Source organism: Cytobacillus kochii (assembly GCF_044790165.1).
Classification (GTDB): domain Bacteria; phylum Bacillota; class Bacilli; order Bacillales; family Cytobacillaceae; genus Cytobacillus; species Cytobacillus kochii.
This window is the reverse complement of record NZ_CP085254.1, coordinates 806,138-863,808: the sequence shown is the minus strand read 5'-3', so window position 1 is coordinate 863,808 and position 57,671 is coordinate 806,138. Positions and strand designations below refer to the sequence as shown.

The 57,671-nt window shown below is 37.2% G+C and carries 59 protein-coding genes (2 of these 59 running past the window's edge); 12 read left to right on the top strand and 47 right to left on the bottom strand.

Features of this window, described 5'->3' with window-relative positions; translation table 11 throughout:
• Positions 1 to 67: the 3' portion of a LysR family transcriptional regulator gene (locus LG276_RS04655; protein WP_404293671.1), read on the top strand. 818 nt of this gene lie to the left of the window's left edge; the window shows 67 of its 885 coding nt (coding positions 819-885); the start codon falls outside the window, past its left edge; the stop codon is at positions 65 to 67.
• 232 nt (positions 68 to 299) lie between these two features.
• Here the strand turns inward: LG276_RS04655 and LG276_RS04650 are convergent, their stop codons facing one another.
• Complete coding sequence (locus LG276_RS04650) at positions 300 to 1,571, bottom strand: cytosine deaminase (RefSeq protein ID WP_224934610.1); 1,272 nt, start codon at positions 1,569 to 1,571, stop codon at positions 300 to 302.
• On the bottom strand, positions 1,540 to 2,817 hold the full coding sequence (codB, locus tag LG276_RS04645) for a cytosine permease (protein WP_224934608.1): 1,278 nt from the start codon (positions 2,815 to 2,817) through the stop codon (positions 1,540 to 1,542). Before codB ends, LG276_RS04650 begins: the two co-directional genes overlap by 32 nt.
• Positions 2,818 to 3,532: 715 nt before the next feature.
• Between codB and sstT the strand changes: the two genes are divergently transcribed.
• On the top strand, positions 3,533 to 4,753 hold the full coding sequence (sstT, locus tag LG276_RS04640; protein WP_224934606.1) for a serine/threonine transporter SstT: 1,221 nt from the start codon (positions 3,533 to 3,535) through the stop codon (positions 4,751 to 4,753).
• A gap of 328 nt (positions 4,754 to 5,081) precedes the next feature.
• Here the strand turns inward: sstT and LG276_RS04635 are convergent, their stop codons facing one another.
• Positions 5,082 to 6,032 (bottom strand): nitronate monooxygenase family protein, encoded by a 951-nt coding sequence (locus LG276_RS04635; protein ID WP_224934603.1) that lies wholly within the window; start codon positions 6,030 to 6,032, stop codon positions 5,082 to 5,084.
• Positions 6,033 to 6,114: 82 nt separating this feature from the next.
• Between LG276_RS04635 and LG276_RS04630 the strand changes: the two genes are divergently transcribed.
• On the top strand, positions 6,115 to 6,639 hold the full coding sequence (locus LG276_RS04630; protein WP_224934602.1) for a gamma carbonic anhydrase family protein: 525 nt from the start codon (positions 6,115 to 6,117) through the stop codon (positions 6,637 to 6,639).
• Between the two features lie 13 nt (positions 6,640 to 6,652).
• Here the strand turns inward: LG276_RS04630 and paaX are convergent, their stop codons facing one another.
• The 13 genes from paaX to LG276_RS04565 form a co-directional block, all read right to left on the bottom strand.
• Positions 6,653 to 7,537, bottom strand: coding sequence for a phenylacetic acid degradation operon negative regulatory protein PaaX (paaX, locus tag LG276_RS04625; protein ID WP_224934600.1), 885 nt, complete (start codon positions 7,535 to 7,537; stop codon positions 6,653 to 6,655).
• A gap of 71 nt (positions 7,538 to 7,608) precedes the next feature.
• A complete protein-coding gene (locus tag LG276_RS04620) occupies positions 7,609 to 8,385 on the bottom strand; it encodes an enoyl-CoA hydratase-related protein (RefSeq protein WP_095370451.1) in 777 nt (258 codons plus the stop codon).
• Between the two features lie 286 nt (positions 8,386 to 8,671).
• Entirely contained in the window at positions 8,672 to 9,877 is a 1,206-nt protein-coding gene (locus LG276_RS04615; protein WP_224934595.1) for an acetyl-CoA C-acyltransferase, read from the bottom strand.
• A complete protein-coding gene (locus LG276_RS04610) occupies positions 9,874 to 10,749 on the bottom strand; it encodes a 3-hydroxyacyl-CoA dehydrogenase (RefSeq protein ID WP_224934593.1) in 876 nt (291 codons plus the stop codon). Before LG276_RS04610 ends, LG276_RS04615 begins: the two co-directional genes overlap by 4 nt.
• Before the next feature lie 81 nt (positions 10,750 to 10,830).
• Complete coding sequence (locus LG276_RS04605; protein ID WP_224934591.1) at positions 10,831 to 12,348, bottom strand: aldehyde dehydrogenase; 1,518 nt, start codon at positions 12,346 to 12,348, stop codon at positions 10,831 to 10,833.
• A gap of 18 nt (positions 12,349 to 12,366) precedes the next feature.
• Positions 12,367 to 13,140: an enoyl-CoA hydratase-related protein gene (locus LG276_RS04600; RefSeq protein ID WP_224934589.1), complete on the bottom strand. Its 774-nt coding sequence runs from the start codon at positions 13,138 to 13,140 to the stop codon at positions 12,367 to 12,369.
• 14 nt (positions 13,141 to 13,154) lie between these two features.
• Positions 13,155 to 13,931: an enoyl-CoA hydratase/isomerase family protein gene (locus LG276_RS04595; RefSeq protein ID WP_224934587.1), complete on the bottom strand. Its 777-nt coding sequence runs from the start codon at positions 13,929 to 13,931 to the stop codon at positions 13,155 to 13,157.
• The gene (locus tag LG276_RS04590) at positions 13,928 to 14,233 is read right to left on the bottom strand and encodes an EthD family reductase (RefSeq protein ID WP_095370457.1); all 306 of its coding nucleotides are present in this window, start codon (positions 14,231 to 14,233) and stop codon (positions 13,928 to 13,930) included. The genes LG276_RS04595 and LG276_RS04590 overlap by 4 nt, the downstream gene beginning before the upstream one ends.
• 15 nt (positions 14,234 to 14,248) lie before the next feature.
• Positions 14,249 to 14,749 (bottom strand): 1,2-phenylacetyl-CoA epoxidase subunit PaaD, encoded by a 501-nt coding sequence (gene paaD, locus LG276_RS04585; protein WP_224934585.1) that lies wholly within the window; start codon positions 14,747 to 14,749, stop codon positions 14,249 to 14,251.
• Between the two features lie 31 nt (positions 14,750 to 14,780).
• On the bottom strand, positions 14,781 to 15,590 hold the full coding sequence (gene paaC / locus LG276_RS04580) for a 1,2-phenylacetyl-CoA epoxidase subunit PaaC (protein ID WP_224934583.1): 810 nt from the start codon (positions 15,588 to 15,590) through the stop codon (positions 14,781 to 14,783).
• 1 nt (position 15,591) lies between these two features.
• Entirely contained in the window at positions 15,592 to 15,930 is a 339-nt protein-coding gene (gene paaB, locus LG276_RS04575) for a 1,2-phenylacetyl-CoA epoxidase subunit PaaB (RefSeq protein WP_095370460.1), read from the bottom strand.
• Positions 15,931 to 15,943: 13 nt separating this feature from the next.
• A complete protein-coding gene (gene paaA / locus LG276_RS04570) occupies positions 15,944 to 16,894 on the bottom strand; it encodes a 1,2-phenylacetyl-CoA epoxidase subunit PaaA (protein WP_224934581.1) in 951 nt (316 codons plus the stop codon).
• 120 nt (positions 16,895 to 17,014) lie between these two features.
• Positions 17,015 to 18,340, bottom strand: a complete 1,326-nt coding sequence (locus LG276_RS04565) for a phenylacetate--CoA ligase family protein (RefSeq protein ID WP_095370462.1) — start codon at positions 18,338 to 18,340, stop codon at positions 17,015 to 17,017.
• A 495-nt stretch (positions 18,341 to 18,835) separates the two neighbouring features.
• Between LG276_RS04565 and LG276_RS04560 the strand changes: the two genes are divergently transcribed.
• The gene (locus tag LG276_RS04560) at positions 18,836 to 19,081 is read left to right on the top strand and encodes a ferredoxin (RefSeq protein ID WP_095370463.1); all 246 of its coding nucleotides are present in this window, start codon (positions 18,836 to 18,838) and stop codon (positions 19,079 to 19,081) included.
• Between the two features lie 348 nt (positions 19,082 to 19,429).
• On the opposite strand, the gene LG276_RS04555 is transcribed toward LG276_RS04560, so the two are convergent.
• The 5 genes from LG276_RS04555 to LG276_RS04535 all read right to left on the bottom strand — a co-directional run bounded on the left by LG276_RS04555 (position 19,430) and on the right by LG276_RS04535 (position 24,326).
• Positions 19,430 to 19,906, bottom strand: coding sequence for a hypothetical protein (locus tag LG276_RS04555; RefSeq protein ID WP_251162735.1), 477 nt, complete (start codon positions 19,904 to 19,906; stop codon positions 19,430 to 19,432).
• A 287-nt stretch (positions 19,907 to 20,193) separates the two neighbouring features.
• Positions 20,194 to 21,177, bottom strand: a complete 984-nt coding sequence (locus LG276_RS04550; protein WP_251162736.1) for an ABC transporter substrate-binding protein — start codon at positions 21,175 to 21,177, stop codon at positions 20,194 to 20,196.
• Between the two features lie 15 nt (positions 21,178 to 21,192).
• Positions 21,193 to 22,503, bottom strand: coding sequence for an NtaA/DmoA family FMN-dependent monooxygenase (locus LG276_RS04545; RefSeq protein ID WP_251162737.1), 1,311 nt, complete (start codon positions 22,501 to 22,503; stop codon positions 21,193 to 21,195).
• A 239-nt stretch (positions 22,504 to 22,742) separates the two neighbouring features.
• Entirely contained in the window at positions 22,743 to 23,648 is a 906-nt protein-coding gene (locus tag LG276_RS04540) for an ABC transporter ATP-binding protein (protein WP_251162738.1), read from the bottom strand.
• Complete coding sequence (locus tag LG276_RS04535) at positions 23,649 to 24,326, bottom strand: ABC transporter permease (RefSeq protein WP_251162839.1); 678 nt, start codon at positions 24,324 to 24,326, stop codon at positions 23,649 to 23,651.
• Between the two features lie 145 nt (positions 24,327 to 24,471).
• On the opposite strand from LG276_RS04535, the gene LG276_RS04530 reads away from it, so the two are divergent.
• Both LG276_RS04530 and LG276_RS04525 read left to right on the top strand, forming a co-directional pair.
• Positions 24,472 to 25,179: a response regulator transcription factor gene (locus LG276_RS04530; protein ID WP_095370469.1), complete on the top strand. Its 708-nt coding sequence runs from the start codon at positions 24,472 to 24,474 to the stop codon at positions 25,177 to 25,179.
• Positions 25,176 to 26,879 carry a sensor histidine kinase KdpD gene (locus LG276_RS04525; protein WP_251162739.1) on the top strand — a complete coding sequence of 568 codons (1,704 nt, stop codon included), beginning with the start codon at positions 25,176 to 25,178 and terminating at the stop codon, positions 26,877 to 26,879. Before LG276_RS04530 ends, LG276_RS04525 begins: the two co-directional genes overlap by 4 nt.
• Positions 26,880 to 26,973: 94 nt before the next feature.
• Here LG276_RS04525 and LG276_RS04520 read toward each other — a convergent pair whose 3' ends face one another.
• Positions 26,974 to 27,735, bottom strand: coding sequence for a TerC family protein (locus LG276_RS04520; RefSeq protein ID WP_251162740.1), 762 nt, complete (start codon positions 27,733 to 27,735; stop codon positions 26,974 to 26,976).
• A gap of 389 nt (positions 27,736 to 28,124) precedes the next feature.
• Positions 28,125 to 29,807: a YrzE family protein gene (locus LG276_RS04515; RefSeq protein WP_251162741.1), complete on the bottom strand. Its 1,683-nt coding sequence runs from the start codon at positions 29,805 to 29,807 to the stop codon at positions 28,125 to 28,127.
• Positions 29,808 to 29,937: 130 nt separating this feature from the next.
• Here LG276_RS04515 and LG276_RS04510 point away from each other — a divergent pair, with 130 nt between their 5' ends.
• Entirely contained in the window at positions 29,938 to 30,642 is a 705-nt protein-coding gene (locus LG276_RS04510) for a polysaccharide deacetylase family protein (protein WP_251162742.1), read from the top strand.
• Between the two features lie 185 nt (positions 30,643 to 30,827).
• Here LG276_RS04510 and LG276_RS04505 read toward each other — a convergent pair whose 3' ends face one another.
• From LG276_RS04505 to LG276_RS04495, 3 genes are all read right to left on the bottom strand, one after another.
• A complete protein-coding gene (locus LG276_RS04505) occupies positions 30,828 to 31,784 on the bottom strand; it encodes a hypothetical protein (protein WP_251162743.1) in 957 nt (318 codons plus the stop codon).
• Between the two features lie 224 nt (positions 31,785 to 32,008).
• Positions 32,009 to 32,926, bottom strand: a complete 918-nt coding sequence (locus tag LG276_RS04500; RefSeq protein ID WP_251162744.1) for a macrolide 2'-phosphotransferase — start codon at positions 32,924 to 32,926, stop codon at positions 32,009 to 32,011.
• Positions 32,927 to 32,939: 13 nt separating this feature from the next.
• Positions 32,940 to 34,403, bottom strand: coding sequence for an Msr family ABC-F type ribosomal protection protein (locus LG276_RS04495; RefSeq protein ID WP_251162745.1), 1,464 nt, complete (start codon positions 34,401 to 34,403; stop codon positions 32,940 to 32,942).
• Between the two features lie 389 nt (positions 34,404 to 34,792).
• On the opposite strand from LG276_RS04495, the gene LG276_RS04490 reads away from it, so the two are divergent.
• Positions 34,793 to 35,176 carry a nuclear transport factor 2 family protein gene (locus LG276_RS04490; RefSeq protein ID WP_251162746.1) on the top strand — a complete coding sequence of 128 codons (384 nt, stop codon included), beginning with the start codon at positions 34,793 to 34,795 and terminating at the stop codon, positions 35,174 to 35,176.
• 29 nt (positions 35,177 to 35,205) lie between these two features.
• On the opposite strand, the gene LG276_RS04485 is transcribed toward LG276_RS04490, so the two are convergent.
• The gene (locus LG276_RS04485) at positions 35,206 to 35,730 is read right to left on the bottom strand and encodes a dihydrofolate reductase family protein (RefSeq protein WP_373370937.1); all 525 of its coding nucleotides are present in this window, start codon (positions 35,728 to 35,730) and stop codon (positions 35,206 to 35,208) included.
• Between the two features lie 175 nt (positions 35,731 to 35,905).
• Here LG276_RS04485 and LG276_RS04480 point away from each other — a divergent pair, with 175 nt between their 5' ends.
• The 3 genes from LG276_RS04480 (at position 35,906) to LG276_RS04470 (ending at position 38,436) form a co-directional block, all read left to right on the top strand.
• Positions 35,906 to 36,319: a VOC family protein gene (locus LG276_RS04480; protein ID WP_251162747.1), complete on the top strand. Its 414-nt coding sequence runs from the start codon at positions 35,906 to 35,908 to the stop codon at positions 36,317 to 36,319.
• Positions 36,320 to 36,713: 394 nt separating this feature from the next.
• Positions 36,714 to 37,244, top strand: a complete 531-nt coding sequence (locus LG276_RS04475; RefSeq protein ID WP_251162748.1) for a TetR/AcrR family transcriptional regulator — start codon at positions 36,714 to 36,716, stop codon at positions 37,242 to 37,244.
• 67 nt (positions 37,245 to 37,311) lie between these two features.
• Positions 37,312 to 38,436 (top strand): MFS transporter, encoded by a 1,125-nt coding sequence (locus LG276_RS04470; RefSeq protein WP_251162749.1) that lies wholly within the window; start codon positions 37,312 to 37,314, stop codon positions 38,434 to 38,436.
• A gap of 935 nt (positions 38,437 to 39,371) precedes the next feature.
• On the opposite strand, the gene LG276_RS04465 is transcribed toward LG276_RS04470, so the two are convergent.
• The 8 genes from LG276_RS04465 to LG276_RS04430 form a co-directional block, all read right to left on the bottom strand.
• Positions 39,372 to 39,497 carry a hypothetical protein gene (locus tag LG276_RS04465; RefSeq protein WP_281202858.1) on the bottom strand — a complete coding sequence of 42 codons (126 nt, stop codon included), beginning with the start codon at positions 39,495 to 39,497 and terminating at the stop codon, positions 39,372 to 39,374.
• Positions 39,498 to 39,777: 280 nt separating this feature from the next.
• The gene (locus LG276_RS04460) at positions 39,778 to 39,978 is read right to left on the bottom strand and encodes a hypothetical protein (protein ID WP_373370941.1); all 201 of its coding nucleotides are present in this window, start codon (positions 39,976 to 39,978) and stop codon (positions 39,778 to 39,780) included.
• A gap of 76 nt (positions 39,979 to 40,054) precedes the next feature.
• Complete coding sequence (locus LG276_RS04455; RefSeq protein WP_251162751.1) at positions 40,055 to 40,687, bottom strand: HNH endonuclease family protein; 633 nt, start codon at positions 40,685 to 40,687, stop codon at positions 40,055 to 40,057.
• A gap of 452 nt (positions 40,688 to 41,139) precedes the next feature.
• Positions 41,140 to 41,631, bottom strand: coding sequence for a GNAT family N-acetyltransferase (locus LG276_RS04450; RefSeq protein ID WP_404293657.1), 492 nt, complete (start codon positions 41,629 to 41,631; stop codon positions 41,140 to 41,142).
• Between the two features lie 12 nt (positions 41,632 to 41,643).
• Entirely contained in the window at positions 41,644 to 43,311 is a 1,668-nt protein-coding gene (locus tag LG276_RS04445) for an FAD-binding dehydrogenase (protein ID WP_404293654.1), read from the bottom strand.
• A 34-nt stretch (positions 43,312 to 43,345) separates the two neighbouring features.
• The gene (locus LG276_RS04440; RefSeq protein WP_404294390.1) at positions 43,346 to 43,816 is read right to left on the bottom strand and encodes a DUF4037 domain-containing protein; all 471 of its coding nucleotides are present in this window, start codon (positions 43,814 to 43,816) and stop codon (positions 43,346 to 43,348) included.
• Between the two features lie 240 nt (positions 43,817 to 44,056).
• Positions 44,057 to 44,191: a hypothetical protein gene (locus LG276_RS04435; protein ID WP_404293652.1), complete on the bottom strand. Its 135-nt coding sequence runs from the start codon at positions 44,189 to 44,191 to the stop codon at positions 44,057 to 44,059.
• 119 nt (positions 44,192 to 44,310) lie between these two features.
• Positions 44,311 to 46,323, bottom strand: a complete 2,013-nt coding sequence (locus LG276_RS04430) for a methyl-accepting chemotaxis protein (RefSeq protein WP_404293649.1) — start codon at positions 46,321 to 46,323, stop codon at positions 44,311 to 44,313.
• 225 nt (positions 46,324 to 46,548) lie between these two features.
• Between LG276_RS04430 and LG276_RS04425 the strand changes: the two genes are divergently transcribed.
• Positions 46,549 to 47,421, top strand: coding sequence for a glycoside hydrolase family 73 protein (locus LG276_RS04425; protein WP_404293646.1), 873 nt, complete (start codon positions 46,549 to 46,551; stop codon positions 47,419 to 47,421).
• 164 nt (positions 47,422 to 47,585) lie between these two features.
• On the opposite strand, the gene LG276_RS04420 is transcribed toward LG276_RS04425, so the two are convergent.
• The 12 genes from LG276_RS04420 to LG276_RS04365 form a co-directional block, all read right to left on the bottom strand.
• A complete protein-coding gene (locus LG276_RS04420; RefSeq protein ID WP_251162756.1) occupies positions 47,586 to 48,749 on the bottom strand; it encodes a Ger(x)C family spore germination protein in 1,164 nt (387 codons plus the stop codon).
• Entirely contained in the window at positions 48,746 to 50,188 is a 1,443-nt protein-coding gene (locus LG276_RS04415) for a spore germination protein (protein ID WP_251162757.1), read from the bottom strand. The genes LG276_RS04420 and LG276_RS04415 overlap by 4 nt, the downstream gene beginning before the upstream one ends.
• Positions 50,166 to 51,266: an endospore germination permease gene (locus LG276_RS04410; protein WP_251162758.1), complete on the bottom strand. Its 1,101-nt coding sequence runs from the start codon at positions 51,264 to 51,266 to the stop codon at positions 50,166 to 50,168. Before LG276_RS04410 ends, LG276_RS04415 begins: the two co-directional genes overlap by 23 nt.
• A 356-nt stretch (positions 51,267 to 51,622) precedes the next feature.
• Entirely contained in the window at positions 51,623 to 51,790 is a 168-nt protein-coding gene (locus tag LG276_RS04405; protein ID WP_251162759.1) for a hypothetical protein, read from the bottom strand.
• Between the two features lie 90 nt (positions 51,791 to 51,880).
• Positions 51,881 to 52,198: a hypothetical protein gene (locus LG276_RS04400; protein ID WP_224934524.1), complete on the bottom strand. Its 318-nt coding sequence runs from the start codon at positions 52,196 to 52,198 to the stop codon at positions 51,881 to 51,883.
• Positions 52,199 to 52,498: 300 nt separating this feature from the next.
• Positions 52,499 to 53,377 (bottom strand): hypothetical protein, encoded by an 879-nt coding sequence (locus LG276_RS04395; RefSeq protein ID WP_224934522.1) that lies wholly within the window; start codon positions 53,375 to 53,377, stop codon positions 52,499 to 52,501.
• A gap of 13 nt (positions 53,378 to 53,390) precedes the next feature.
• Positions 53,391 to 54,341: a hypothetical protein gene (locus tag LG276_RS04390; RefSeq protein ID WP_251166490.1), complete on the bottom strand. Its 951-nt coding sequence runs from the start codon at positions 54,339 to 54,341 to the stop codon at positions 53,391 to 53,393.
• The gene (locus LG276_RS04385; protein WP_251162761.1) at positions 54,334 to 55,209 is read right to left on the bottom strand and encodes an ABC transporter permease; all 876 of its coding nucleotides are present in this window, start codon (positions 55,207 to 55,209) and stop codon (positions 54,334 to 54,336) included. The genes LG276_RS04390 and LG276_RS04385 overlap by 8 nt, the downstream gene beginning before the upstream one ends.
• Positions 55,199 to 55,846, bottom strand: a complete 648-nt coding sequence (locus tag LG276_RS04380) for a cell division ATP-binding protein FtsE (protein WP_251162762.1) — start codon at positions 55,844 to 55,846, stop codon at positions 55,199 to 55,201. The genes LG276_RS04385 and LG276_RS04380 overlap by 11 nt, the downstream gene beginning before the upstream one ends.
• A 2-nt stretch (positions 55,847 to 55,848) precedes the next feature.
• On the bottom strand, positions 55,849 to 56,457 hold the full coding sequence (locus tag LG276_RS04375; RefSeq protein ID WP_251162763.1) for a hypothetical protein: 609 nt from the start codon (positions 56,455 to 56,457) through the stop codon (positions 55,849 to 55,851).
• Positions 56,454 to 57,089 (bottom strand): phosphate starvation-inducible protein PhoH, encoded by a 636-nt coding sequence (locus LG276_RS04370; RefSeq protein ID WP_251162764.1) that lies wholly within the window; start codon positions 57,087 to 57,089, stop codon positions 56,454 to 56,456. Before LG276_RS04370 ends, LG276_RS04375 begins: the two co-directional genes overlap by 4 nt.
• 3 nt (positions 57,090 to 57,092) lie before the next feature.
• A protein-coding gene (locus tag LG276_RS04365; protein WP_251162765.1) for an ABC transporter ATP-binding protein crosses the window boundary here: on the bottom strand, positions 57,093 to 57,671 show its 3' portion. The gene runs 216 nt beyond the window's last position; 579 of the gene's 795 nt are visible here — the last part of the coding sequence; the start codon falls outside the window, past its right edge — the gene reads right to left on this strand; its stop codon occupies positions 57,093 to 57,095.

Here is a 57,671-nt window from a genome sequence, read left to right as displayed (position 1 = left end):
CCTCAAAGAGAAACAAATGTCCAAAGCCTCTTGGCACTTTTGGGAAATGATTGACGGCAAAAGTTAAGGCACTATCAGCCGCTCTACCTGCGGTGGATCCAACAGAAAACTGGCTGAGATTGTAAAATGGTCTTAGTAGTTAATAATAGAGGGGTTAAAAATCGAAAAACTAGATATTATTCATACCCTTTTACTAAAACCAATCCTCTTCCTTTTGCCGATAAATAATTTAGTGTACTTCATTCAAAAACCCCCTATAGAAAAAACCACAGATTCCTCTGTGGTTAATATCGTTAGATTCATTTTTTAAAATCAACTTGCTCAACATGATCTCCAAATGTAATATTAGTTACTTGTGGCTTCGTTTCAGCTATCACTTTACCTCCGCGAATAGAATAAAGGACTGTCGCTTGTTTCCTAACGGCCTCATATTCATTTTCTGCTTCAAGGATAATAAAATTCGCCGGTTTACCTTTATCAATACCATATTCATCCTCGATTTGTAATGTCTTTGCACTATTTTTCGTAATCAAATCGATTGAATTGACAATTTGTTCATAACCGAGCAACTGGGAAGCGTGAATACCCATATGAAGTACTTGTAACATATTGCCTGTTCCAAGAGGATACCAAGGATCAAAAATATCATCATGACCAAAGCAAATATTAAGTCCTGCTTCTTGGATTTCTTTTACCCTAGTCAATCCCCTTCTTTTTGGATACGTATCAAATCTACCTTGCAAATGAATATTGACTAATGGGTTTGAAACAAAATTAATGTTAGACATCTTTAGTAAGCGGAACAGCTTATATGTGTATGCATCATTATAAGACCCCATCGCTGTCGTATGACTTGCTGTTGTTCGTGTTCCTAAACCCCGCTCATACGCCTCTTTAGCTACAACTTCAACAAAACGTGACTGTTCATCATCTATTTCATCACAATGGATATCAATTAAACGATTGTATTTTTCGGCAAGGTCAAAAGCAATCTTCATCGACTCTACGCCATATTCTCTTGTAAATTCAAAGTGTGGAATGCCACCAACGACATCGACACCCATTTTCAACGCTTCTTCCATCAGCTCTGCCCCACTTGGATACGATAAAATCCCTTCTTGCGGGAAAGCAACAAGCTGGATATTAACATAGTCTTTCATTTCTTCTTTTACTTCCAATAAAGCTTTAACAGCTGTTAAGGTTGTATCAGTGGTATCGACATGTGTGCGAACATGCTGAATCCCTTGGGCAATTTGCCATTTTAGCGCTTGCTTCGCCCTTGTTTTAACATCTTCTGGAGTTAAAAATGCTTTACGCTCTGACCATCTTTGGATTCCCTCAAATAAAGTACCACTTCTATTCCATTCTGGCTCACCTGCTGTTAAAGTTGTATCCAGATGAATATGAGGTTCAATAAATGGAGGTAAAGTGAGCGCCCCATCAACATCAATTACTTGTTCACCATCTGGAACTTCAATTGTTTTTTGAGTAATCTCGTGAAAAACACCATCTTTAATAATTAATTGCCATAGCCCTTCTTTACCCCGTAATTTCGCGTTCTGTATGATCATTTGTTGTCATCCCCTTAGATTTTGATATTTTTGCTACAATGAAGGTTAAAACGATATAAATGATTGCTGTGCCAAACAATGCATTAAGAGGTGTAATGCCCGGCATAATTTGAGCAAAAGTAACCCCTAGTGCCCATGCTCCCATGGCCACCCAATTAATGACTTTAAATTTCACTTGCTCAAATTCTACATAGTTTCTACGTTTAATGAAGAAATAATCTGCTATGATAATCGCACCGATAGATGGTACGGCAGCACTTAGGATATTTAAGAAACCAACGAAGTTATTGTACATCCACATAGCAAAGATTGTACCAATCAAACCATTTACGACAACAAATACTTTCTTGGAAATCTTCGTAATATTGGCAAAACCAAGCCCCGATGCATATAAGGCGTTATCATTTGTTGTCCAGATGTTAAGTCCTAATACAAGTACAGCTGGAATCATCAATCCTTGTAAAAACATGACTTCAGATATATCAGCTAAACCATATGCCATCGCACCGACTGCACCAAATAAAAACATAAGTGAATTTCCTAAGAAAAAGGCGATGACTGTTGCTGTTACGGCTTGCTTAGAAGTCCTAGCAAACCTTGCAAAGTCAGGTGTCAATGTTCCGCCGCTTATAAATGACCCTATGCAGATGGACAATGCTGCAGCAACCGTCATCGTTTGCGCAGGTGTGTAATCCATTAAGCCTTCTAAGCCACCAAAAGAAGAAATTCCTTCTATAACTGAATAACCACCCAAGAGCGTGATTGCAGGTACTGCAATAAACCCTAAAATAACCAATGACTTCATCCCGTAGAGTGAAGTGATTGTCATCGCAATACCGAAACCAAAGATAAGTGCATACACATTCCAATCTAGCGCTGTTGCTACAGGAACAGCAAACATAGCCACACCAACACCAAACCAACCAACTTGTGTAAATCCTAGTAAAAAGGAAGGCAAATACGACCCTTTCTCTCCAAAAGCATATTTAGCTAATAGATGTGTGGACAATCCTGTCTTGGCAGCAATATGTGCAAGAGCACCTGTATATATGCCTAATAGTAAATTCCCTAAGAGGACGATGACAATAAACTCACTAAAGCTCAGCCCTATACCAAGCTCTCCTCCTGCTAACATACTTGCTGAGAAAAACGTGAACCCTAACATAACGAATAATGTCTTCCAGAAATTATTTCTCTGCGATTTTGGCACCGCTTGCCACGAAAACTCTTGATCGATTTTACTCATGTAAATCCCTCCATCAGTTTTCTGATACCAAAAAGCAGAAAAAAAGAGACTAATCATCAGTAAGATCTGACAATTAGCCTCTAATTTCATTATCTGTATATGATTATATATAGTATTTCTCTCTAGAAAATACTATATCACTACAGAAATAATGTTATCCGCTGCCCTTGCCAGCCTCTCTGGACTGAATTAAAGGTACCAGTATTTAATTGAGTTTATTATTGCAGATAATCAAGCTGCAGTCAATAGTATTTCATTTATGAAATATTTTACAATAACATTCCATTCAATGGTATTTACCTGTGGAATATCTATACGATCAAGATGAAATAATAGAGCAGAAACTTACGTTTTTATAAACCTAGGTAAATTCAAATACCTTCGTCTCTGCTTTATAAATATATTAAATATGTAATAAAAAGGAAGACAATAATCATTAAGTTAAACGATCACAAAAAATCTCAAACTAGCGAACAGGAAGTAACATATCTTGCGAAAGCCATTTGCATTTACTATTTTTATTTTTTATCTATTAAAGAAAGAGCAACACATAGACTTTTTGAAGGAAAATCATCTATCAAAAATGAATATTTCGAAATAATTTCTTATTCCGTTAATGAACAATTCGTGATACACTTATTGAAAGATATTGTCCACGTGGACGTGACAACTGTACATTATATTAATATATTAAATTTGAATTTGGAGGATCATCATGAAAAACTTCATACGTAAATGGAGCGAAATTAGTTTAGTAAAGCGTATTCTAGCTGGTCTGATTATTGGTATTATATTAGCTTTAGTTGTTCCACAAGCTAGTTGGATTTCTATATTTGGTTCTCTATTTGTCGGTGCTTTAAAAGCTGTTGCGCCTGTATTAGTCTTATTTTTAGTTATTAACGCTATCAGCAGCCACAAAGTTGGGCAACAAACAAATATGAAGACGATCATTTTACTATATGCAATAGGTACATTCTCAGCTGGTGCTATCGCTGTTATTGCTAGCTTCATATTCCCTGTTAACCTGACACTTCAAACTGGAGCAGAAGATGTTACACCTCCAGGTGGTATCATGGAAGTATTGCAAACATTGTTATTTAATATAGTAGATAATCCAGTTAACGCATTAATGAATGCAAATTATATTGGTATTTTAGCTTGGGCAATCGTACTGGGCGTTGTTTTGAAATCGATTGCTGCAGATACAACAAAAATTGCATTAGCCAATATCTCAACAGCTATCACCACTATTGTTAAATGGGTAATTGAGTTAGCACCAATCGGTATTTTAGGTCTTGTTTTTGATGCGATTGCTACAAATGGACTTTCCGCATTAACAGAATATGGACAGCTTTTAATCTTGCTGCTTGGCTGTATGTTCTTTATTGCACTTGTAGTAAATCCATTAATCGTTTTCTTTTTCACAAGAGAAAACCCTTATCCAATGGTTTTACAAACATTAAGAGAAAGTGCGATTACTGCATTCTTCACTAGAAGCTCTGCTGCTAATATCCCTGTAAACTTAAATCTTTGTAAAAAGATGGATTTAGATGAAGATACTTATTCTATCTCTATTCCACTAGGTGCTACAATTAATATGGCAGGAGCTGCTGTGACTATCTCCGTATTAACACTAGCCGCTGCCCATACTCTAGGTATTGAAGTAGATCTATGGACAGCCATTATTTTAAGTGTCTTATCTGCTGTATCTGCTGCCGGTGCATCAGGTGTGGCTGGGGGGTCTCTATTATTAATTCCTCTAGCAGCTAGCTTGTTCGGGATTTCTAATGATGTAGCCATGCAAGTCGTTGCAGTTGGATTCATTATTGGAGTTCTACAAGACTCTTGTGAAACCGCATTGAACTCATCTTCTGATGTATTGTTTACTGCGACTGCAGAAAAGGCAAAAAAACGAAAACAAAATCACGTGGCATAAAGCATAGAGGTTGGGACATAAGTATATAGCTAATAATTTATCCGAATGATTAAGGCGTATCTAACATCTAATCATTCGGTTTTTTTCTGTGATTTGAATCCTTATATGAATAAGAATAGTGAAATGAAGCGGAAGACACTCGACTCCTGCGGGAAATAGAGGGAAAGCTGAGACCCCGCAGGCAATGCCGAGGAGGCTCAGCCCCTCCCCGCGGAAAGCGAGTGTCTGTAGTGCAATGGAACGGACTTTTTTGCAAATAATTTTTTATAAACTATAATTTGTTATTGTTCGTTTTTGAAATTAGTTCATCTAGTAATGTCGTGACTCCTTATTTAAATAACTGCTGATGAATTTCACTTACCTGCGCTTCTAAATCCTTCATCATTTGTTCAATTAAGAATTTCACAGTTGGGATTCTGTCAATAAGCCCAACAACCTGACCACCATTTATGAAGCCGTTTTCAAAATCACCCTCAATAGCGCCTAATACATGCTGTGTTTCTGATGTTTTTGCTAAATATTGTTCAACTGAATCATTTTCCTGTTCCGCTAGCACTGTTTGAGCATACGGCACAGTGATGACTCTTCTTACTTTCCCATGTGGTCTGCCCAATATCATTGTTGAAAGGTCGTCACCCTGAATGATTTTTTTCTTATAGTTTTCATGAAAAGGTGCTTCTTCTGTGGCAATAAACCTCGTTCCCATTTGGCAACCACTTGCTCCTAACATCATAGCTGCTGCTAATCCGCTCCCATCACCAATACCACCAGCTGCAACAACTGGAACATTAACAGCCTTGACGATTTGTGGAATTAACGTAAAAGTCGTAAGTTCTAAGCTTGAGTTAATTCCTGCTGCCTCAAAACCTTCCGCTACTAATATATCCGCTCCTGCTCGTTCCGCCTTCATAGCATGTTTCACTGAAGCGACAACGACAATGACTTTTATCCCCACCTCATGTAGCTTAGCTATGTATGGTGCTGGATTACCAGCTGATAGAGAAACAATCGGCACTTGCTCTTTTATAACCAATTTCATCATCCCTATCACGTCTTCTGTAACAGTCAGGGGAATATTGACGGCAAACGGTTTTGTTGTCATTTTTTTCACTGCTTTAATCTTTTCGGCTACTTCTTCAACGGATGATGTCCCACACCCGATTGTCCCTAAGCCTCCTGCTTCAGATATAGCCGCTGTTAATTGTGCAGAGCTGATATTGCCCATCCCTCCTTGAATAATGGGATATTGAATATTTAAAAGAGTTGTTAAGTATTTCATTTTTTCACCACCTGTAATAATTATGTTATAATAAATTTTAATGTATGACAATTCTAAAAAATATAAAAGTGAGGAAAAAATAATGATCATACCTTACCGAGACAAAAAACCTTCTGTAGATCAAACCGTATTTCAAGCACCAGGGTCTTATATTATTGGTGATGTAATCATTGGAAAACAATCCTCTGTTTGGTTTAATGCTGTCATTAGAGGAGATGAAGATAGAATAATCATTGGAGAACGTTGTAGTATTCAAGATAATGCAACCATTCATCTATACGAAGGTTCACCAACAATTATTGAAGATGAAGTAACAGTAGGCCATAATGCTGTTCTTCATGGTTGCCATATTGGTAAGCGCTCAATTGTAGGTATGGGATCAACCATTTTAGATGGGGCACACATTGGAGAAGAATGTATTATTGGTGCCAATACGCTTATACCAGCCAATAAAAAAATTCCGCCACGCTCCCTTGTGATCGGCTCACCCGGAAAAGTTGTACGTGCAATCGATGAGAAGGATCTGGCGTTAATACAACTTTCTATTGATAGTTATGTGCAAAAAGGCGCAGAATTTCAAGGGCAACAAGTGAAAAACGATGGCTGAAATAGCCATCGTTTTATTCTTCACTCATTAAAGGATGCTTCGACACATCATAATCAGCATCTTTTCGTTTGATATCATTATCCTTCCGAAAAATCTCTTCGAAGAATTCATTAGCAGGTTCTGCAAGTAATTTATAATATTGCGTAAATAAAAGTGCTGCATGGTTCCCATTCCACTCTACAGGAAGAAGCTCCTTCGGTAGACCTGGATCGATAAAGAGAAATTTACGGTATTCATGAACAAGTAATGTCCTTTCGACAAAACATTCTGCTTTAGTCATTTTCCCATCTTGGATCATACTTTGATGAATAATATATTGCTTACTATATGTAGAAATAAACTCTTCATACTTTGCTTGAATTTCATCTACAGGCCAACTTCTCTCCACTAATGACAGGCTATCTTGAGGCCCCTTATATTCTGAAACAAAGAAGTCAACATAAGACTCTATCTCATACTTCTTAACAAGTTGCTTGACTTCTTTTTCTAGGTTATTTGGTGAGATCCAAAAACCATTTTGAAAACTACCGAATCCACTCCAAACAAGCTCTTTTCTGAACTCATCACGAACCTGGCGTTTTTCCTCTGGAATCGAATACATAAGGAAACACCATTTACCTTTCCAACTATGCGGGTTCAGTTTAAATATCCTACCCGCAGCTTCCTCCATCCGATCTTCTCCACGCAGGGTCAAATAGTAATAGCTTTTATTCCCTTTCTTTTCAGACTGAACCCAGCCTTGCTTGTACATTCGGGACATTGCTACTCTTGTTGACTGCTCATTATGGCCAAATTCTTTCAGTAGGTGGATGAGCGTACCTATCCAAATCTTATTGCCATAATGACGCAAGTAATCTCCATATATCGTAAAGATTAAAGATTGCGTATTATTGCCCATTTCTATCACACTCTTTTTCCATTCGTACTTTATCTTTTATCTTATCTAAAAAAGACAAAGAAACGCAATAGTTATTTCCCTTGAAACACCGGTTGTCTTTTTTCACTAAATGCTTGCAGTGCCTCGACACGATCATTTGTTGGTAACGTTAGTTCATATGCCTTCGATTCAATCGCCATCCCAGTTTGAATATCTGTGTTCATCCCTTGTGAGATTGCATATTTTGCCTGGATAAGCGCAACAGGCCCGCTTTTCAACATTTGTTGTGCGAAGTTAATACAAGTCGATTGTAAAGCCTCTTTCTCTACTACTCTTGTCAAAATTCCTAATCCATATGCTTCATTAGCTGATATTTTCGCGGCTGTGAAGATTAACTCCTTCGCTTTCATCTCTCCAACCACTCTCGGTAAGCGCTGTGTACCACCTGCACCTGGAATGATGGCCCAGCTCGTTTCGGTTAAACCTAATTTAGCATCTTCTACTGCGAGAGCAAAATCACAAGCAAGAATCAGTTCGAACCCTCCACCAAAGGCATATCCGTTTATTGCAGCAATCGTTGGCATCGGTAGATTAGCAATATCATTGAACACATCACGAATTAAGCGGACATTTCTTCTTGTTTGTTGTTCATTCAATGTTTTTCTTTCTTTTAAATCTGCTCCAGCACTAAAGGCTTTATCTCCTGCCCCTGTGAAAATAACCACACGTACATCAGGATTTATTTGCATATCCGCTACCGTTTCTTGAAGCTGTTTCAGTGTAGCATAATCAAAACAATTAAGGACGTCTGGACGATTAATCGTAACCGTTGCAATATGATTCTCTAGCTTGAATAATACGTTTGTCATTGAGTTTTCCTCCTTTAAAGGATACTATTTGATAGATATGATCGCTGGATGTTTAGCCTAGTGATACCATAATTGTATGGATTGTTAATTTGGGATTTTGCCATTGCTATAATGCTCTCTTTTGTGAGGCTCTCATTTACCAAGAACGAACTTACGACGTTGCATTGATCACTTTCCTCTGATAATGGTTCTTGCCTCTTCACTTATTAAAACAAGATTTACTCCCTATTAAATGCCACAATGTCCCCTTATACATGAAGGGGACATGGCCAAACAATATCATTCTTTATTCTTCTACATTTTTCACAATAGCAGCAATTCCTTGTCCCACTCCAATACACATCGTTGCTAGTCCATATGTTTCTTTTCTACGTTTCATTTCATATATCAACGTCGTAAGAATTCTCGCACCACTTGCCCCTAATGGGTGACCGAAGGCAATCGCCCCTCCGTTGACGTTAACTTTGTCTGTATCTAATTCAAGTTGTTTCACGCATTCTATTGATTGTGATGCAAAAGCTTCGTTTAGTTCAACCAATCCAATATCAGCTGTAGATAAATGGGCACGATTTAGCGCCTTTCTTGATGCATAGATTGGGCCGAGTCCCATGACTGCTGGTTCTAGTCCGGCTGTTGCACCAGCAACATAGGATACTAATGGTTTTAGTCCTAACTCTTTTGCTTTATCCGCACTCATAATTAACAATGCACTTGCACCATCATTGACACCAGAAGCATTACCTGCAGTAATTGTTCCGCCTTCAAAAATGGGACGTAGTTTAGCTAACTTTTCTAATGAGGTATCGGGGCGTGGGTGCTCGTCCGTATCCACTACTACTTCATTTCCTTTACGATCGTGATAGACAACAGGGACGATTTCCTTTTTAAAAATATTAGCGTCCATAGCTTTTTTTGCACGTTGTTGGCTTTCGTAAGCAAATGCATCTTGATCTTCACGAGAAATATTGTAACGTTTGGCTACATTTTCAGCTGTTTGAGGCATAGAGTCTGTGCCATACATTTCATGAAGCTTTTTATTCGTAAAACGCCAACCAATCGTTGTATCGAACATTTCCATATTACCTCTTGGGTAGTCTTTACTCGGTTTAGCCATCACAAATGGTGCACGCGTCATACTCTCCGTACCACCAGCAATATAAACGTCACCTTCCCCAACGGCAATCGCACGTGCTGCATATAAAACAGCATCTAATCCGGACCCACAGAGACGGTTCAATGTTGTACCTGCAACATCAATAGGTAAACCTGCTAAAAGGGCTGACATACGACCAACGTTCCGATTGTCTTCTCCCGCTTGATTGGCATTGCCTAGGACCACCTCTTCTATTTGCTCAGCAGGTAACCCAGGGTTCCGATCGACCAATGCTTTAATGACTGTTGCACCTAAATCATCGGGACGGACATCCTTTAATGCGCCTTTATAGCGACCAATTGGTGTTCTTACTGCATCAACGATAACAACTTCTCTCATTTTACAGATGCCTCCTCTGATTTTTTCGTGTAATCATAGACGCCTTTGCCAGATTTTCTTCCCAATCTGCCAGCTTTGACGTATTGTTCTAGTAATGGAGCAGGACGGTATTTTTCACCTAATTTTTCATGTAGATACCTTAAGTTGTTTAATCTTGCATCCAAACCTACCAAATCGACTAATTCGAATGGTCCCATCGGATAATTCAGACCTAACTTAATCGCTTTATCAATATCTTCTGGCGTCCCTAATCCTTCTTGAAGCATATAAAATGCTTCATTTCCGACGAGCGCACTCATACGACTAGTTACAAATCCTGGAAACTCATTTACAACAACTGTTTCTTTACCCATTTTGCCAGCAACACCTTCAATAAAAGCAACTGTGTCATCATTCGTTTCTAATCCGCGAATGATTTCAATTAGCGGCATTTTATGTACCGGGTTGAAGAAGTGCATGGCGATTGTTTTTTCTGGGCGGTTCGTATAGGAGCCAATTTCCGTCGGGCTCATTGTTGATGTATTAGAGGCAAAACGACAATGTCCAGGTGCATATTGATCAATCGTTTCAAAAATGTCTTTTTTAATGCTCGCAATTTCTGGAACAGCCTCAATAACAAGATCCGCATCAGCCACTACTTGTTTCAAGTCTGTTGCATAGCTTAGATTCGCTTGAGCCGCGGCTGATTGTTCACCCGTAATTTTCCCACGAGAAACACCTTTTGCAAAAATACTTTCAATCTCTTTTTTTGCACTGTTCAATGCTTCTTCCTTTATATCATTCAAGACAACTTCGTATCCACCGACTGCGCTCACATAAGCAATCCCTCTGCCCATCACGCCTGATCCGACAACAACAATTTTACTCATCATGCTCTCCTCCTCTATTTCCCATTAATAAATGAAGGCGGATGCCAAGGGTAAATAGTCTTGGCATCCGCATATGTGTATTCCTTAAATGCCGAATGGGTTCAGCGGTTTGTTCCCAAAGTAAGAAATAATACTTTTTGTTTCTGTATAAAGATCCAATGTTTCAATACATAATTCACGACCGAAACCAGACTGTTTGTAACCACCAAAAGGTGTACCAGGAAAAGCAGAGAATGGGCAGTTCACCATAACAATTCCTGCTTCAATTTTGTTTGCTACTCTTGTTGCTTTTGCTCCGTCTTTTGTCCAAACAGCGGAGCCCAAACCATACACAGTATCATTCGCCAGTTTAACTGCTTCTTTTTCATCTTTGAATTTCATGATAACAACAACTGGCCCAAAGATTTCTTCTTTAACCACTTTCATCTCATGATTCACATTAGCAATCACTGTAGGCTCATACCAAAAGCCATTTTCAAACCCTTCTACTTGCGCACCTTTACCACCCGCAAGAATTTCAGCGCCTTCTTCTTTGGCAGATTGCACATAACCATCAATGACATCCCATTGGTTCTGATCGATAATGGCACCAACATGTGTCCCCTTATCAAATGGGTTACCTAATGTTAATGACTTTGTTTTTGCAACAAATTTCTCTACAAATTCATCGTAAATATCCTCATGTACATAGAGACGAGAACGCGCTTCACAAGATTGACCTGTGTTATAGTAAATTCCGTAGATTGATCCTACAACTGCTGCATCAATATCCGCATCATCGAAAACGATATTTGGTGATTTTCCACCTAGCTCTAATGTCACGCGTTTCAATGTATTTGAAGCTTTCGCCATAATATCTTTACCAATTGGTGTTGATCCTGTGAAAGCCACTTTATCCACTTTATCGTGCTCAACTAAGTAATTCCCTACATCTTTACCTGATCCAGGAACAATATTTACTACTCCTGCCGGGACACCTGCTTCGATGCAGATTTCTCCTAAAATAATCGCTGTAAGTGGTGTTAAGCTAGCTGGTTTCACAACGATTGAACATCCAACTGCAATCGCAGGAGCAACCTTCCAAGCAGCCATCATTAGAGGATAGTTCCAAGGGATGATTTGTGCACAAACCCCTACAGGTTCCTTTTCAGTATAATTGTGAAATTGTCCTGCCATTGGATTGACTGTTCCACGGTGACCAACAATCGCGCCTGCATAAAATTCAAAATCCTCAATCGCTTGCATCACTTGTCCTTGTGCTGTGCTTAATGTTTTACCCGTATCAAGCATCTCTAATTCAACGAGTTCATTAAAGCGACTACGCATAATAGCAGCGATTTTATTCATAATACGCGATCTTTTATTAACGGGAAACTTCTTCCACTTTCCGTTGTCAAATGCATCTCTTGCTGCTAAAACTGCTTTTTCTGCATCTTCTTTTGACGCTTTTGCCACCTCTGCCAATAATTCACCAGTAGCAGGGTTATAAGTTTTGATTGTTGCTCCGCCTGTGCTTTCTACTTTTTCGCCATTAATTATCAGGTGATAGTAATCTCTCTTCATTGATACTGCTTCTTTAGCTGTTTCTTGAACTGTTGCCATGTCTACCACTCCTAATCTTTATTGCCCGATATATTCAGGTTGTCTTTTCTCTATAAATGCTTGAACGCCTTCTTTTGCATCCTTTGTTAAACCAGCAACTCGTTGCCCTTCTGCTTCTTTTTCTAAATAAGCATCTAGCGGGAGATTCTCTGCCAGTGTTAAGTATCTTTTAATTAAGCCAATGGCTTTTGTAGGCATTTTTGCTAATTTAATTGCAAATTCCTCTACTTCTTTTTGCCAAGTATCTTGTGGAATGACGCGATTAATCACACCCAGCTCCAAGGCTTTCTGCGCAGGGATTTTTTCCCCTAAAACAGAAATCTCTATCGCTTTCGCTCGGCCAACTACATGGCTAAGAAAATGTAAATTACCAGAGTCCGGAATTAGACCAATATTAACAAAAGCATTGATAAAACTAGCTTTTTCTGAAGCAAGACGGAAATCACAAGCTAAAGCTAAACTAAACCCAGCGCCTGCAGCTACGCCATTCACCGCCGCAATAATAGGTTTTTCGCAAGCCATTATTGCTTTTACCATCGGTGTGTAATGATTTCTTAGTAAATCACCGTGATTCGTATCATCATTTACCTCGGCTAAATCTTGCCCGGAACAAAACGCTCTACCTTCACCAGTAATAACGATGCAGCGTACTTTTTCATCTTTAGCCGCTTGCTTTACTGCTTGTGTAATTTCGCGATTCATTTCTGCAATAAAAGCGTTCAATTTATCGGGTCGATTCAGCTTGATCCAACTGATTCCTTCATGACATTCATAATTAATTGTATTGAACATTGCCAACCTTCTTTCTATTTTCCGTGGAATTTGGGCTTTCTTTTCTCAATAAAAGCATTCATTCCTTCTTTTTGATCTTCTGAAGAGAAGAGTAGATAGAAGTTCTTTCGTTCATATTGCATGCCTTCATATAAAGAATAATCAACAGCTTTATTAACGGAATCTTTAATGAGGCGGATAGCTAGTGGCGGCTTTTCTGCAATCATTTTCGCAAACTTTAATGTTTCTTCTTCTAATAGTTCGCCAGATACAATTCTATTTACAAAGCCATGAGATTGCGCCTCTTCTACTTGAATACGTTTCGCACTCCATATCCACTCTAATGCGAGCGTGCGACCTACAAGTTTGGTTAAACGCTGTGTACCTCCAGCACCTGGCATCACACCTAGATTAACTTCGGGAAAGGAGAATTCCGTACCTTCAGCTGCAATCAATACATCACAACTTAAAGCCAGTTCAAATCCCCCTCCGAAAACAAAGCCTTGAACCGCACCGATAATCGGTTTTTTTATCACTGAAAGACGATCCCAATCTTGAAATTGGTTTAATAGCTCTAGATGAATGGGATCATCATTCGACATTTCGTCAATATCTGCGCCTGCTGAAAAAGCTCTTCCTTTTCCTTTGAGTAAGATGACTCTCACGGTATCGTCCTGATCATAACTCTCCATTACCTGAACAATTTCTTTTATCATTTGACGATTAAGGGCATTCAATTGCTTCGGACGGTTCAGCTCTATGATGCCAATATAACCCTCCACTTTTGTTTCTATAAACACGTATTCACTCATTCGTCTTCTTCACCGATAGCAAAGCTAACCAGTTTACCTGCAAACCCCATTACATCTTTCGCTGATGCTTTACCTTCAGGTGACTTCATACCATTTTTCAATGCTTCATGATTTTCATAATACATTTCACACATTAAATAAAATTTGGGCTCATCTCCTGTTGGTGTACCGACCATTTTTGTTACTTTCATTTTTTGTAATCCAGGAATTTTTTCAGTAATTGGCACGTGTACATTGTAATAATGCTCATCGAATGCTGCCTTATCTTCCGGTTGCTTGTAAAATGCGATTAATTTGACCATTGTTTATATTCCCCTTTACATTAAGTTTGATATTGGTTTCATTGCTTCAAATGGATTTTTACATGATTTACAATATAAAATACTTCTGCAGGCTGTCGGTCCAAAAATATTATCAAGCGTGACATAGGTTGATCCGCAATAGGGGCAATCCACATGCCAAGAACCGTCTTCTGTAAAATGCTTTGGAGGCGGAGCAATACCAAACGCCTTTAGTCCTTTTTGTCCTTTTTCCGTAATGCGATCTGAAGTCCATGGAGGTGCAGTTTTGAATAATACTTCTACTGCTTCTACCCCCGCTACACTTTGGATTTGTTCGACCACATTCTTCTTGATGATTTCAAGTGCTGGACACCCTAAAAAGGTTGGAAGCATCGTAATCGATACATGGGAATCATGTATTTCTACACCCTCGATCATCCCTAGGTCTACCACACTCACTGTGCTAATTTCAGGGTCCTGAACTAATTCAAGCGCTTCCATAATGTCCTTTTCAGCTACTAAAGTCGGTTGATACATCTCTATTCCTCCTCACATGTTCTAAAAAGTCTTACCAAGGAACAGAAGGATTGAGGCGATAAACCTCTGATAACGTACTTAACGCACGGTCAAGTTCCTCAGTGTGTTCCCCTAAACGTCCATTTCGATCTGGTTGCTGTATGATAGGCGATTCGATATGAAGCGCTTTCACTACTTCTTCAAGTGCTGCTTCCCATCTTTGTTTTAATACCGTTGCATCTTCAATTAAAGCAAATTCTTTAAAGCTTTGAGATGCATTACCATAAGAGAAAACATCACCAAAGTCAGCCATTACTCCTTCAATTGCTTTGTTCATACGCTCTTTAGCCTCGTCAGATGAGGATAATAATTGCGTAAACCATGTTCTCCAGTGTATATGATGGTAAAACAATTCCATGCTAACTTTTGTGGCTACTTCAGCCAGTGGCTGATAGGTGGTTTTTTTCAATGAATCTATTTTTACTTTTTTCGCTAGCGTATAGAAATAATTGCGAACAACTGCATATGCCCAATCATATCTTGGTGTTTCCATATAGTAGCCTGCACCATTTTCGCGTTCTACTAATATACTATTCTTTCTTTCCTTCGCCGATCGTCCATGTGCTAGATCATCTATCTTTCCATACCCCAGCTCTTCTAGTAAACCGAAATACATTTTCGCATGACCCATCGTATCTTGACTGATGGAAGATGAAGCAACATCTTCTTCAATATGAGGCGCCAATCCTAGCCATTCTGAACCGCGGTAAGAGAGGAGAAAGTCATCATCAGCAAGCTGAAATAAAAGCTCAGCAAGTGCTTCTTTATGGGCTGGTGTCATTTCTACTGCATTCGTGCTCATCTTACTTCTCCCCCCATGATAGAATCTCTTTTTCATCTAACATTTGTTGCTCGTAATGGCGCCATTTTTTCTTTAAGTAGCCATACCCTTTTGTTGTTCTGTATTCCTTATTATCTAACCGGTTCAACATCTGCTTTTCTTCATAATTTAAACCACGAATTTCTTTACGATTAACCACCCAAATATCTGCTACAGGTTCACGGCGTAAAAAGTTCTCCTGGGCCATAACCATAGCCATTTCAGCGTTAGGGGCAAGCAAGCTAAATTGATGTTGAAAAGCTGCTTTTGATGTCTTCTTACTAAATACTTCGAATTCTTGAAAAAATTCATTACTACCCATCTGACTTCCTCCTTTAGCTAATCTGACCTAATGCTTCTCGCACCCAAGCATTATTTTCGTAAGATACGCGGCGAAGATTTAAGCGTTCCTGAGATTTAGGACCATTATTTTTCATTATTTCTTTTAATTTCGACCAATCAGGTTGTTGATAGATCCATTCTTGCTTCTCTTCATCAAAACGAATGGTTGGATCAGGAATCTCTAAACCAAGAGATAGAATTCTAGGTACATATTTTGTAAGGAACGCTTGACGCAATTCTTCATTTGTCTTTGGTCTGATTTTATATTTGATGGTAATATCTTGTTTTGACTTGCCTACTTGGGAACTTGGGGGTCCGAAGAATAACAGAAGTGACTCCCACCATCTTGTCACAGCATCTTGCACCATTTCTCTTTGTTCCTCTGTTCCCTCTGCTAATGCCATGATAATCGATTCACCGTGTTGAGCGTGGAAGACTTCTTCCGCACAAATACGATGCAATGCTCTTGAATAGGGTGCATACGAACTGTTAAGCATATTGGTCTGTGTAATGATAGCCGCACCATCTACTAACCAACCAATTAAACCTGCATCTCCCCAACTCGGTGCCGGCATATGAAATACATTGTGAAATTTCAATTTTCCTGTAAAAAGATCCTGCATAATGCCATCTCGTGTTTTGCCAGTAGGCTTAAGTAAGTCTTCAGCGACACGCAATAGTAATTGGCCATGCCCCATTTCATCTTGTACCTTTGCCATGATGCCGAGTTTTCTTTGTATAGACGGGGCTTTAGGTACCCATTCTTTCTCTGGAAGCGCTCCCATAATCTCACTGATTCCATGCATGGAAATCAATTTAATTAATGCATTGCGATAATCTTCAGGCATCCAATCATCAGCTTCGATTTGTTCACCGCGATTGATCCGTTCCATAAACTGTTCATACTTTTGTTCTTCTGTCTCCGCTACAACTGAACTACTCATCTACCTTCCCTCTCTTCTTTAATTTATTTTCCATTTTATATAACGTTTATATAACGATATTATATATTATAGTTATGTTATAAAGCAAATTTATTTTTCTGATTATTCATTTTAATTTTTTCACAAGATGACTTCGACTTGTCGCTTATCAACGATTCTAACAGCTTTTCCTTCTGATCTTGGAATACTCCTTGGTGGATGTACTTTAACTTTCATCGAAACTAGACAGTTATTTTTCATGGAATGCTGGACTTTTTTCATTAAACCTAAAGTATATCCCTCTAAATCGACACCGTTCGATTTTTGATACATAACTTCATCCATTTCTACATGAAGTTCTACACTATCCAGTACACCATCATTCAATAAATGTACTTGATAGATAGGTGCCAATTCTTCTATTTGTAATAAATAATGCTCGATTTCAGAAGGGAATACATTTACACCCCGAATAATCATCATGTCATCGATTCGCCCTTTAATTCGTGACATTTTTTTCGTTGTTCTACCACAGGAACAAGTACCTGATTTTACTGAAGCTAAGTCTCCTGTACGATAACGAATAATCGGGAACGCTTCCTTCGTTAAACTAGTAAAAACAAGTTCGCCGATTTCTCCTTCAGCTACTGGTTCTAACGTATCCGGATCGATTACTTCTACCAAGAAATGATCGTCAGCAATATGCAGACCTTGTTGTTCTTCATGACATTCCATCGCTACACCTGGTCCCATCACTTCACTTAATCCGTAAATATCACTTGCCTTTATACCGAACAACTCTTGAAGTTTTTTACGCATACCTTCTGTCCATGGTTCTGCACCAAAAATGCCATATTTTAAGGAACTCTTAGCTGGATCTTTGCCTTGCGCTTTCATTTCTTCTGCAATTTTTAAAATATAAGAAGGGGTACCTGCAATCACTGTCGGTTTGAAATCCTCAATAATCATTATTTGGCGATCGGTATTGCCACCAGATACCGGAACTGTCGCCATTCCTAATCTTTCTGCACCAAAATGAATCCCTAATCCCCCAGTAAATAGCCCATAACCATAGGCATTTTGGAAAATGCCATCCGGTTCACCACCAGCTAAGGCAATCGCACGAGCAGCTAAATCTGCCCAGTTATCAACATCATTTTGAGTATAACCAACAACCGTTGGTTTCCCACTTGTACCAGATGAAGCATGTACGCGAAGGACATCCTTCATCTCTACCGCAAACAAGCCGTAAGGGTAGTTATCTCTTAAATCGGATTTTTTCGTAAAAGGAAGTTTACTTAAATCATCAAGGGTTTGGATATCATTCGGAGTAATATTTAATTCTTGAAACTTATTTTGATAGAAAGGGACATGTTCAAATACTCGATTCACAGTTTTCTTTAATCCTTCTAACTGTAGCGCTTCCATTTCAGACTTACTAAAGGTTTCAGCTTTGTGTAGAATCATCTTTTTATCTCCTTATTGGTTATTGTGGCTTTTTCCTTTTGATAGCTACTCGTATAAGTACATTATTTTAATCGTTGAAACACCTCAATTTAACAGTGTTGTTATGTGGAGATTGTGTAAGTATTTTTGTAAAAAAGCTTTTGAGCACTAGCCTTCTATAGAAAAAGCCCGTTTTTAAAACGCTTTCATTTAAAAAACATATATAAATATAACCTTTTACAAGTTTCCAACCGTAAAAAAGTTATATTTATTTTCACTTAAATTATCACATAATTTTTTAAATGTAAATAAAAATCAGATATTTTAAAATAGAGTTAATATAATTAAAATAAGTTAAAAACATTGGTAATTAAGGTTATAACCGTAAATTATTTATTTCTAAAATATTTGACAAATCATAATTATCCAATTATCATTCCGTATATAACATTATTTAGTTAACCGTATTTTTTTAGTTATAACATTAGTATCTAAACTTTTATTGGAGGTTATATCATGGCCAAATATACGATTGTAGACAAAGAAACTTGTATTGCTTGTGGCGCTTGCGGTGCTTCAGCTCCAGATGTGTATGATTATGATGACGAAGGAATCTCTTTTGTCATTCTCGATGATAACCAAGGAAATGAACCAATACCGGAAGATCTCCTCTTTGACGTTGAAGACGCCATCGATGGATGTCCAACAGATTCGATCAAATTGAGTGATACACCATTTAACGGTGTGCCCGTTGAATCATAAAGAATTAATTCCTTGGGCACTTTGCGTACTCGGGTTTTATTCTTGTAAATAGTTCGCTCACTTCGTAATACATAAACCTTGCTTATATTCCTTTAGGTCTCATTTAAATGGCGAATTATTTCTTGTTAGATATAGAATAATGTCTGTTTCGTCGCTTATCCTTTATGAATTTTTTTTAAAGAGCAACGAACTTTACAATTGCAACGATTGATAATCCAAATAATTATAACTATAGCAAAATAAGGAATAACAAATTAATATCATTATATAATTTTTCTATAGTAAGAAACTATTAATTACGGGCTTCCTTTCTTTATTTCGAACTTGCTCCAAAGATAAAAATTATACTCAGATTACCTTTTGCGCGGCGGACATCTCCGGGTTTCTTTCTGAATGACTTGCTAACATCTTTTGCGAGGCGCTCATCCCAGGGTTTCTTGCTGAGTAACTTGCTAACATCTTTTGCGAAGCGCTCATCTCCGGCTTTCTTACTGAGTGATTTGCTAACACTTTTTGCGAAGCGCTCATTCCCGGCTTCCTTTCTGAGTGACTTGCTAACATCTTTTGCGCGGCGCTCATCTCCGGGTTTCTTGCTGAGTGACCTGCAAACATCTTTTGCGAAGCGCTCATTCCCGGCTTCCTTTCTGAGTGACTTGCTAACATCTTTTGCGAAGCGCTCATCCCAGGGTTTCTTGCTGAGTGACTTACTAACATCTTTTGCGAAGCGCTCATCCCAGGGTTTCTTGCTGAGTGACTTGCTAACATCTTTTGCGAGGCTCTCATCCCAGGGTTTCTTGCTGAGTGACTTGCTAACATCTTTTGCAAAGCGCTCATCTCCGGCTTTCTTTCTGAATGACTTGCTAACACGCCTTCTTTTTAGAAAATGATTAAATACTGCGAGGACAAATGAGACCACCCAATATTTTGGGTGGTCTCGAAATTCTATATAGAAAAAGGTGATCTAGTCAATTATTGTCCATAATGGATATATAGCTCAGCACGTCGGAAAGGGGGTCCATAGGCGAGAGCGAAAAAATATGGATGGTGTGTATATGGGACAATAACTGCTAGAGTACTATCATCTTTTGATGATATTCCTTAATCCTGCGATATTATTTAGATAAATCTTCTTGTAATGCTTTTAAAAATTCAACACGGCTATTTGCAGGGCCGCCTTCTAATAGTGGATCAATTGTATTTACATATACTTGATCTTCTTTAAATGCCGTAATGTTTTTCACAATTGGATCGTTTTGTAATTCTTCTAGAGCGTTTTTCGCCTCGGCATTTTCACTTTCAGCAAATTGGATGAATAGGTGGTCTGGATTCATATCTGCTAACTGTTCCATTGAAAGTTGAGCTTGGTTCTCTGCTGCTTCAATCTCTGCTGGCACTTCTAATCCTAATTCACTATATAAAACAGGATTGACGAATACATCTTGTGGATATACAAATACTTGACCTGCGCGAATACGTACAGCTGCTACTTTTTTACCTTCTAATTCACCAGCAATAGATGCTTTTGCAGTTTCTACATCTTCTTTATATGCATTTAATACTTCTTCTGCTTTATCTTCTTTTCCAGAAATCTCACCCATTAACTTTAAGTTTGCTTCCCAATCAGTAGAGATATGAGAAACAGGAATGGTCGTAGCAATTTTCTCTAATTTCTCTGTTACATCTGCAGGGAATTTAGATGTTGCTAAAATAACATCTGGTTGTAACTCAAGCACTTTTTCAAAGTTCGGTTGTCTTTTTTCACCGATAGATTCAGCTTTATCTGTGATAGAAGTATAAATTTCAGGAAATTCTCCTCCAACTGAAATCGCACCCACTGGATGTACATCTAATGCTAACGCATCTTCCATTGCTTCCATGGCACCAGTAATTACGATTCGCTCTGCATTAGCAGGGATTTCGTATGATTTACCTAAGTACTCAATGGTTTTTGTACCATCTTCACTGTTTTCTTCGGTTTTTGCATCATCTTCCTCTTTGTTCGAAGCATTTGACTCTTCACTACTACCTCCACCACAAGCGGCTAATACTAACATGATGAACATCATTAAACTAGCTAACATCCACTTTCTATTCACTATTATTCTCTCCTTCTAGTTCTTCTTCTTTGTTAGATTTGTTATAAATGTATTACTTTCATACTCTTCTCTGAACAATCCTTTTTCTACAAGTAATGGTAGCAGCTTATCGAAAAATAGTTGTAGTGACCTTATTGAACCACCTGGTAAAGCAATAAAACCATCCATTGCTCCTTTATCCAGCCAGTATTCAATCTGCTGTGCAGCCTCCTCGACTGTGCCGATGATTATCCAATGAGCCGAACTGATAACCTCTGGCCTTGATAGTAATTGCTGAACTGTTGGTTCATTTTTGATAATATAATCTTTTAACAGTTCTGCATGTGTTTTGCTATACACTTGTTGATTATTATGCGGTATGTGTGCTGCAGTTACTTTGTCTTCTTTAGCAAATCCACTCAAATCCAAGCCAAGTATACGCCGAACCATTGCCAATTGTTGCTCCTGACTTAGATGTGCAAAAGCATCACGATAAAGCGCTTTTGCTTTAGCAGTTGTATTTCCTAAGAAAAGTGATAATCCTGGTAATACAACAATCTCATCAGCTTTTCTACCTTTTGACTTTGCACGATTGCGCAAATCTTGACGATAACTTATCGCTGATTCGATTGAAGGTGTGGCAGCAAAAATTCCTGATGCTACACCAGAAGCAAACTCACGCCCAGCATCAGAAGCACCTGCTTGAAATAATGGTAATTCTCCAGCAAGGTGAGCAGGTAAATTCAGTGGTCCACTCACATCATAAAAATCACCTTTATAATCAATTGGATGAATTTTATCCTTATCAGCAAATATTCCTTCATCCCGATCAACTAATAAAGCTTCAGCAGGGTAGCTCCTCCACAACTTACGAATAACATCTACGCTCTCTTTCGCACGATTATATCTTTCCTCTGAAGAAGGCATGTTCTTATGGCCAAAATTATCTCCACCTTCAATGGAAGTGACAATGTTCCACCCTGCTCTTCCTTCACTTAATCGATGAAGTGTCTGTAATTGCCTTGCAATCACGTATGGTGGGTTAAAAGTAGTCGAAACAGTTGTGACTAATCCAATCTGACTTGTGTGCTCTGCCAGCATCGTCATCAACAATGTCGGATCTAATCCTCCCATCGCTGGTGAAACATTGACTCTTTCTGGATGCAAAAATAATGCATCTGGTTTGAATACAAAGTCCAACTTTGCTTCTTCTGCTTTTTTCGTCAGATCTATGTAAAAATCAGCAGAAAATATACGTTCTGCACTACTATCTTTTTTGCGCCAACCCCAGCCATTTAACCAAGTAGGTGATAATGATAAACCTATACAAAGGTGCTTCTCACTCATTACTATTCAACCTTCCCTGCAGTTGCTGCTACTAACATTCTCATATAAAAAAACGATTTTCATTCAGAGATTTAGTTTGATAATGAGAATCATTTTCATTATAGGATGGAATGAAAAAAAAATCTAGTGTTATTTTGAAATTATTTGTTAATTTTTTCTTTAGCTCAAATGTAAAAAATAAAAGGTAGCCTAACCAAGAATGGTTTTATAGGCTACCTTTATGATACTTAAAATCTGGTCTATCCTTCTAAGAATACTTCCTCAAGGCTAGGCTCATCTACCTCAATACGAAAAATATCAATTTTATATTGGTTAAAAGCTCTTACAATTTGAGCAATTTGTTCCTCCTTTTCTAAAGTTATTATTGTTTTCTCATCTTCTCGTTGTATCTCTTCACTCATATTATTTAACCATTGGATGACCGTATGTTCTTGATCTTGCGGAAAAATTGAATGTTTCATTGTCACAATCAGCTTCGACCGGTAATACGCTTTAAGTTCAGCAATTGTACCAAGTTTCTGTAGCTTGCCATCTTTCATAATTCCAATTCTGTTACAGAGCTTTTCAACTTCATATAAATTATGCGAAGTTAAAAATATCGTTTTCCCCATTTCCTTTAACTTAATGATTAATTGTTGAATTTCTATCGCAGATTCAACATCTAATCCCGAGGTTGGTTCGTCTAAAAATAATACTTCCGGATCATGAATAATCGCTTGAGCTAACCCTAGTTTTTTCTTCATCCCAAATGAGTATTTACCCACTCTTTTATTCGCATCTATACCAAGTCCAACCCATTTTAAGACACGTAAACATTCTGCAGTCGTCACTTTTTTTCCAGAAATATTGGCAAAATATTTTAAATGAGCAATTGCATTCATATGATGATAGAATGCCGTATAGTCAGGCAATACTCCGATTCTTTTTTTCACTTCTTCATTTGGTACCTTTTCTCCTAGAATACTAAATGAGCCAGAAGTTGGTCGAAGAATACCTGTTAATATATTTATAAAAGTAGATTTTCCTGCCCCATTTCTACCAAGAAAACCGAAAACCTCTCCTTCTTCTACTTTTAAGTTTATCCCTTTTACAATATCGACTTTACCAAAGCGCTTTACTATATCTCTCGTTTCTATCACATTCATTTAACAATCCGTCCTTTTAAAAATAAAATAAGTCATACTATACATAACAGCAGCTTGTAAAAAAACGATAAGAAACTTAAAATCTTCGTCTTGCATATAGAATAGCGGCATCAAATATTTTAGATAGCTATACCATGCTGTAGATTCTAATATAACCATTTGAAAGATTGAAAAGGCCATCCCAAAAATCACACCAATAAACATTGTATATTGTGGACTCTTAATGACACTTGATAACAATAATGTAATTACGACAAGGTAAGTTAATAAACTTACTGTTTCCAAAAATAATCGCCCATCAAATGACTTAGAATAAAACAACGTTATTACATAACAGACAGTAAAACAGACAAACCAAAAAATCCATACTCCTAAAAATTTACCAAACAGAATATTTGCTTTGGATGTCTTCGTGACAAGAAAGCGCATCGTACGCTCACTCAATTCTCGATTTAAGACATCATGTGATAATGACATCACGAATAATGGACCAAAAAGTAGCAAGATTATTAGTAGACCACCCGCATACCAACTTGAAGTTTGTTCTAACTCCAGAATTGGTACTAATTGCTCCGTATGCTTTGCAAAATAATAAGAACTGACTAAAAGAACAACAATCATAATAATCGATTTCACACTTTTGAATAATTGAAAGAATTCCTTCTTTGTAATTGCCATCAATGTTATTCCCTCCTTACGAACTACTATAATAGACTCACCTTACCTAATGAGTAACATCACCTTAATTCTACCTTAAATTTCCACAATCGCCTCTTAAAAATGATATGATATATGCGGAATACTAGCTAGGGGATGATAGAAATTGTATGATAGCAGACTATTAATAGTAGACGATGAACAGTCAATCTGTACGATGTTAGTGACGATTTTAAAAAAAGAAGGCTTTAACCATATACATACGACTGGCACAGCAGAAGATGCTTTATCATTATGTGAAAATAACGAGTATGATTTAATCCTTTTAGATGTGATGCTTCCATGTAAAAGTGGTTTTGACATCTGTCCAAGTATACGTGCGATCACTAATGCACCCATTTTTTTTCTAACGGCGAGAGCATCCGATCTAGATAAGTTATCGGGTTTTGCCTTAGGCGCTGATGATTATATTACTAAGCCCTTTAATCCACTTGAAGTCGTGGCACGGATACTTGCCCATTTACGTAGACAACAAACTCATTTACCATCAAAAAAATTAAAGCAATTCAACTTTGGCTCCCTTGAGATCAACATTCATTCAGGTGAAGTATATAAGAACAAGACAAAAATCGATCTCTCAGCTCAATTATTCCAATTACTCGTTTTCTTATGTAAGCACCCTAATCAACTATTCAGTAAAGGACAGCTTTATGAGCAAGTTTGGGGGGAGCCTTACTTAGGAGAAGATAATACGGTAATGGTTCATATTCGAAAGTTAAGAGAGAAAATCGAAGATAATCCTAGTGATCCAAAATGGATTGTGACTGTACGAGGGCTTGGCTATAAGTTTGTTAGTAGGGATACCCCAAAATGAGTATTCATCGACGTTTTATTACTCAATTTCTTTTGCAGTTGTTTTTTTATTTTATCTTCATTTCTTTTATTCTTTTAACCTTTACTGTTTTCTTTGGTTATCATTTATCAAAGGCGGAGATTGAAGGGAATGTTGGTAAAGCTGACGAACTATTTTTAGAGGATCAAATACAACTAAACAATGGGCATGTCACCATCCAATCAGAGTTAAAAGAGCTAGTAAAAAAGCAATCTGGATGGTTATTAATTTTTGATAATAAAGGGCAGCTAATAAAGCATTTATACTCGCCTAAAGAGTTAGAAATGAACTTCTCAGCATTGATAGATCATAAGGAGGATTACGATCGATATTATAGTTGGCAGTTATATAATGATAGTGAACAGCCACTCATTGTCATGTTTGGGCAAAGAAATGAAGCTGAGAAGCTCATTGATGAAATCGCCTCACATATGAACTGGACAACAGATGAATTGCAATTACCAAGGGATCTTCAACATGAAGTAATGAGTGTAGATGGATCCGTGTTTTTATCTACACTGGATGGGACAGTCTTGAATACCTTCAACAATGAGCAGAGACTGTCTATTAAAGAACTTTATCAATTAGGTAACAATAATAGCTTTTTGACAAAGAGTATTTCCAATCAGGAATCTAATAAGACACTCATTGTCTCTGTCCCTAATCCGATAAAAGAGGATGTTGAAGCAACAACGTTTATATATCAATTAAAATATCCACTGATCGCTCTCCTAATCGCTTTATTACTCACTTTTATTATTAGTGGATTTTTATATTCGCGTAAGTTCGCATCACCTGTAACGACAGTGATCCAATGGATTGAAAATTTAGGGAATAAACAATATACGTCTCCTACAAATATTAGACATCAACAAAAGCTCTATAATAAGTCTGGAGTTATTAAGCATAAATATAGACTTTATAAAGAAGTAATGGAAACACTCTCTGCTGTAACCATCCAACTAGAAGAAAATGAAAAAATGCGAAAAAAACAAGCTAAAACAAGAGAAGACTGGATTAGTGGCTTATCACATGACTTGAAAACACCGCTTTCTTCTATTGTAGGTTACACAAAAATGTTAAATTCCGATCAATATCAATGGAGCCTAGATGAAAAAAAACATTTCATTGACACAATCGATGAGAAATCCCATTACATGATGGAGCTTATCGAAGACCTAACTTTAACTTATCGTTTACAGAATAACAGTTTACCTATTATAGAAGAATCAATAGAATTGAACGAAACGATACGTAGGACAATTATTCAGACAATGAATATGCAAGATGAGTATGCCTATACTTTTGATCTGCAATCAGAAACAAAGCAATTGATTATTTCTCTCGATCCTAAATGGTTCCAAAGAATTTTAGATAATCTCATTATGAATGCTGTGAAATACAACCCAAAAGGAACGACTATAACGATTACGACGCAGACGTTAGAAGAGAGATTGGTCATCATTACCATTGAGGATAATGGAATTGGTATGGACGATGAAACATTAGATAACTTGTTTGATCGCTACTATCGTGGGACAAATACGACTGATTCTTCTACTGGTACCGGATTAGGAATGGCAATCACTAAACAACTCGTCAAACTTCATGGAGGGTCAATTAAAGTACACAGTGATGTCGGTATGGGGACAAAAGTGAGGATTATCCTTCCCATTAATTAAGACACAACAAATTTCTTAGTGGATATGAATACTTCATTATATCCACTGCTTTTCTTTTTTAGCATGTACTTAAAACATCCTCTATAAACACAACTCATGCTGGGTTTTTACTAGAAGAAAACCAACCTATTACTGCGATCGCAAGTAATATGCCATAAAATATGATTTGCCAAAGGGCTGAATGGGCAAATCCTTCTGGTAACCAAGCAATGTCTTCGTGTGAAAGGACCATTACGAGTAGCTTCACACCTACCCAACCGACAATCAGATAAGCGGCACCCTCAAGGTTCGGACGTTTATGAAGTAAATCAACAAAGATATTAGCAGCAAAACGCATGAGAAGGACACCGATTAGTCCACCAATAAATACAACAAGGAAATGACCTGTGTTCAGTCCACCAATATGACCCCACTCTGTTTCAGGTAAGGTTACACCTAAAGCAACGGCAGCTAAAATAGAATCAATCGCAAAGACTAAGTCTGCACATTCTACTTTAAATACAGTCCACCAGAACTCTTTCTGTGTAGCTTCTTCTATGATTTCTTCCTGTTGTTGAGAATGATTGTTCTTTTTCATTCTCAACCAAGTATATAGATTTTTAATTGACATGATTAATAAATATATCGCACCTAATGCTTGAACTTGCCAGACGTTCACTAAGAAAGAAATAATAAATAATGACCCAAAACGAAGGACCATTGCACCAACTAAGCCATAAAATAAGGCTTTTTTCCGTTGTTTCTCAGGTAAATGACTGACCATTAATGCTAATACGACCGCATTATCAGCAGCAAGTAATCCTTCAAGACAGATAATAACGAATAATACACCTAAATATGGTAATAACAATTCCAATCCTTTCGACACCCCTTTTTTGCATTTGCGTAACAAGATTTTGTTCACACATGAAGCAGTAGCAAAACAAAGAAATCCCATAGCGAGATATTCAAGATGGGCGGAGTCCCATGTTCTCTCCCCTAAACGGCAAAATGTCTCAGACAGTTACTGCATAATTATTTTTCCTAAATTCCTCGATTTCAACCTATTAATCCTCTATAAATTTGTTATTCATAAAATAATTTAGTAATTAACGGGTGAAATACCCTCCTCAGAAAAGAAAGAGTAAAAAATAGTTAGGCACTGGTTAAATAGATGAAAGATGGCTACCAAAAATCAAAACAATAAAAAACGCACACAAATTCTGTTTTCATAACAGAATGGTGCGCGTTTTAAGTAAAGCATTGTTATTCTAATCCATTAATGGTCATTTCTTTAACAGGTAAAAACATTTCACCTGTATTTAAATAGGTCATCTCTACCTCATCATCTTCTTGCAAATAGATGGCTAGCGGATTGTTTTCAGTAGAGGCAATGAAATTCTTACCATCTTCCAAAAGGAAGGATACGTTTGTCGATTCTCCTACTCTTTCTTTATATACCCTAACTACTTTTCCTGTTAATTGGACTTCTTCTGCACTAGAGCTTCCTTCAACACTTCCACTTCCACGTTGTAGAGCTGTTTTATATTGCTTCAATGCATCATTTGGTGTACTAGCATAAACAGCAATTTCCGGGTTAGCAGCTGAAACGATAAAATAGTTTTGCAAGAAGCCATTTGTATCTAATACCGGTGTTAACCAGCTTGCTTCACCATAGAAATTATATAGGATTGGCATTTTACCATACCATTTTTTCTCAATGAATTTCTTTTCGATAATTTGTAATGCCCCTTGTGAATCCATATAAGACTCTTCAAGATTACCCGTATAATAAGTCGCTTCACCTGTTCTAGAATTCGTCAAAGAATATCCTAGCATAGAGTCAACGCCCTCTTTCGGACTGGTGAAATCAGTGAAATAATACATATCGCCTTTTTCATCAAAAATAGGACTCACATTCGCTTCTGTACCTTCATCTGATGGTAACTTCACATCAGATTTTCCAAATAAACTATTCCAGTAGCCATTCACATATTTTCCGAAGTAGCTATTATGCAAGCTAACTGTCTCCGGCGAAACAGCTCCGTCAATAAAAGCAGGTACATCTTTTAATTTATATTGCTTAGCAGCTCCTGTTAACGGGTCAACCATCACTATCCCCAATGGATTAAAACCGTTTCTTGCGCTAATAAATTCACCATACGTGCGAATATAAAAAGGCTTACCCTCATCATCAATTTCTAATTGCACATCACCATAGAAAATATAATCAGGGTATTGCAATCGAATTTGGCGATAAATATCTTTATTTAAGAAAGAAGATGGTGTATAAGCCATTTCCGATTTAATAAACTTTGGATTGGCACTAGAGTCTGTTGCACTTACAGTAAAATATCCTGGTGTAGTATCACCTTGTATCCATTTAAAGAAACCGGAAAATTCAACTGGTGCAATATACACATATTGCCCATCTACTTTTTGTATTTGTAAACTCCCTAATTCATAATAGCTCGTGTTTGGCACTTGCCCAAAAGCTTTCTTCATTTTATTACGAGCAAAATCAGGCGGCACACTTGCTGGTGTCTCATTTTCATCAAATGTTTCAATTTCTTCTTCGACCTGCATTTGTGCTTTTTCAAATTTTTTATCTGCATTAAAGACAAATGCGAAAGACATATAAGCGATAGCTATGATACCTATTAAACCTAATACTAATTTAACCTTACGTTCTATACCTTTAGCAAAGAAACCGCCTAGTACAGCTAACACTGTTAAACCGATAACAAGACCATTCATGTTGCGATCTAAATTAGTGAAATAATAAATACTAAAGATAATAATAAAGAGGAGAACGAAGATAAAAAGGAACCCGTTAAATGAAGGGCTTTTTTTCTTTTCTTCCCCCTTTTGAAATAAAGATAAGACTGGAAACAAAATAACTGCGCTTACCACAGCGATTATGAGTGAGAATATAAATAGTTCTCCCATGGAGTATCCCCTTTCGTTATTGCAATGTTCTACTATGTTATACGAATCTACACAGAAATAGTTTCAGTCCTTTTTCATTTTTTTGTTATAATCAAGACTAATGAAATCTAAAATGTGAGGAAATAGTAATGTGAGAAAAAAAAAATACCTTAAAATCATTTTGTCGTTACTGTTACTTTGTCTGCTTTTATTCGGTAGCTATGAATTAATGAATGCAAGATCCTATCAATTATTCGGAAACATAACAAATAGCATTGAAACCGATGAAAAAGTAGTTGCCCTTACTTTCGATGATGGTCCAACTAAAAATGTGGAACAGGTTCTTCACTTATTGCAACAATACAATGCAAAGGCCACTTTCTTTCTGATTGGTCAAGATATAGAGAAGTTTCCCGAAGAAACGAAAGCAATTATTGAAGCTGATCATCAAGTTGGTAATCATACATTTTCACATGCAAGAATGATTTTCAAGTCACCGACATTTATGAAAGAGGAAATTGATAAAACCGATGCGCTCATCCATGAAGCGGGATATAAAGGCGAGATAGACTTTAGACCACCAAACGGCAAAAAATTAGTTTTCTTACCTTATTATCTCAAACAAAAAGAAAAAGAAACGATTACATGGAATATTGAACCTGATACTTTTTTCACTACACCAGAGGAAAAGATCGACTATGTATTAGAAGAAATCCACCCTGGTTCTATTATTCTCCTTCATCCAATGTATGATCAATCTGGTGACGAACTTCAAGTGATCGAAGAAATTTTAAAAGCTTTAACAGAAGAAGGCTATCGGTTTGTTACTGTCGATGACCTACAAGCATTGGAATAAAAATCATAAACCTTTCGCTTCAAGAATTTTTTTTACCTTTCATTCTATCTATGAAAAAACTTGTACTAAAATAAAGGGCTGGTATACCAATGACTAGATAAAGCCAGCTCTTTGGCATCAAAAGGTTATAGAAATAACTAAATAATACACCCCAGCTAAATAAAAGAATAAAATAAGCTAACTTTTTAAAGACTGTTCTTACCTCCTGTCCTTAACACTTTCAACATATCTGTATGTTGACAATATAGCTTTCTCCCATATTGACAGATTTCCTTATAATGTATATTCAACCATTTATCCATATCTTTTTGTTCATTTTTCCTGAAAAAGTATGTAGATAGTTGCTGCATGATTTGATAAGATGCATAGTTATGTGGAATATCATTATTTATGGCTTGATGGATTAACTTTTCTAGCAAACGATGGTCTTTGTAATAGATGAGCTCGATTAATTTTGCACGATATTCCAGCTCCCACCCACTTAAATTCGGGTAAAGTTTATAATCGTTGTAATGTTGAGCTTCATGCTTTAAAAAAGAAACGAGGAACTGATCTTCATTTAAATATTCTCTATAGCGAGGAAGTATACAATAGATTCCTTCCTTGGATGCCCATCCACCTGCTCCTATTTCTCCAAAAGTGGCATAATCTAGCCAACCCAGCATCAAAAAATCATCGAGGAAAAATACTTGAACCGTTTCTATATCATTTAAAAGTTCAACATCTACCTTTTTACTTTCTGTAGTTTGCCAAATATATGGACCATAATGTGGTAATGTCCTTCCTCCGACGAATGAATAGCCTTTCTCTTTAAATATTTGGCTCAGCTCTTCTTCTATTTCTTCCATCGACTGCGCTTGGCTAGATGTTGATTTACCTAAACCTATTAATAGTTCACTTTCCGCTTGGGAAACATCTTTTCTCCTGGTTAAAACATCTATAAAATAGCTTTGATAACAATTAACTACATATGCTATCCACTTATCAACATGTTGAAAAGGTTCATTCTTCTGAAAGAAGCGCTGTTGATAACTTTTCAACATGGTTTCCTCTTCTGAAGTACGTTGCTCCTTTTCTATTAATTGTTGATAGATTTGTGTGATCTCACCCTGAATACAGAGTTGATAGAGTAAATGTGTCACCCGAAAACCTCCATTTGCTGTTCTTCCTATGTGGGATTCGACATTATTCTTCTATTACCTTCAATATCCTTAACGTTCAACTATGAATCACCTACGGATAACCGTCGTATGATTGCTTCACCCTGTTTTCAAAATGACGATTGTAGATTTCAAACGAATGATAGTAAAAACAAACGAGCAAATCTTTTCACAATCTTTGCTCGCTTGTTGAGTATATCTAGGATTTATTTGCTACTCTCATGATTATTCCCATCTACACCAAGCATCGTTTTTGCCATCTTCTCCATTTCCTCCAAACCAGAGAGTTGAGCAAATTCAGCGACTCCAACGGCTGCTGCACTGACAAGTTCGATGATATGCTCTTTCATAAATGGCCATGTCCTGCCGCCCGCTTTTTCATAAGCTGAGATGACTGCATCTAACCCCTCTTCTCCAAAAATTAAATAATGAGAGGTAAAGTCTATAGATACATCACCGACAGCTACTTCAGTCCAGTCTATCAATCCTGTTACCTCTTTCTCTTTATTCACAAGAATATGCCCTGGATGCACGTCACCGTGAAGCAATCCTGTATGATTGGGCCATAGACGATCATTAGCCAACCACTTCTGCCAACGTCTCCAAAGTTCATCGCTTACCCCGTAAATTTCCTTTACCTTATTCATTCTTGAACTCATTTCCTCTTTTGCTTGGGAACTATTAAAAATTTTAATACCAGTATCTTTCACATAGCGAATCGGCGTTCGGTGAAGTTCTGCCAGTATTTCACCTAAAGTTGTGTGATAACGTGTCAGATCACTTTCCTTATCGAAGCTCCAAACATAGTTTTGTATCTCATGATCGATTGTGCCAGCTGGTATACCGTCTAATTGTTTGTAGGCCATACAATCATTCGTGAAAACCTTCCAATGCGGTGCTTTAATGCTCGTATGTTTATAAAGTACTTCAAGTACCGCATGCTCCTGTTTTGAACGAGTCATGGAATCTTCACGCCGTGGTATACGTAATATCCACTTATTATTTTTTTTATCCACAACATGTGCAACTAAGAAATCCATACCTGACTCATTTATTTTAATTTCTTCTTCATCAATCATTAATCCATGTTTGTCAGCTAGTCTTTTCACTTCTTTTTTATCCATTTTTTTCTCTCCTTTATTTCACTTGTTTTATTTGTTGCTCTTCAATTTTAAATATATGATCCGCCACTCTTTTCACGAAAGTTCGGTCATGACTTACCAACAGTACAGTCCCTTCATATGCATGAAGAAAACTTTCCAATGCTTGTATGGCTTTTATATCTAGAAAATTGGTTGGTTCATCTAAGATGAGTACATTATCACTTCCTAAAAATAGCTGACATAATATAAGTCTGATTGATTCTCCACCACTTAAGGTCATTACCGACTTCTGCAAGTCATTCCCTTCAAAACCCATAGAATGAAGGACTGTACGAACTTTACTTTCAGCATATACACTGTTTTCATTCATAAATGCTAAAACCGTTTGTACACCTTCTAATAAATAATTATGCTGATGATAAACACCAAATGATACATTAGGAGATAGAACTATTCCCTCCCCATTGGAGACAATATGTTTGAGTAAAACCGTTTTACCGGAACCATTCCTTCCGTCAATGGCAATGATCTTTCCTAATGGGAATTGGAAACTGGCATGTGTTAATAATCGTTTGCCATCAACAGATAAAGAGACTCTATCTCCCATTATTGGGTATTTATTATGCATTTGCAGAATTTTTGATTGTGGGAAGTAGTGCATACGATCAACTTCCGGTGTCTTTACCTCTCCTAACTGAGTGATTCTTTGTTCTATTGCCTTTGCCTGACGATGAATATTCCTTTGACTTGTATCTTTTGATTTCGTCATGAACATTCGGTTCGCTTTTGCTTTTGCCTCTTTTTTCGACATTGAATGATTGGCTTGATTCACTTTTTCTGCTTGCTTCATTTTTTCATCCGCTGCTTGAATTAATCTTTGTTTTTCTTTCTTATATTGTTCAAATGCTTGAATATGCTGTTCGTGGGCTAGTTGTTTCTGTGACTCATAGTCAGAATAGTTGCCCACATATTCTGTTACCGTTCCATCTTCAACTTCCCATATTTTTGTTACCAATTGATCGAGCAAGTATCTATCATGACTAATAATAATAAGCGCACCGTAATAATACATAAGCTGATCTATTAAAAAATCTATACCTTCACTATCCAGATGGGTTGTCGGTTCGTCGATAAGCATTCCTTCATAATAGGTGGAAAAAAGTTGAGCAAGTTTTAACCGTGTCTGCTCACCACCACTTAAATGATTCACATCCTCATTTGGTACGGATAACCTTGATAATAACTCACCGTCTGCTTGCCTCGTTTCCGGCACTTTTTTTTGCTCAAAGTAACCAAAGTCAATCTGTTTACTCACACTTCCTTTTAAAGGATAGATATCCCCATACATAAGCTTTAATAGGGTCGTTTTACCACTACCATTCTTCCCAACAATCCCAATTCGATCATACTGGTAGACTGATAAATAAGGAATCTCTAAAATATTACGATCTAGATATGTCACCTCAATACTTTTCATTTCTAATGTTAATTGTTCCACGTTTCCACTTCCTTTAGTTGAGTGATTAAAGGAATGTGATCATAAAAAAACACAGACGCGCTCGGTTGTCTGTGTTTAGGGTAAACGTATATGGTGGGATTTGTTTTAGAAATAACAAAAAACACAGACAATCTGCGTTTTCTGTTCGAAATTATCACGATGAAAACCATTAAAAATGTGCAGACTACTCCCGTTTACCCTGTTTATGAAAACAGAGCCTTTGAACATTATTCAATTAGCTGTTCAAAGTAACGTGGCGTAATCTCATACTTGCAGTCATTTTTAATGATCCTCCCTTCTTTTATTAATAATAACTATATTATGTTCTCCATAGATTTGTCAATCAGGCAAAATATCCGGTAAGATGAATAAAAAGGAGTGAAAGTATAATGGACTTTACCTTTACTTACCCAAAAGATTGTAGCAATGCACCAAAAAAAGAGACGATTAAAGAAATGATACATGCTTTTGCTCGTAAGGATCCCTCTCAAGTTTCTCACTATTTGTCAGAGGATATCCAATGGCAACGGGTGAACCATCAGTCCATCATTGGCAAAGAGAGCCTATTTCATTTCTTTGCTAACACTGAAAATAATCATGTTTTATCTCTACATATTGAGCGAATTATCACCCATGGAAAACTAGCGTCAGCGGATGGCACTTATACTATGTCAGATGGTTCAACATTTTCTTTTTGCCATATCATTACCTTCATTAGTGCCGGAAAAAATACAATGAATGCTGTCAAAACCTTTTTAATTAAACACGATTAGATTTTGACAGGACATTAATTCTCGAAACATTACCTTTTCACTACATAATGTAATTCAACAAATTGATTAAAGGTTCTCGTGCTTTTTAAAGAAAGATTGAATTGATAATCACCCGCCTTAAAAAGGGGAATGCCCTCACCAATGATTCTTGGTGCAACAGTAACAATCATTTCATCTACAAGATTTTCCTGTAAGAATGTATAGAGTAAGTCACCCCCACCGATTAGCCATATGCTTTTTCCCTCACCATTTTTCAAATGATTGGTAAATGCTTTAATATCTGGATGAATAAATTTCACATATTCCGTATCTTCATTTACTGATCGGGAAAACACAAAACATTCCTTATCCTTGTATGGAAAATCCCCCTTCTCTTGTTCCATTACCCAATCATATGTACGCTTTCCTATTAAGATTGTATCCACACCGTTGATAAACTCACCGTAGCCATTATCTCCTTCTGACTCCACACTAAATAACCACTCTAGCGAATCGTCTTTTGTTGCGATATAACCATCTAAACTTTGAGCAATATATAGTACTACTTTTCTCATCATAACCCTCCCAAAAAGAACAATTGTTCGTATATTTTAACATACATCTTCATTTATATCATCTACACCGAATAGATAATCATACATATTTAAATCAATTGATATTTAAAAATTTAAAATATTACACTTTTTATATTATTATTATAAGGAAACCAATTTTTTAAGGAGGAAACCTATGTTTAAAGTCGGTAGCATTTTTATTCCTGTGTCAGATATTGAAAAATCTTCTTTATGGTACGAAAAATACTTAGGTGCGACGAAAATTGATGTTTGGGAAGATGGCGCGGGATTTTATTTACCTACTGGGTCAACTCAGTTAGCTTTAATCAAAGTGAATCGTCCACAACCGACGGAATTCACTATACAAGATAAACAAAAAAACGCCTATTATAATTTTGTCGTGGATAACATCGTAACAGCTCATCAGTATTTTAATAATAATGGAGTAATAACGACTGATATTCAACATATGGGAGAGATGGCGTTCTTCGATTTTTTCGATATAGACGGTAATCCATTTAGTGTAGTAAATGAAGTAAAAGATTCACCGTATCATTCAGAGAATGTTAAAAGAATGCAAGAAAAGTAAGAAGGAAAGTGGTCAGGATATAAGTATGCTAGCTAAGGATTTATCGAATGATTAAGTATATCTAACAGCTAATCATTCGAATTTTTTATCATTTACCTCCTTATATGAAGTAAATAGTGGAATGGAGCGGAAGACACTCGACTCCTGCGGGAAAAAGAGGGGGAGCTTGAGACCCCGAGAAGGCTCAGCCCCTCCCCGCGGAAAGCGAGTGTAACGGATTTGTTTTGTAAATAATATTTTTTAGACCATAATTTTTTATTGTTCGTATTTGAGTTTAGCTCATTTGGTTATGTCCCAGCCACCTTTATCCAAAAAAATTAGCTTAATTGAAAAACCCCTTTTAATGGTTTACTATTTATATAATGAACGTTATATCTAAAGGATGTGTGGGTAAATGAGTAAAAAGAAAGAGCAATTACTTGAAAAATCGGAGAAATTATTTGATCAGCACGGCTTTCATACAGTTGGCTTAAAACAAATTATTAAAGAATCTAATGTAGCTCTTATGACAATGTACAACCACTTTGCATCGAAAGAAGCGCTTATTTTAGAAGTGTTACGTAGACGAGAAGAAAGGTATTTTGACATTTTAGAAAATGCATTATCCAATCAGGGCAACTTAGCTATTCGATTAGCCGAGGCACACATCAATTGGTTAAGAAGAAACGGCTCAAATGGTTGTATGTTTCTGCGGGCTAGAGAGGAGTATTCTTTAGAACCTTCATTTAATGGTGAGATTGTCAGTTTTACTGAACAACATAAAAGACGGCTCATTGATTTTTTCACAAGTAAAGGATTGAATAGCAACGAGGCACTAAGGCTTGAATTGTTATTTGAAGGAGCTACCGCTTTGGCAGAAGTATTTGCTATAGAGACTGTAGCAACAGAATTTCATCATTCAGTATCAAGTTTGTTTTCGGAATAAAAGGTCTCGCTCTTTATTTCAAAAAAATATAATGAACGTTATATCTATTTGAATGAGGTGAATAAACATGAGAAAAGTAATACTACCTGGATTAGCAATGATTGCTGTCACATATGCACTTGCGCGCTTAAGTTATGGCTTATTTCTCCCAAATATCTCGAATACATTGGGCATGAGTGAAGGTGAAGCTGGGCTAGGGAGTTCCATTGCATTTATCGCCTATGCACTTGCTTTATTACTTTCAGCCTTATTGATTAAACATTTTGGCTACCGGAAAGTGACTCTCTTTGCTGGTTTTACAGCCGTTTTTGGACTACTAGGGATGGCTAGTGCGCCATCTATTTTATACTTAAATATAAGTCTATTTATAGCTGGTTTAGGTAGTGGATTAGCCTCTCCAGCATTAAGTCAAATGGTGCAAAACACTTTATCAAAAGAAAAGCTCGACCAAGGAAACACATGGATCAATAGTGGAACCAGCTTTGGTATTATTTTGACCGGACCCATCGTTATTTTATTGACTGATCATTGGCGATTAGCTTACTTACTATTTGCTGTTATTGCTGCTCTTGTATTGATTTGGAATCATTTTTCTCTTCCTCCTGATGAGAAAAAGGAATCGGTATCAGATAACAATATTAAATATCTATCTGCTATAAAAACAGCTAAATATTTATTAGTTGCTTCCCTTTTAATCGGCGGAAGTTCTTCAATTTACTGGACTTTTTCAAGAAGCTTCATTACTTCAAGCTATGGACTAGGAATCAATGAAAGTGTGATATTCTGGATTATCATAGGATTGGCTGGCATACTTGGAGGCGTTTCAGGAAACTTTATTCAAAAACTGGGATTATCCCTTTCTTACCGATTACTTATCTCTTTACTCGCAACGTCTATCTTTCTATTAACAATTCCAAGCGCTGTGGCTATTTACCTTTCAGCTGGTCTATTTGGCAGTACTTATGTTTTCCTCACGGGACTATGTATTGTCTGGGCCACGAGGATTTTTCCCGTTTTGCCAGCTTTAGGAGTAAGTTTATCCTTTTTCGCACTGGGAATCGGGCAATCATTAGGTTCCTATCTCGCCGGTAAATCCATTGAAATGACTTCCTATCCTGTTAGTTTCAACATATTTGCCGCCTTTTGCTTAATCTCTTTGTTTGTCACTACGAAGAAGAAGTCAACGTCATGAACAGGATTTGCCTTTTCATGGCTAATCACCGCTACACAAATAAAGAATAAGCATCAGTTATTGTTTCCTCAAACAATAACTGATGCTTATTCTCTGTTCAGAACTTTCATTTAATTTCAGAGTTGCTTATAGAATGAATGTAACCATTCAAACAATTCACTTTTAAACTCGCTACCTTTTGTCCTTTAGATTCTTCCAATAAGCATTCCTTATACATCGGGTTATTTTTAAATTGCTCTAAGACTCTATGAAAATCTTTCTTCTGCTCGTATTCTATACACTCAACTAATTGTTCTCTGTTGTTGGTTATTTTTATCGTATGCATACTCTTTGTTGTTTTCCCCACCTATTCTTATTTATTAATATTTATACTGTATAACTGTATATTTTAATTTCCTCTTTATACAGTAACACATTCAACTTTTACTTGAAATTACATTTATAATACAATGTTAAGATAACGTTAACAAATTAATCAACTAACTTCCACATGCATATATCATGAATGATTATACAATTCCTGAGAATACTAGGGTGCTATAATAATCCTTTCATCGAAGAGGAACTATTTTTTATTCATTTCCTTTTAGAACATCTTCAAAAACACTTCTATAAGCAATAACTATCCTTTTTTCTGTATAATCCTCCAATAAAAAGGAAAAGTAAGGCGATCAGAATAATCTACTGATTGAATGTCCGTTTATAACCAACCATCTGCAAAAACAATCAATTATTTCTCCTCTCGCATTCTCAGAGGCTACAGTATAGTTATCACTATTGTACCTATGTTTGAGTCAAGATTGCCTTCGTTGTACAACACTTAAGCGCTCTCTGTTGTTTCCCAACTATCGACATGAACTTTAGCCATTCCTTGGGCATCTTCTTTTCATTTTACTCTTATGTTTATTTCTGCCATCCTCTAGTAAAAAAACCTATTATCCATGAAGGTAATAGGTTATATCAAACAAATTATTTTCTTCTTCTTCGACAGCTAACTCATAATGAGGAGCCTTCTCCATCACAAGCAATCTCACCTGTTCATCAGGTATTGGGTAGACCATCATACTAAACTCTTTATTAATGATATCCAAGGCGGCGAATAACTAACAAAGAGCGCTCATCGTTTCCGGACTTTCTTTACCTTTATTTTCCTCATTCTGAAATCTTTTATTTCTCCCTCATCTATTGAACAAGGATGTCCTTTTATTTCAGTTAGCCTCCAATTAAACATCGACTACTCCTTTTCAAGGTTGATTGAATATAGTCTTGATTTAATTAAAGCTTGAACACCTTAACCCCTACTTCCACATTCAAGAACACCACATTACATTACATTTATGATTATTGCCTGTTTAATACTGCAATTAACATTCGGTGTATCACATCATGATCCCGAGTGTCATGTAAATGATAGTTTCCCCCAGGAAGTGTGTACCATTCTTCCGCATCTACATAGGTAATCGCAAGAGTGAGGTTACCTTCTTTGTCAGATGTCGTTCGTAATTCAAGATCCCCACTGATGACACCAACCTCACTAGTCATTACACCATGAGTTGCCTTAAACACAGATGAGATTGTATTCAATTTAATTGACTCCTTTCATTGGTTGATTGATTGTTTAATAGGAGCAACTATTGAGCATTCCTTGAAGAGCTGTTTTTTCAGAACTCTGCAAATGCAAACCCCAATTGTATTTTGTATTGATCCACATTTTAGCATAAGCACAATTTGCACCTGCACGAGGTGGTTGCCATGTGGATGGATCTTGGTCACCCTTGGATCGATTTGAGCTGGCTGATACTGCGATGAGCTGTGGCCCATTGAGGTCATTGGCGAAGTCCTCTCTTTTAGCAGTTGACCAACTGCTTGCCCCAGAACGCCATGCTTCTGCGAGTGGAACGACATGGTCAACATCTAATTGTGAGGGGTCATTGAAAGTGATGCCATCATAATAGCTATACCATTTACCTGAAGTTACTGGACAATTACCACTATAATTGTCGGCATCACGCTTAAGGATTACTTGTCTTGTATCACAACCATCCCCTTGACTAATCCAGTGAGGGAATTTTTCTCGACTATAGCCACTCATGGATTCTTCATTTTGTACATTTAAAGAATTAAGTTGTACTTGGGTAGTAGATTTGGATGGCAAATCTGGAGGCAAAGCAGAAGCTGATAATAAATCATACTGAAAAACAAGCAATGATAAAACAAACGACAAAGAGAACAGCAACGACTTTTTCAACATAGAATTCCTCCTCATTATAATGGCTGTCTATATCAACACTCTAATAAGAGCTGCTAATACCAATCTTGGATAGGACTTTCTATGAGTTTCAGCAAGCATTAAATCACTTTGAAATAAGTTATGTATCTACTTATTAATGGTATATCATAATTAACATAGATTGAAGTTACAATATTATTAATGTTTTGTTAATTAAACTTTTTAAGTAGGTCACTTTCTACATACTATAGTTGAAAGAGGTGATTTTCCGGAAAAGAACAACATACTTGAGTTAAATTTTTTTGCTATTGGTATTACTCCTTCTATGTGTATCGCTCTCGGATTCTCTATATCTGAATGCTCCCTTGAAAGTTGTTAATTTTCGCTTTCTCCTTTGAGAACATTGATTCCTCTTTGTCCAATGCCCTCACTCCTATTTCTCCACAAACATGTGCCGTAATCTTCCCTCTCATCTAGTAACTTGTATTCAACTTCCGATCCCACTGATAGTAAATAAAACTTCCCTCTACTCCTTGCATGCCAAAGTCATTTCTTTCTAATACTTTTTGAGAGGAAATATTATCTTTCGTTGTTTTGGCCAAGAGGTGATTGATTTCCTTATTTTGCTGGAGAAGAATTTGCAGTGCATGAGTCGCTATCCCTTTCCCCGTGTATGCCTCACCTATGCGATAGCCAAGATAACCCTTTTTCTCTCGCCAGTCTATATCTACAATATTTATTCTACCGACAATTTCATCTGTTTCATTTTTAATAAGATAGAATAAAGATTTATTTTCTGCTTGCTCCTCTAATAATCCTATTAAGACTTGTAGGAACTGCTCATATATCTCATATCTTACAGGTCTAGGTGGAACACTTTTCTCAAAAAATTGTTTATTCACTTTTTCAAATTTGAACAGTTCTTTTGCGTCATCATTAGAAAGTCTTGTCAGTCTATAAGTCATCGTATAAGCTCCTCATATCGTTTCTTTATCTAATGCTGCAACGATTGCTTGGCCTGCCACTTTTCCTGTAAAAAGACAGCCACCAACAAACGTTCCCTCTAATGAGCGATAGCCGTGCACTCCACCGCCACCAAAGCCGGCTACTTCTCCTGCTGCATATAAGCCAGGAACAGGAGAGCCCTTTTCATTTAACACCCTTGCTGATAAATCGGTTTGCAGACCACCTAGTGTTTTTCTACTTAGGAGATTTAAACGAACGGCAATGAGTGGGCCGTTTTTTGGATCAAGAATTTTATGAGGCTTAGCCACTCGTATTAACTTGTCCCCCAGATAGTTTCTTGCTCCTCTAATAGCTGTCACTTGCAAATCTTTTGTAAAAGTATGATCAATCTCACGGTCTCTTGCTTGAATTTGTCTTTCAATTTCATCCACCCGCAACAAATCATTGCCAGAAAGTTTATTCATTGCAGTGACAAGATCACCCAGTTGACTAGCAATAACAAAATCTTCCCCTTTATCCATAAATGCTTTAACAGGCGTTGGTACACTTTTTAATGCTCTGCCAATCACTTTACTAATGCTTTTACCCGTTAAATCTGGATTTTGTTCAGAACCAGATAAGGCAAACTCTTTTTCAATTATTTTATGAGAAAGAATAAACCAAGAATAGTCATAGCCTGTTTTTTTAATTGCCTCAAGTGTACTAAGTGTATCAAAACCTGGATAGTTAGGTGCTTGAAATCGTTTTCCATTTGCATCAAGCCAAATAGAAGATGGTCCAGGAAGAATACGAATCCCATGGTTCTCCCATACAGGCTGCCAATTCTTAATTCCCTCTGTGTAATGCCACATGCGGTCACGGTTCACAATCCTTCCGCCTGCTGCCTCTGTAACCGAAAGCATCCTTCCATCCACATGTGCCGGAACTCCAGAAATCATCTGTTTAGGTGGCTCTCCAAGTCTACTTGGCCAATTTTTACGAATCAGCTCCATGTTTGCACCGATACCTCCACTAGCAACTAAGACGATTTTTGTATCATAGTTAAAGCGACCAACTACTTCTCTATTACTTCCTTCCCCACGTTTCGCTTGGCTAGCCTTTAATACGGAACCACTTACTCCAACAACCATACTACCGTCTGTTATTAATTGCTCCACACGGTGACGCGGTTGATATTGGACCAAGCCTTTTTTCATATGTTCTCGTACTCGGCGTTCAAATGGCTCAACAATGCCTGGACCTGTTCCCCAGACAATATGAAAGCGTGGTACTGAGTTACCAGGGCCATCAGCTAACTGTCCCCCTCTCTCTGCCCAACCGACTACTGGAAAAAAACGAACCCCCATCTTGTGTAACCATGCCCGCTTTTCTCCCGCTGCAAATTCAACATAAGCTTTAGCCCATTGCAACCCCCAATAGTCCTCATCTTCTATCCGATCAAAACCAGCTGTCCCCTGCCAATCCTGCCATGCTAACTCCTTTGAATCCTGTATTCCCATTCGACGCTGTTCAGGGGAATTGACTAAAAACAGTCCTCCAAATGACCACCATGCTTGGCCACCTAAGGATGCTTCTGGCTCTTGGTCTAAAAGTAATACCCGCTTCCCACCATCCGCCATTTCTGCCGTTGCCACCAAACCTGCTAATCCTGCGCCAACCACAATCACATCGTAATCCATTGACCTTTCCTCCATTCATTCATTTATTTAGTTATCATGACTGTTTATTGTTTTTAGGGCGGGTTAACATACTTTTTTGTTTCACTTCATTTAAATCTATCTCGGGATACGCTCTTTCTATTAATCTATATGTTTCTACTAATAGTTTTTCGAGTTCTTGTAAATCTTTCATAGTTAATTGCCCTATATGAACTTTCTCTAACCTCTCTAGAAAATTTGATGGTTTAACCTTCAATGCGTTGACAGATTTCCTTAACCATTTAAAACCAGGGTGTTGTATGAACTCTTTATTCAATGCAAATAATAATATTAAAATATTCTTTTCAACTGAAAAAAGAACTTGTTGTAACAAATACCAATCATTTCGCTCTAGTAATCCATATCTACTATGCCAGCTATTTGTTACTTCTTTATACTCTTTAATCAAATATATTGTGAGTTCTGTTGGATATCCATCCATCTGTCTTCTTAAACCTTTAAATAAGTCTTTACCAACGAGTGGTATACCACTTTGTAGGCTGGCAAGTAATACTTGTTTTTCAATATCTGCTTTTAGCTTGATTAGAAGGTCATCGATGATCCGCTGAAAAGTTCTCGTGCGAAAATTACTTATTTCATATTTTACGTTAGAGACTATATACGATTCGGACCATTCTTCACCTTCAAATGGATAAAAGTCGAGGATTTTACCCCCTCTTTCCTTTATTGGGTAAAGTCGTTCACCCTCCGTAGGGTCTTTATTCCATTAAACATTGATTTCAATATCTGAATACTCGTCTTCCCAACCACGGGAAACAGATCCAGAAATATATACTATATCAACATTAGTATTACTTCGATAATATTCAGTTACTTTCTTAGCCTCACCGATTAAAATCATGCATGCCATCCTTTTACATATGTTAAATAATGAACCTAAAATACTACACCATATACCAACCCCTAACATTCGTTAAAAAAAGAAAAAAATCCTGCTTTCACAGGATTTCTTCGTCTATGTTAAAGTTTAAAGCGACCAATTAATGATTGAACCTTTGTCGCTAAGTTATTTAAGTGTTGTGCACTTTCAGTCACATTTTCCATCGAACCGCTTACTTCTTCTGCCGATGCAGATGTTTCTTCAATGCCTGCTGCTGATTCTTCTGTCACAGAGGCAATCTCTTCAATTGTACCGTTCATTTCTTGACTATTTGCTGTAATATCGTTAAGATTTTCTGCAATTTGAGCAATACTTTCTCCCATTTCTTGCAGTGATAGGCGGATATCATCAAATGTTTGATTGGTTTCATCCATTTGCTCTTTTCCTTTTTCAACCTCTGTATATCCAGTCTGCAAGGAAACAACGACTTCTTTTGAATCAGATTGGATGGTCATGACAATTGATGTGATATCTTGGACAGATGCTGCCACCTGTTCTGCTAGTTTACGAACTTCTTCTGCAACAACGGCAAACCCACGACCATGTTCTCCCGCTCTCGCTGCTTCAATAGCTGCATTTAATGCAAGTAAATTCGTTTGCTCAGCTACTTCTTTTATCACAGCAACCAACTTTGTGATATCTTGTGTTTGTTGATCCAATGTTTTCATTTTTGCTGTCGTTTGGCTGACAATGTCATGAATTGTCTCCATTTGTTTCGTTGATTGCTGCATATTTAACGTGCCTTTTTCCGTCATAACAAAAACATCTTTTGTCTTTTCTTGAATCCATTCACCATTCGCATTGGTCTCATCAATCTTTACAACAAAATCATTCATAAAGGAAGAAATGTCACTCGCACTTTTCGCTTGTGCTTCTGAACCGTAGGCAAGCTCCTCCATTGTTGTAGCAATCTGTGAAGTACCTGCTTTTACTTCTTCAGAAATTAATTTCAATTCCTCACTTTTGGCTGTTACTGTGTGAGATACGTCTTGAACATCAACGAGAAGTGTTTTTATTTGTTGATTCATCTCATTCGTTGCTATTACAAGGTGACCAATCTCATTTTTATGTTTGATAGGAAGTGGTTCATGCGTAAAATCTCCATCTGCCATACTTTTCATTCTGCCTACTACATCATGCATCGGCTTTGTTAAAGCTCGGGTAATGAAGTACGAAGTAACAATCGCTAACAATAAAACCACACCGATAGTAATTAAATTAGGTAACACGATTGCTTCCCCTTGTTTTTCTAAATCCCTCGTTTTTACTATACCGCCTATTGTCCATCCTGTTGTAGGATTCTCAATATAATGAACAATTTCCTCCTCTAACTCAATACTTCCAAGTGATTGTTCATTAGACTCTGCGGACAAATCTAATGAAGGAGCTTGTCCAATAAGTGCTGAATCAGGATGAGCAACATATTTACCAAAAGGATCGACAATCATGCCATATCCTGTGTCACCTACGTCCATTTTATTGACCATCTCAATTAATGTGTCAACAAGTACATCTGCCCCTACCACACCTACTAATTGATCATTTTGGTAAACGGCTTCAGAAATCGTTATAATCGGTTCCCCTGTACTACCATCTTTGTATGGTGCTGTCCAAACAGGATCACCTTCTGCAGCAACCGCCTCCTTATACCAATCTCTTTGCTTTGCAAGGAAATCATTTCCTAAATCAGCTTCAGGATAAATCACCACGTCACCCGTACTCTCACTAGCTGAATAAAGGTTGATGACAGAGTCCGTTGTTTCTTGTGTTTCGCGGAAATAGGCTAAGACCTCTTCATTGTCACCTTCTGACGGAATGATCTCCTCATTCATCGTCATTCGGGTCATGATTTGATGCTTCTGAGTAAAGAACATCTCAAAAGTATCATTTAAACTAATTAATTGTTCTTCTACGTTTTGGTTGAGGATCGTTGTCGTATTTTTAATACTAAAATGGTAACTAACATAACTAACCGTCATGACTGCAATGATAATTAACGCTAAGAACGGCAGCAATATTTGAAATTGAATAGTGGATGTTAAGCGGTTTAGGAATGAGTTTTCCTTCCCCTTTCGATCGAATAACTTGCCCATAAATATTCCCCTTTTTATCTAAAATGCGTGATTAATGACCTATCAAAAATAAATAACCACATCTTTTGTCCTGATATTTTTATCGGCAGACTAGGATATCCTTTCATGTTTATCTATAATGGCAGAAAATTTAGTTTATTACTCGTATAAAGGGGTGTGACTGGAAGAATGAACATGATTCAAGTTATATTAGTAGAAAGTAATATGGAATAAGGGGACATTCGAATGAAAAAGAGCAAGTGGATTTTATTTACACTCGTTTTGTTTATAGTGGGCATCTACTTTATCGCTGTGAATAAAGAAAAAAGTATCTCCATTGACCAAACAGGACAAGTTCAAGCAGTTGTTGATGAAACGAGTCGTGGGAAAGCTCAAGTTGATTGGCGCTATGTTTCAGCTATGGCAGAAGTGAAGTATGGCATTGAAGAAATAAGTGATGAGGAAATAAGACAACTGACAAATCAATTTATTACCGAAGAAAATGATGATTTTAAAATAAAAGAGATTGATAGAGTTTTAACCGAAAATGAGTACAGCCAAGAAGAAAAAGAAGAAGTGAAAAATTACTATAATCAATTAACAGATCAAATTGAAGCAGCAGACAATAATAACCTAAAAAAAATGCAACGAAACTTTATCAATGAGATTGAAGCAATTGCAATAGAAAACTATGAAACCTATCGTATCCTCCCATCAATTACGATTGCTCAAGCCATTCTTGAATCCGATTGGGGTAGATCAACCCTCTCATCCGAATATAATAACTACTTTGGCATCAAGAGCCATAATTGGGACGGAGAATCAGTAAACCTTGAGACGAAAGAGTACTATGATGAAACCATTGAGGATGCTTTTAGGGTATATGATCAAATGGAGGATTCCGTAAAAGATCACGGAGAGTTCTTAGCCACTCACGATCGCTACAAAAAAAATGGGCTATTCAATGGCACAACTTATATGGAGCAAGCAGTAGCATTACAAGACGCTGGATACAGTACAATTGAAAATGAACAAGGTGAAAAAATCTATAGCGACCAATTGGCGCAGATTATTCAGCAACACCAATTGCAATTGATTGACAGTAAAGTATATCAATGAAAAGTCCATTGAAAAAATGGATGGACGACAACTACAAATTCGTAAACTAAACAATCTATATCAGGTGTACGAATAAATATTGAAAAAACTCCCTTATAAGTAGCATCTTTACGATCCCTGTCTACTTATAGGGGAGCCAATCTACTTAAGTTTTAACCAGGTTCTTAATCTGTCTTCCCTCTTTCTTTTACTTCTTCAAACCGTTTGTTTTTAAATGCACTTGCATGTTGAATTGTTACATCAGCATTTACTGCTACTTCACTTTTTTCTAAGTAATTCTCTTTGTCCTTTTCCCAACTTTCAAAGTCATTACGATAGAGAATATGCCCAAGGTCAAGAATGTCCACACCTTCCTCTACCCCTAATTGGAAAAGATCTTTAATTTCTTTCGTAAAATTTTTCTTTGTTTCCGCAAGTAATTTGTTATATTTTTGGTCATTCACTTTATTCCCTATACTCGCTTTCACATCCAGTTGAACTTCAAATTGATATTTCCCACCCTCACTACCCAGCAACTTTTTCTTCGTTTTAATATTATCAATAATAATAATCGTATCCTGATTCTCACCATCTGGGACTTTTAATGAAGCTCTTTTTGTACCTGCGGACGTCCACCTAATTCCTTTGATTGCATCTAAACTAAAAAAACCTTTATAGTTCATTTCTTTAAAGAAAAAAGCTCCACTATAAGTCAACTTAGGTTCCTTCTTTTGATTATTCTCCCACTGATTTTCAGTAATCGTAATGCCTGGTAAAAATGTTGTCTTTCCGGGCTCAAATAACTCTCTAAAAAATTGATACAGCTTGATTGGTCTAATCATTGTACTTTGTTTACTTGATCTATCTGGATGGTGTAGTAATGTTTCAAGAGACGATTGTTTAAATAACCCTAGAGTTGACAGCACTTTATCAAGTGGATCCTTTGTAGCAAAAATCCACGGTGTGAGCCGGTACTCATAATACCTCGTTAATTCATCTAATACATGATTTAATCCTCGCTTTAAAATAGATTCACTAACAACAATCGTGGAGATATGAGAGAAAATAATGACTTCCTGTTCCGATTTATATAGTTCAAAATACGCATCTAATAACGTTTTACCTGAAGATGTAGATACATATGTTTGCGCTTGACTTTTTTCTCCCTCAGTTTTTGCAACAGAATCGAGACCCACCAATTGAACATATAATTGGTATTTCCCATCTTTAAAATCCACACCCAAGGCTGTCGCAAAATTAAGGTTCTGGATTTCTTTCATGTCAGACTCACATGCTACACATGTTAAGAGGAGAACGAAACATAGTATGAAGTTTACGACTCTTTTCATTTTCTATTTCTCCTTATGTTTACAATGCCACTCACTTTTTTATTTATGCGAATTGGATCGACCAAAAATGCAAATCGAAACTCGCTTAAATTCAAGGAAGTCACCGGCTCCAAATAAGCCACTTTGAATGACTCTAGTCTTGCTAAGTAAATCACTATACTAATTAGGCTAAGAGCAAAACCGTAAACACCTAAAAAGGTAGAAAACAACATCGTATATATCCTTAAAATGGTCACTGTGCCGGTAAGAGATTGATTTACTAGTGTAAAAGTAGCGACAGCCGCGACAGCGAAAACAACTAGCAGTGTGGGAGAAGCAAGTCCCGCTCTTATTGCAGCATCTCCAATGATAATACCTCCTACAATTGATATGGTTTGTCCTAATGCAGTCGGCATCCGTACACCTGCTTCTCTTAACAGTTCAAATAACATTAGAATTAAAAAGGACTCTAACGGTAATGAAAATGGCAGACCATGCCGGGAAATAACAATCGTTGCTATTAAAGGATAGGGCAATTGATCAATATTGATATTAGATATAGCAAGGAAAAAGGAGGGAACAAAAATAGCTATAAATAAACAAACCACTCTTAGTAACCTTTGGAAAGCTACGATATAATATGGAAAATGGATATCTTCAGGAGATTTAAGCATTCCAAATAAATTCATCGGTCCAATAAGCACAGTCGGTGATCCTTCGACAATGATAACTAATCGCCCTCTTAACAAACATTCTGAGGCAAAGTCTGGCCTGGTGGTGTATTCTAATAGTGGAAAGACAGAAAATGTTTTATCTGAAATCCATTGTTCCAATTGGCCAGCGCTAATGAGACTTTCCACATCTACGTTTTCTATCCTTCTCCTCACTTCTTCTATTATATTTTTCTTTGCTTTCCCCTCTAAATAGACCAACACAGTTTTTGTTTCTGTTTCTCTCCCAATTTGAAAGACTTCACTCTTTAACTTTTCCGTTCTGATTCTCTTTCTAATAAGAGCCAAGTTCGTATGGAGTTCTTCTGTAAATCCGTCTCTTGCCCCCTTTAACGATACTTCTGTTTGTGAATCCTCTGGTGTTCGATGAGGAATTTGAGCGATATCAATGGCAAAATAATTTCTTCTTCCATATACATAGAAGATGACATATCCTGTTAATAAATGATTCACCATATCCTTTGTTTGATGAATCTTCATAAATGTAGGCCATTGCGATAAGACTTCTTTTGAGCGATATCCATCATTCAAATAGGTCACAATCGCATGTACATATCGATTATATTGTTCTCTACTAATCATTCCATCAACAAATAAAGTGAGTACATTTTGATTTGTAATTAAGTGAATATCTGATGCTTGATTAAAAAATGCCTCTAAATTCTTCGTTTCCAGCTTTCCGGCATCTAAGAGTTTATCTAATTGTTTATATCGACTTTCCACGGTCATACTCTTTTTCACCCTTTCGGCTAGGAAGATAGCTAACGAACAATAAAATAAGGGTCATAAACACCCCAAAAGATAGGGCAACCTTGTAAAAATAATGTTTAATGATATGAAAAACAATGATATCGCTCGTCTGTAAGGAAACGATGCCATATAAGATAAGGGCTGTTAAAGTGATAAGAATAACCTTCCACCACTTTTTTTGAACATGGAGTATTTCCGGAATAAGAAATAAACAAAGTGAGACTCTGATGGTTACACCACTTAATAATTGAAACACCGCTAAAGCATCCACATGGGATATTAAATCCCCAATTGATACCAGTCTCCATTGTTCAAATGCAGGAAACCGCATATTAGCAGCCATACTCGGACCAAATGATGTTAATGAACCAATGGTTGGTCCCATAATAAGTATCGTTAATACAGTTAATAACAACATTAAATACCAGTATGGTATCTTCTTTTCAAAATAGTGATGAATGATAAAGAAGATAAGTAAATCCACACTCCCACCTAGCACGATGATTACACCTTCAATAACAGAAGCGTCTTTATCAGCAAATAACGGCAATAAGTAGGAATAATCTTTTTCCTCTAAAGTCGCAATCGCGACAAACATACCTAAGCCCCATACAAAAGGCAAGAGAATGGTCGAAGTATAGATGATCGTTTTGATTCCTGAACTCGCTGCCCACACACATAACAAAATGAAGGGTAAAGCGACAATCCATATAGGTGTAAATGGCAAGAAAAAAATATGCACTGATTGGATTAAATCAAAAAATGAAACAAGACCAGCAACACTAAAATACAAGAGAAACAAACTCATAATACTATAAGCAACAAAATTACCTACTCTCTTTTTCAACCATATAAAGGTATGTTCGCCTTCCTTGTTTTTAGATAAAATAAGCTGATACAGAAATATCCAAACAAACATAATACCGTAGGCGATTAATACACTTAACCAAGCATCTCGTTTAGCTAAACCCAACAAATGGGGTAAAATGAGCACATGATTAGATATGCCTATAAATAAAATAATGATAAAAGCAAGTTGAAGGCGAGAAAACTTCATTGATCCACCCTCTCTATCTCCCATAAGATATTGGTATTATTTGTTTAATCGGCTAGCTTATTCCTATTAACTTAAATTAATATTTAGTTGGAAGTTACCTGTTTTTTTGGGGGTTTAATTGTTTATTCACAAAAATACTGGAGTTAAATTGCAGAGTAGGGGTCGAAACAGAAGGCTAAATGCAGCAATAAATGAAATTACTTATGTGGCCGAAGGAAGTGATTTTTGAATCAGGACACGCGCAAACTACATTTGCAACGCTTTCGTTTCTGTTTTCGGATTTGTGTATGACTCGCTATTTCCTCTTGCTTCGCTCTCATTTTGGTTTACTTATTTGAGTGAATCGCTATCACCTTTTACTGCGCTCTCGTTTCGGTTTGCTCATCTGAGTGACTCGCTATCGCCTTTTGCTTCGCTCTCATTTTGCTTTGCTCATCTGAGTGACTCGCTATTTCCTTTTCCTGCGCTCTCATTTCAGTTTGCTCTTCTGAGTGACCCGCTATCGCCTTTTGCTTCCCTCTCATTTTGCTTTGCTCATCTGAGTGACTCGCTCTCCCCTTTTGCTTCCCTCTCGTTTTGGTTTGCTCTTCTGAGTGACTCGCTATCGCCTTTTACTACGCTCTCGTTTCGGTTTGCTCATCTGAGTGACTCGCTCTCCCCTTTTGCTTCCCTCTCGTTTCGGTTTGCTCATCTGAGTGACTCGCTCTCCCCTTTTGCTTCCCTCTCATTTTGCTTTGCCCATCTGAGTGACTCGCTATCGCCTTTTGCTTCCCTCTCGTTTTGGTTTGCTCATCTGAGTGACTCGCTCTTCCCTTTTGCTGCGCTCTCATTTTGCTTTGCTCATCTGAGTGACTCGCTCTTCCCTTTTGCTGCGCTCTCATTTTGCTTTGCTCATCTGAGTGACTCGCTATCGCCTTTTGCTTCGCTCTCATTTTGCTTTGCTCATCTGAGTGACTCGCTCTCCTCTTTTGCTTCGCTCTCGTTTGAATTTTTTCTTCTGAGTGACATGCAACTTTCTTCTACTCGCCTTTCAATCTCTTTCTTCATTTTGAATAATGCGTATGCGTATATCTTAAATACCCATCTCTAACTTGTGTGAACAAATGATAAGAACGACTTACTATCTGTTAAATTCTTCAAATATTACTAATTTATCGCCACCTCTAAACAAATAAAAAACCGTAACAGAAACGTTTAATCAGTTTCTTGTTACGGTTATATTTCCTCTCTAACTAGTTCCTTTTCTTCATATACAAACCGACAACGATAAAAACGACAACAACAACTAATCCGATAAACAACCAATTGGCATAATGATTACCTTTCTCTTCTTCCACTACTTCAGCTGTTTCTTTCTTACTCTCTTCATCAATAGAAGATGTTTCTTCCTCCACTACTTGTTCTTGTACAGGCGGGTCTTCAGATATAGATAAGAACTGGGCCACCTCTTCACCGTTATCATGAGGGTCTTCCATTAATAATGAAGTTGTCACATACATTCCTTCCCAAACAGTAGGATCAACAGATGGTGCATCTACATATGGATGAGCAGCAAGTATGATTGTTTCATCACCTATTTGAATATGATATTGGTGAGTATCTTTCCCATCAACACTTATCTCTTTTTGTTCGACAGCTTCAACTTGACCAACTGGCCCTTCTGTAAAGCCAGCCTCCTCTATTAACGAACTTCCATGTTCACTAATAAACATAGCAAATGCTTCTCTTGTTAAGCTCTCAGAACCATTTTCAATTGCCAGTTCACCTGCAAAAAAAGCTTCATTTACATCAGCAAATGTCGCGTTCCCCTTGAGTGAAGAGATCCATCCTTTTTCCACTACTTGTTGGACCGTATTTTCCCCTTCAAGGTGGTAATATGCTGCGACAAACTCGGCCAATTCTTCCATCGCCAAACTGTCATTTGGTCTGAAAGTGGCAGTTTCGTCTTGGCTATTCGTCATCCCTAAAGCGGTAATAAACAATATCTCACCTTTTGCCTCTGTATAATTTAAATCATTATAAGCATTATCAGCATTCATCACATGTGCATGAGCTTGTGACGTTATCAGTATAAATAACACCGCACATATACTGACGATTTTCTTCCACATCTCTTTTCTCTCCTTATTTGGTTTGTAATTGTAGATAACCATCTTTTTGTGTAAGATATGGTTGTTCCACGCCATCTAAGTTTTTTAAAGTTTCATAGGATAAGGTAAATGGAATCAATTCTTCCAATAACTCTTTCGGTAAGAAAAATCCATTATAAAAACCTTCTTCTAATATCAAGCTTGCTGATTGCCCATCCTTATTCTGTAAGACTTGCCCGATTAAAATGACATGTCCCTCTGGACGCTCATACACCATATACACATGATCCGCCCGAAAATAATAGGATAAGTCACTTTCAGTATTTAACCATTCTCCCGACAATCGGTACGTACCATCAGGTTGAGCCACTACCCAATGAGTCAACTCCTCATTAATTCGCTTATTATCGCGCTCAATACCGGCAATAATATGATCCTCTATTTCAGCCGTCCAATCGATATCTAGATAGTTAGCGATCTGTTCTAATCCTAACCCTTCATTTTCCGCTAAATAAGTCGCTCTAGCTTGGATATTTTTCTCGATCATCCCTAACAACTCTTGATGTCCTTCTAACGCATCCTTTGCTGCCTCTAGTTGCTTAAACGACAGATAGAGTGTATTTAATTCCTCTAAATACGCATCAATCTGCTGTTCTATCAGCCAATAATTCCCTTGAATATCAACTATATCTTCACCATTTTCAGTCATAGCTAGCCATGTATCTAGACCAACATCACTATAAAATTGCAGCTGATCAACGGCTAGTCCTTGATCTTGCTTAAATGCTGTTTCTAGTGATTCCACCTGTGGCTCTAGTGCAGCTATTTCCTTCTCTGTTGCCTTCATCTCATCCTTTAGCTTATCAATCGTTGATTCGTCATAGACAATGGCAAGAAAGTCAGCAAAAGCGCCTGTCAAGTGAGCATAAACAGGAAGTGCGAGTCCCATAACAAGCATAATAATAAGTATGACTTTTTTAAACATCACGAATCAACTTTCTTGTTGCAAGAAAACTTGCCCCAATGCCAATCACTATACTTACAATACATTGCAAACTAAAAACAATGAGCCGATTAGAGCTATCTAACTGTATTAAAAAAGGCACAGCTTGTTCAATTGGATGTAAGACAAGTTCAAATAGAGCAAAGGTAGAGAAAAGGCTCAAGATACCACCCACTAACCCTAATAAAAACCCTTCAATTAAGAATTGGAATCTCACATGAGCAGGATTCGCTCCTACTAATAGCTTTACACGAATTTCTTTTTCTCTTTGATATAGTGCTAGATGAAAGGCAATGTAGGCAACCATACAAGCAATGATTAAAAGTATGATAGCAATGATACTACCATATGTTTCAACTTTCTTGATCCACCCGTACAGTGTCTGAGCCATCTCTTGTGGATAGATGACCTCTGCAATGCCCTGCATACCATCTAAAGACCGAGCCACTTCCTCTATTAGACTTGCATCTGTCACATGGACTTTAATAGCATCATTCATCGCCCCGTTCGTAAAGGAATCCAACAAATGCTCTCTATTCATAAAAAAATGTGAGAGACCAGCTAACACTTCATCACCTGATTCTACTTTGACAGATTGAATAAAATCATTCTCTACAAGCACATAAGATAGTTGTTCGGTATCATACCCTTCCTCCACGTACACCTTCATTGAGATTTGCGACTCCACATAAGTGATAGTATCTTCTAGAGCAAGCCTCATTAAAAGCAGACAACCGATTAAAGTGACAGCTACAAAGATAAGAATAATAGATGCAAGCGATGCACCTTTATTGCGCTTCAGTCCAGATTGGACATCGTCCCATATATAGCGGAGTGACTCAAAGCTCATAAACCTTACCTCCCTCAATCACCCATGACTTCTCATTCATTTGTTGAATCAGTTGTTCAGAGTGAGTGATGACCAACATAGATACACCTTCTTCTTCATGTAGCTCTTTTAACAAGGTTAATATTTCGAGAGAAGTTTCTCTGTCAAGATTACCAGTTGGTTCATCAGCTAGAATGAGCTTTGGTTTATTCAATAAGGCACGAACAACAGCTGTGCGTTGTTGCTGCCCTCCTGATAATTGCTTCGGAAAATGGTGGAGATGGTTTGCCAGTCCTACTCTTGTTAGTAGACGAACTGCTTCGTATTCTACATCCTTTTGTGGTTTTCCTAAAACCTTTCCTGCGAGCATGACATTTTCTAACACTGTCTTTCGCTCTAATAATTCAAAGGATTGGAAAACTACACCCATTTTTCTCCTTAGTTCATATTTCTTCATTTGTCCAATCTCTTGCCCATTAATCAGAATGTCTCCGCTATCTCTCTCTATTTCTCTGTAAAGTAATTTAATTAACGTACTTTTTCCAGATCCAGATTTCCCTTTTAAAAATGCGAACTCATTCGATTGAAGCCGAAATTGGACATCCTGTAAAACCTTTCTGTCTCCATAACTCTTTGATACACGATTTAATACAATCACGATTAAATCTTACCTTCCTCAAGCCAAGGAAGAAATCCCCTTAAAAACCGTTCTGTTGCCGGCATAAAATAAGAACCGTAATGATAATCAGGATCGAGCGTCGTATTAATCCATGTTCCTTTTGAACTTACTTTATCAATATAAAATACCGCTCCACCATCTTCTGTCGCTACTAATACTTCACTGCCTTCGGGTGGCCAGTACACACCGTGTTGATGCCATGTTGCATCAGATAATGTTAAATAATTTTTGAATAGATCATGGTTTTCTCCTGTTAATACAAGACCGCTATTCGCATCTTTCTCTAACCACCACCAAAAATTCGTAATTCTGAACTCCCAATCATGTTTAGGTAACCAATCAAAGCCTTGCGGACCAAACGTCACAACAATCCCACCGTGATCTGCATAAGCATGAATTTTTTCGACATTTTCCTTTAAGAGTCCTAAATGAGTTTGTGATGGAATGAGCAAAACATCGATATCTTCAAACGATGCCTCTGCTAATTCTCTAATAGGGATTAATTGATGGAAATGTTTAGCGAACTCAGACGTTTTGTATGTGCGGTGGTGCTGTGAACTTCCTCCATAAACAACAGCAATCTTTCTCATGATTGTACCCCCTGAATGGTTTTACTATATTCCTCTTCTACCCATTTTCTTAATTGCGGAGAAATGCGTGACGTAGTTTTCTCTAGATCATTACTTCCCATATAGCCGAATAAATCAAAGCCTACATGAACAAGAATCGTCCCGTTTGTACTATTTCGATCGATATATGTAATCGGTTCTTTTCCATCTAATGTAAGAAGCACCTCTGCCCCTTCTGGTAACGGATGATGACCGCGAGCAAAAAATCCAGCAACTCCTTTATTAAAAGTCATATCATCCTCTAGTACTCCTTCAAAAATCGGGTGACCTGATTCAATTTTGACTGCATAATCTTGAAAACTCTTAATCTCCTTCGGCACAAACGGGCGGCCGCCTGGTAACCAATCAGTGACTAGATTGCCTGAGAATATGACAATTTTCCCCTCATCTAAAAATGATGAAATTATGTCCTTATGCTCTAATAAAAAGTCCTGATCACACATACCCCCAATAACTAAACATGCATAAGGAGTGAAGTCTGTATATGGTAACTGGTAAATATCTACATGTGTAAAGCCAGTTGAATCTTGATTTTCTAAACGAGTTTGGGCAAAAACACCACCAGCGTTTAATGAGATAAATTGAATAGTCATTTTTTAACCTCCATGATTTTCTAATATTAATAACGCTTCTATTAAAGTTTTCGTATAAGGATGTACTGGATTCATAATGACATCTAACGTTTCTCCAGTTTCAACGATTTCTCCATTTTTTAAAACAATCAATCGATCGCAAAAGTCACGTGTTAACGCAATATCATGTGTAATAAATAAATAGGATGTACCTTCTTGTTGATTCATCCTTTTCATTAACCTAATTAAATCCAGGCGTAAAGATGTATCTAGCATAGAGGTCGGCTCGTCAGCTAATATCAGTTTCGGTTTACACACAAATGCTCTTGCTAACCCCACTCTTTGTCTTTCTCCACCGGATAATTCATGTGGATAACGATTCATATAATAGTCTGGGTCGAGATTCACACTACGAAGGGCCTCTTTAACCAATTGGGTTCTTTGCTCAAGATTACCCTTTTCAATTTGTAAAATATGTAGGGACTCTCCAACAATCTCATGAATCTTCATTCGGCTCGACAATGCCTCATATGGATCTTGAAAAACCATTTGAATATCTCTCGCTAATTGACGTCGTACTTTCGCCTTCATTTTAGTTAGGTC

Coding starts and splice junctions, on each gene's coding strand:
- LG276_RS04650 (WP_224934610.1), bottom strand. CDS start 1,571: ATGATCATACAGAACGCGAAATTACGGGGTAAAGAAGGGCTATGGCAA.
- codB (WP_224934608.1), bottom strand. CDS start 2,817: ATGAGTAAAATCGATCAAGAGTTTTCGTGGCAAGCGGTGCCAAAATCG.
- sstT (WP_224934606.1), top strand. CDS start 3,533: ATGAAAAACTTCATACGTAAATGGAGCGAAATTAGTTTAGTAAAGCGT.
- LG276_RS04635 (WP_224934603.1), bottom strand. CDS start 6,032: ATGAAATACTTAACAACTCTTTTAAATATTCAATATCCCATTATTCAA.
- LG276_RS04630 (WP_224934602.1), top strand. CDS start 6,115: ATGATCATACCTTACCGAGACAAAAAACCTTCTGTAGATCAAACCGTA.
- paaX (WP_224934600.1), bottom strand. CDS start 7,537: ATGGGCAATAATACGCAATCTTTAATCTTTACGATATATGGAGATTAC.
- LG276_RS04620 (WP_095370451.1), bottom strand. CDS start 8,385: ATGACAAACGTATTATTCAAGCTAGAGAATCATATTGCAACGGTTACG.
- LG276_RS04615 (WP_224934595.1), bottom strand. CDS start 9,877: ATGAGAGAAGTTGTTATCGTTGATGCAGTAAGAACACCAATTGGTCGC.
- LG276_RS04610 (WP_224934593.1), bottom strand. CDS start 10,749: ATGATGAGTAAAATTGTTGTTGTCGGATCAGGCGTGATGGGCAGAGGG.
- LG276_RS04605 (WP_224934591.1), bottom strand. CDS start 12,348: ATGGCAACAGTTCAAGAAACAGCTAAAGAAGCAGTATCAATGAAGAGA.
- LG276_RS04600 (WP_224934589.1), bottom strand. CDS start 13,140: ATGTTCAATACAATTAATTATGAATGTCATGAAGGAATCAGTTGGATC.
- LG276_RS04595 (WP_224934587.1), bottom strand. CDS start 13,931: ATGAGTGAATACGTGTTTATAGAAACAAAAGTGGAGGGTTATATTGGC.
- LG276_RS04590 (WP_095370457.1), bottom strand. CDS start 14,233: ATGGTCAAATTAATCGCATTTTACAAGCAACCGGAAGATAAGGCAGCA.
- paaD (WP_224934585.1), bottom strand. CDS start 14,749: ATGTATCAACCGACTTTAGTAGCTGAAAAGGACATTATGGAAGCGCTT.
- paaC (WP_224934583.1), bottom strand. CDS start 15,590: ATGAGCACGAATGCAGTAGAAATGACACCAGCCCATAAAGAAGCACTT.
- paaB (WP_095370460.1), bottom strand. CDS start 15,930: ATGGGTAGTAATGAATTTTTTCAAGAATTCGAAGTATTTAGTAAGAAG.
- paaA (WP_224934581.1), bottom strand. CDS start 16,894: ATGAGTAGTTCAGTTGTAGCGGAGACAGAAGAACAAAAGTATGAACAG.
- LG276_RS04565 (WP_095370462.1), bottom strand. CDS start 18,340: ATGATTCTACACAAAGCTGAAACCTTTAGTAAGTCTGAAATGGAAGCG.
- LG276_RS04560 (WP_095370463.1), top strand. CDS start 18,836: ATGGCCAAATATACGATTGTAGACAAAGAAACTTGTATTGCTTGTGGC.
- LG276_RS04545 (WP_251162737.1), bottom strand. CDS start 22,503: ATGAGTGAGAAGCACCTTTGTATAGGTTTATCATTATCACCTACTTGG.
- LG276_RS04540 (WP_251162738.1), bottom strand. CDS start 23,648: ATGAATGTGATAGAAACGAGAGATATAGTAAAGCGCTTTGGTAAAGTC.
- LG276_RS04535 (WP_251162839.1), bottom strand. CDS start 24,326: ATGGCAATTACAAAGAAGGAATTCTTTCAATTATTCAAAAGTGTGAAA.
- LG276_RS04525 (WP_251162739.1), top strand. CDS start 25,176: ATGAGTATTCATCGACGTTTTATTACTCAATTTCTTTTGCAGTTGTTT.
- LG276_RS04515 (WP_251162741.1), bottom strand. CDS start 29,807: ATGGGAGAACTATTTATATTCTCACTCATAATCGCTGTGGTAAGCGCA.
- LG276_RS04500 (WP_251162744.1), bottom strand. CDS start 32,926: ATGGATAAAAAAGAAGTGAAAAGACTAGCTGACAAACATGGATTAATG.
- LG276_RS04490 (WP_251162746.1), top strand. CDS start 34,793: ATGGACTTTACCTTTACTTACCCAAAAGATTGTAGCAATGCACCAAAA.
- LG276_RS04485 (WP_373370937.1), bottom strand. CDS start 35,730: ATGAGAAAAGTAGTACTATATATTGCTCAAAGTTTAGATGGTTATATC.
- LG276_RS04480 (WP_251162747.1), top strand. CDS start 35,906: ATGTTTAAAGTCGGTAGCATTTTTATTCCTGTGTCAGATATTGAAAAA.
- LG276_RS04475 (WP_251162748.1), top strand. CDS start 36,714: ATGAGTAAAAAGAAAGAGCAATTACTTGAAAAATCGGAGAAATTATTT.
- LG276_RS04470 (WP_251162749.1), top strand. CDS start 37,312: ATGAGAAAAGTAATACTACCTGGATTAGCAATGATTGCTGTCACATAT.
- LG276_RS04465 (WP_281202858.1), bottom strand. CDS start 39,497: ATGGTCTACCCAATACCTGATGAACAGGTGAGATTGCTTGTGATGGAG.
- LG276_RS04460 (WP_373370941.1), bottom strand. CDS start 39,978: ATGACTAGTGAGGTTGGTGTCATCAGTGGGGATCTTGAATTACGAACG.
- LG276_RS04455 (WP_251162751.1), bottom strand. CDS start 40,687: ATGTTGAAAAAGTCGTTGCTGTTCTCTTTGTCGTTTGTTTTATCATTG.
- LG276_RS04450 (WP_404293657.1), bottom strand. CDS start 41,631: ATGACTTATAGACTGACAAGACTTTCTAATGATGACGCAAAAGAACTG.
- LG276_RS04445 (WP_404293654.1), bottom strand. CDS start 43,311: ATGGATTACGATGTGATTGTGGTTGGCGCAGGATTAGCAGGTTTGGTG.
- LG276_RS04435 (WP_404293652.1), bottom strand. CDS start 44,191: ATGATTTTAATCGGTGAGGCTAAGAAAGTAACTGAATATTATCGAAGT.
- LG276_RS04430 (WP_404293649.1), bottom strand. CDS start 46,323: ATGGGCAAGTTATTCGATCGAAAGGGGAAGGAAAACTCATTCCTAAAC.
- LG276_RS04425 (WP_404293646.1), top strand. CDS start 46,549: ATGAAAAAGAGCAAGTGGATTTTATTTACACTCGTTTTGTTTATAGTG.
- LG276_RS04420 (WP_251162756.1), bottom strand. CDS start 48,749: ATGAAAAGAGTCGTAAACTTCATACTATGTTTCGTTCTCCTCTTAACA.
- LG276_RS04415 (WP_251162757.1), bottom strand. CDS start 50,188: ATGACCGTGGAAAGTCGATATAAACAATTAGATAAACTCTTAGATGCC.
- LG276_RS04410 (WP_251162758.1), bottom strand. CDS start 51,266: ATGAAGTTTTCTCGCCTTCAACTTGCTTTTATCATTATTTTATTTATA.
- LG276_RS04405 (WP_251162759.1), bottom strand. CDS start 51,790: ATGAGAGGGAAGCAAAAGGCGATAGCGGGTCACTCAGAAGAGCAAACT.
- LG276_RS04400 (WP_224934524.1), bottom strand. CDS start 52,198: ATGAGAGCGAAGCAAAAGGCGATAGCGAGTCACTCAGATGAGCAAAGC.
- LG276_RS04395 (WP_224934522.1), bottom strand. CDS start 53,377: ATGTGGAAGAAAATCGTCAGTATATGTGCGGTGTTATTTATACTGATA.
- LG276_RS04390 (WP_251166490.1), bottom strand. CDS start 54,341: ATGTTTAAAAAAGTCATACTTATTATTATGCTTGTTATGGGACTCGCA.
- LG276_RS04385 (WP_251162761.1), bottom strand. CDS start 55,209: ATGAGCTTTGAGTCACTCCGCTATATATGGGACGATGTCCAATCTGGA.
- LG276_RS04375 (WP_251162763.1), bottom strand. CDS start 56,457: ATGAGAAAGATTGCTGTTGTTTATGGAGGAAGTTCACAGCACCACCGC.
- LG276_RS04370 (WP_251162764.1), bottom strand. CDS start 57,089: ATGACTATTCAATTTATCTCATTAAACGCTGGTGGTGTTTTTGCCCAA.